The sequence below is a fragment of the Rhodopseudomonas pentothenatexigens genome, assembly GCF_900218015.1.
Lineage (GTDB): Bacteria > Pseudomonadota > Alphaproteobacteria > Rhizobiales > Xanthobacteraceae > Rhodopseudomonas > Rhodopseudomonas pentothenatexigens.
On sequence record NZ_UFQQ01000017.1, the window covers coordinates 1 to 54907 of the forward strand.

A 54907-nucleotide genomic window follows, 5' to 3' on the forward strand; every position below is an offset into this window, starting at 1 on the left:
AAGCCGATCCCAGCGCCAGCCTGAGACACCGGGCGCTGCGCCACTCGCCAAAAATAAAACCCCGCCGAAAATCGACGGGGTTTGTCAGCGGTCTGGCGCGGGCCCCCGGGGCCCGCGTTTTTCGTTGTCGATCATCTTACCGAGGCGTGCACACCGCCGCCGACGCCGGGCAACGAAATGCCCGGGTGCTAAACCCGGGCATCGACGCCGTGGAGATGATGTTTTGTCCTACCGCGGCAGCACCGAGTGGATCACCGACTTCGCGGTAAACAGCACGTCCTCGGCAACGGACGGCTTGCGCGCCGGCGTCGTGCTCTCGCCGGACGCGGCGGCGCGAGCCTCCGGGATATCGGCCGGCGGAGTCGGCCGGTGTGGATCGCTGTCGCTCAGATCGGCCGTGTCGGCCGGACGGATGTTGACCGGGACCGAAGCGGTGGTGGCCGGCGAACTCGGATAGGGCTCGATCGACACATGGCTCGGCGCCAGATTGACCGCCGGCGGCAGCGCCGGGGCGGTGGCGCGTGCCGTTTCCTGCAGCCGTGGCGGCTCCTGCGCACGCGGTGTCTCGAACACTTTCAACGGCTCCTGAGCCCGCACGGTCGTGTCGGCAGCCCGCGGCGTCTCGGCGGAGGCACGCAGCCGTTCGACCGCAGCGCGCAGCACCTGATTGGGATCACGGGCCGGCTCGGTGCGCTCTTCCGGCGGCTTGACCGGCTCCGGCGCCGCCGAGGCGGTGCTGACCGGCGCGCTGGCCGGCTTCGCCGCGGGCGCCTTGTCGTGCACCGAGATCTGATGCCGGCCGACCGGCTTGTCGGCGGATTTCTCCTTGTCGACGCTGGGCTTGAGCTTTGGCGGCTCACTCCGAACCAGTTCGCTCTTGGCGGGCTCGGGCGAGATCGCAGCCGCGACCGGCTCGACGGGCTTGGCGGCCTTGCCGGCATCGAGCTGCGCAGCGGGGGCAGCCGGGGGCGGCGCGTCGGGCCTGGCGACGATGTACTGATTGACGACGTAGGCGCCGATCACGGTGGCGACCACCGACGGCAGAATCTGCCCGAGAAGTTTTTCGGTGATGAATTTGAGCATGGCGGGCCTCTTACCAGCAAAGGTGATGCTGGAACTTTGAGGCTGATTGAGGGATCAACTGCGACCGATCGGTGGCACCGGAGCGCGTATACTCGAGCGCCACCAAGCGGTTTACGGGGCCGCGGGGGCGGCCACTTTTCGAGAGTTCAAGCTTTCAGTTCGATCTCGAGAAACACGATTTCGGCGGCGGATTCGTTGCGAACGTCGTGCTCGACACCGGCCTTGCGAGCGTAGGACCGGCCGGCCTTGAGCTGAGCGATCGACCGCGTGCCATCCGGCGCCACGATGGTCATCTCGCCATCGGCCATCGGCACCACGACGTAGTCCATGCCGTGAGTGTGATGGCCAGTCGCCGACCCCGGCGGCAGCCGCCACTCGGTGACCCGCACTTCGGCGTTATCGATCTGAATTTCGGATTTTGCCGCAACCGTCATGACGTTCTTTCTCCGGGCGAGAGCACTGCCAACCAATCGACCGATACCACTGATCGGCCGGCCCGACATCCGGCGATCCGACGCCGGGGCCATGCGCACGATCAGCGCGGCGATGTGCGGACGGTATCGCCAGATGGGCGGCTGACGGTATAGTCGGCGCGCACCCTCAGGGTGAAAACGCCAAGGAGCACACGGGAAACGCCATGTTTTCACACGTCATGATCGGCACCAACAATCTCGAAGCGGCGAAGGATTTCTACGACAAGCTGCTCGGCACGCTCGGCATCGCGCCGGCGATGGTCGACCGTCATCGCATCTTCTATCGCACCAAGACCGGCACTTTCGCAGTCAGCAAGCCGATCAACGGCGAGCCGGCGACCGCCGCCAACGGCGGCACGATCGGCTTCGTGGCGAAGTCCCAGGAAGAGGCCGACGCCTGGCACGCCACCGGCGTCGCCAATGGCGCCACGAGTTGCGAAGACCCGCCCGGCATCCGCGCGATGGGCGACATGAAGCTCTACCTCGCCTACCTGCGCGATCCCGACGGCAACAAGCTCTGCGTGATGCACCGGATGTGAGGCTTACACCAATCTCCGTGATGCCCGGCCCTGTGCCGGGCATCCACGTCTTTCGGCGTCGACGCGCAGCAAGACGTGGATGGCCGGGACGAGCCCGGCCATGACGTGGATAGCGGGTCTGGACCAAACAAAAACGCCCGGCCTTGCGGCCGGGCGTTTCGTTTCTGGCAGGGCGTCGGCGCTTAGTGCGCCATCGCCTTGACGATGTTCTCGGTCATCTTCTTGGCGTCGCCGAGCAGCATCATGGTGTTGTCACGATAGAACAGCGGGTTGTCGATGCCGGCGTAACCGGAAGCGAGCGACCGCTTGATGAACATCACGGTGCCGGCCTTCCAGACCTGCAGCACCGGCATGCCGTAGATCGGCGAGGTCGGATCCTCTTCGGCCGCCGGGTTGGTGACGTCGTTGGCGCCGATCACGAACGCGACGTCGGCCTGCGCGAACTCCGAATTGATGTCCTCGAGCTCGAACACCTCGTCGTACGGCACGTTGGCTTCGGCGAGCAGCACGTTCATATGACCAGGCATACGACCGGCGACCGGGTGAATTGCGTACTTCACCTCGACGCCTTCCTTCTTCAGCGAGTCGGCCATTTCACGCAGCGCGTGCTGGGCCTGCGCCACCGCCATGCCGTAACCCGGCACGATGATGACCTTCTGCGCGTTCTTCATGATGAAGGCCGCGTCGTCCGCCGAGCCGAGCTTGGCCGGGCGCTGTTCGCCGCCGCCGCCGCCGGCCGCGGCGGTCTCGCCGCCGAAGCCGCCGAGGATCACCGAGATGAACGACCGGTTCATGCCCTTGCACATGATGTAGGACAGGATCGCACCGGAGGAGCCGACCAGCGCGCCGGTGATGATCAGCGCCGAATTGCCGAGCGTGAAGCCGATGCCGGCCGCGGCCCACCCCGAGTAGGAGTTGAGCATCGAAATCACCACCGGCATGTCGGCGCCGCCGATCGGGATGATGATCAGGATGCCGAGCAGCAGCGCGACGCCGGTGATCACCCAGAACGCGACTTCGCTCTGCGTGATCACCATGTAGATGATCGCCGCGAACATGATCACGCCGAGCGCGATGTTCACCACGTGACGCGCCGGCAGGATGATCGGCGCGCCGCTCATCCGGCCCGACAGCTTCAGGAACGCGATCACCGAGCCGGTGAAGGTCAGCGCGCCGATGGCGACGCCGAGCGACATTTCGACCAGGCTCTGGGCGTGGATGTTGCCCGGCTCGCCGATATCGAACGCACCTGGCGCATAGAATGCACCGGCGGCGACCAGCACCGCGGCCATGCCGACCAGCGAGTGGAAGGCGGCGACCAGCTCGGGCATCGAGGTCATCGGCACCTTCTTGGCGATCACCGCGCCGATGCCGCCGCCGATCCCGATGCCGGCGATCACCAGCACCCAGCCGAGCAGGTCGGCCGGCGGATGGCCGGCAAGCGTGGTGACGATCGCGATCGCCATGCCGCTCATGCCCATCAGGTTGCCCTGACGGCTGGTGGCCGGAGACGACAGACCGCGCAGCGCCAGAATGAACAGGACGCCTGCGATCAGATACAGAAATGCGGAAAGATTGGCACTCATCGACGGCCCCTACTCACTTCTGCTTCTTCTTGTACATCGCCAGCATGCGCTGGGTGACAAGGAAGCCGCCGAAAATGTTGATACTTGCGAAGATCAGCGCGACGAAGCCGAAGCCGCGCGCCCACAGCGGGCCGTTGTCGTCGCCGACCAGCGACACGCCGACCGCGAGCAGTGCACCGACCACGATCACCGACGAGATCGCGTTGGTCACCGACATCAGCGGCGTGTGCAGCGCGGGGGTCACCGACCACACCACGAAGTAGCCGACGAACACGGCGAGGACGAAAATCGACAGCCGAAACACGAACGGATCGACCGCTTGAACCATATGCTCCATAGCAACTCTCCTTAAGCGGTCGCGCTCACGCCGACTTGGGCTGGAAGTTCGGATGAACGACGGCGCCATCGCGCGTCAGCGCGGTGGCCTTCACCAGTTCGTCGTCCCAATTCACCGCCAGCGCCTTCTCCTTGTTGACCATGGTCTCGAAGAAGCTCAGCAGATTGCGCGCATACAGGGCCGAAGCCGACGCCGCGACGCGGCCGGCGACGTTGGTGTAGCCGACGATCTTGACGCCGCCGATTTCGACGACCTGACCGGGCTGCGCGCCTTCGACGTTGCCGCCGCGCTCGACCGCGAGGTCGACCAGCACCGAGCCGGGCTTCATCGACTTCACCATTTCGGCGGTGACCAGACGCGGCGCGGGCCGGCCCGGAATCAGCGCGGTGGTGATGACGATGTCCTGCTTCTTGATGTGTTCGGCGGTGAGTGCGGCCTGCTTGGCCTGATACTCTTTCGACATTTCCTTGGCGTAGCCGCCGGCGGTCTGGGCGTTCTTGAACTCCTCGTCCTCGACCGCGAGGAACTTGGCGCCCAAGCTCTCGACCTGCTCCTTGGTGGCGGGGCGCACGTCGGTCGCGGTGACGATGGCGCCGAGACGGCGCGCGGTGGCGATCGCCTGCAGACCGGCGACGCCGACGCCCATGATGAACACCTTCGCCGCCGGCACGGTGCCGGCCGCGGTCATCATCATCGGAAATACCCGGCCGAACTGCTCGGCACCGTCGATCACAGCACGATAGCCGGCCAAGTTGGCCTGGCTCGACAGCACGTCCATGACCTGGGCGCGGGTGATGCGCGGCATCAGCTCCATCGCGAAGGCCGTGATACCGGCATCCGCCATGCTCTTCAGCGCGGCTTCGTTGCCGTACGGGTCCATGATCGCCAGCACCAGCGCGCCACGCTTGTAGCCGGCGAGTTCGGGCGCCTCCGGACGCTTCACCTTCAGGACGACGTCGGCGTCCTTCAGGGCGTCGGCGGCCACGGTGGCCCCGGCGGCGGTGAAATCGGAATCCGGCAGACCGGACTTGACGCCGGCTCCCGGCTCGACCGCGACTTCGGCACCGAGAGCTTTCAGCTTCTTGACCGTGTCGGGCGTCGCCGCGACGCGCGGCTCGGCGGGATCTTGTTCTTTGGCAACAGCAATCTTCATGGAGCCTCCGGCGGCGCGAAGCACGCGCGTGAGCGAGCGAGATGCGCGCGCACCCCGCAAAAGTGGGACCGGTTTTGCGACCGGGATGCGCGCTTACTTGTTTGTTTGGAGAACGTCCGGGGGCAAACCGGACTCCACTTTGCCGGGACGTTCTCCGAGAGAGCGCCGCGTGTAACGGCGCACTCCGGCACAGATCAAGTCAGGAAAATGCCCATGAGGGCGACGATCACGATGACGGCGGCGGTGCCGTACTTCACCAGCTTGATGAACCCTTCATAGGTCTGCTCATGCGCGGCGTAGTCGTTGCCATCGGCGGTCGTGTAGGCAAACTCGTGTTGCTCTGCCATTCGTCTCTCCGACATCTTCGAGAAGTGGGGGATGCAATTAGCGCAATCTTATTGCGAGGGCAACGGCACTGCAGCAATTGTCAGCCTAGCCAGTTTGGGTTCATTCGAAAGTCTAGGACGCCGTCACCGATCGCCCGCACAGTGTGATCGCAACAAACGATTAGAACAAGCTCTTACGAAGCGATTGCAACAAGTGCCGACTGGTTATTCCGCATCGCGGAGCAGCCGCGCATTAGATGATTGCGGACCGGAGGGACGGAGCGATCATCCGACCGCGCGCCTCAGGCCGGCCAGTTGTCCCGGATCCAACGCGTCAGGCTGGCCTCGCTGACCTCGCCGGCAGCGAGGGCAAGGATGATCTCCGTTGCTTCGCCGGGCAGCGGTGCGAACTTGATCTCGTTGATCCGAAGAAAAGCGATCATGGCCAAAAACGCGATCCGCTTGTTTCCGTCGACGAACGGATGATTGCGCGCGAGGCCGAACGCATAGGCGGCGGCAAGCGCCGCCATATCGGTTTCGCCATAGTGCCATTGGTTGACCGGCCGCATCAGCGCCGACTCGAGCATCCCTCGATCCCGGATTCCCTCTGGGCCGCCAAAAATCGAGAGTTGCTCGGCATGCATGTCGATGACTTCGTCGACATCGAGCCAGACCGGTTCAACCGGCTCGGTCATTTGGCGAGCGCCGCGAGCGTATCCCGATATTCGCGCATGACATCGCGGGCGATCTTCATCGTCCGGGCATGCTTCGGATTGTACGGCGTCAATCTCAAGCTGCCATCCGGCTGCTCGACCGGGTAGAATTTGTCGCCCTCTTTCAGATTGAGCCGCGCAAGAAGTTCTTTCGGCAGGATGACCCCGACCGAGTTGCCGATCTTCCGGATCTGAAGGGCAGTCGCTTCGATTTCAAGATCGCGGGTCTGTTCGTTCATCTGCCGATCCTCTGTTATACAAACGTTTAACAAAGGAATAAGCTGCGTTCAACAAATGTTTTACGGCGGTCGGTCGCCCTACCCCATCGCCTCCAGCTCGTCGATCATGCCGGCGATCACCGACAGGCCGCCCTCCCAGAAGCTGGGGTTCTTGGCGTCGAGGCCGAACGGGGCGAGCAGCTCCGAATAATGCTTGGTGCCACCGGCCGACAGCATCGCCAGATAACGCTCGGCGAAGCCTTCCTGGGCGTGCTCGTAGACCGCATACAGCGAGTTCACCAGGCAGTCGCCAAACGCGTAGGCGTAGACGTAGAACGGCGAATGGATGAAGTGCGGAATGTACATCCAGAAGCTCTCGTAGCCCGGCTTGATCTCGATCGCCGGCCCCAGGCTCTCGCCCTGCACCGACAGCCAGATCTCGCCGATCCGCTGCGCGGTGAGCTCGCCGCTGCGGCGCTCGGTGTGGATCGCGCGCTCGAACGAATAGAACGCGATCTGCCGCACCACGGTGTTGATCATGTCCTCGACCTTGCCGGCGAGCAGCGCCTGACGCTGCTTGCGGTCCTTGGTCTGGGCCAGCAGCCGCCGGAAGGTGAGCATCTCGCCGAACACGCTGGCGGTCTCGGCCAGCGTCAGCGGCGTCGGCGCCATCAGCGCGCCGTTCTTGGCGGCGAGCACCTGGTGCACGCCGTGGCCGAGCTCATGGGCGAGCGTCATCACGTCGCGCGGCTTGCCCTGATAATTCATCAGCACGTAGGGATGCGCCGACGGCGTGGTCGGGTGCGAGAACGCGCCGGGCGCCTTGCCGGGCCGCACCGGGGCATCGATCCAGCGATCGGTGAAGAACCGTTCGGCGATCTGCGCCATCTCCGGCGAGAACGCCTTGTAGGCGGTCAGCACCATGCTGCGTGCGTCCGGCCAAGCGATGGTGCCGGTCGCGGCGAACGGCAGCGGCGCGTTGCGGTCCCAATACGGCAGCTTCTTCTTTTTGAACCAGCCGGCCTTGAGCTTGTAGTAGCGGTGCGACAGCTTCGGATAGGCACCGCGCACCGAGGCGACCAGCGCATCGACGACCTCGCGCTCGACCCGGTTAGCAAGGTGGCGAGAGTCGGCAACATCTTCAAAGCCGCGCCAACGGTCGGAGATTTCCTTGTCCTTGGCCAGCGTGTTGGTAATCAGCGCAAACGTGCGCTCGTTGGCCTTGAAGGTTTTGGCCAGCGCTTCGGCCGCGGCCTTGCGTTTGGCCGGCGCCCGATCCTGCATCAGATTGAGCGTCGGCTCGATCGCCAGCTCCTTGCCGCCGACCTTGAAGCGCAGCGACGAAATAGTCTGGTCAAACAGCCGGTTGAAAGCGCCGTAGCCGGTCTGCGACTTCTCATGAAACAGCTGCTCGATGCGATCCTCGAGCTGATACGGCTTGTCCTTGCGCAGATCCTCGATCCACGGCCGGTAGTGGCCGAGCTCCGGGGTCTGCATCGCGCGCTCCAGCACGGCGTCGTCGACCCGGTTGAGCTCGAGGGTGAAGAACAACAGATGCACCGACGCCGCGGTCAGCCGCTCGGAGACGTCGCCGTAGAATTTCGATTTCACCGGATCGACGCTGTCGCCGGCGTGAACCAGACCCGCATAGGAGCCGAGCCGGCCGGCGAGATCCTCGATCGCCTCGTAGCGCTTGACCGCGCCGGCGAGCCAGACCGCCCCGCCCTCCTTCGCAGTCTCCTCGGCGAGCCGGCCCTTGAAGTCGGCTTCGAACGACGCGCATTCGGCATCGAGCCGGTCGAGATCGGCAGCGACCTCCGGCGCGTCGATCGCCGGATACAGGTCCGTCAGATTCCACTCCGGCAGCTTCGCCGGCTTCGCGGCCGACTTACGCGCCGTAGGCGCGGACGGCTTGGCGGCCTTGGCCTTGCCCGGCGCCGACTTGCGCAGTGCTGGCTTGGCGGAGGAGGACTTGCGGGAGGTCTTCGCGGTACGGGAGGTCGCAGTTTTCGACATGATGCTTTCAGATCGCGTCCGATTTGCCTTGCGAAACGCTACTAGCTCCGTCACCGGCTCCGCAAGTCACAGTTTCCTTCGGCGGAACCGCCCTGCCACTGGGCCGCGCGGTCCGCAGCGGCGACCGCCAGCCTGGTTGGCGTCGGCGGCAAGATTACGACACCATCACGCGGCATTCGTTCCTGCCCCGTGGTTGCTGTCATAGGTGATTGACCGCGGGGCGTTCCGGTGGTGATGTCCGCCGCAGCACAAGCCTTCTCCCGCGATCGGTCGCGATCGCGCATCGTTGTCACCACGTCCTGGACCGGGCCCCTCTGGCAGTTCGTTCGAACTGTGATGTCGGACTGGACGCTCACGGAGCGCCCGATGGCCGACATTCTCTCGATTTTCACTCCCGAAGGTCTCGCAGCTCTCGCCCAGGTCGTGATGATCGACCTGGTGCTGGCCGGCGACAACGCCGTGGTGATCGGGCTCGCAGCGGCCGGCCTGCCGAAGGCGCAGCGCGGCAAGGCGATCCTGATCGGCATTCTGGTCGCGACCGGTCTGCGCATCCTGTTCGCCAGCGTCACCGTGCAGCTCCTGCAGATCATCGGGCTGCTGCTCGCCGGCGGCGTGCTGCTGCTGTGGGTGTGCTGGAAGATGTGGCGGGAGCTGCGCAACCCGCCCGACGCCGACGAGATCGACGGCGAGAACGGCGCCGCGAGCGGCGCGCCGACCAAGACAATGGCGCAGGCGGTGTGGCAGATCACGCTGGCCGACGTGTCGATGTCGCTCGACAACGTGCTCGCCGTCGCCGGCGCGGCGCGCGAGCATCCGATCATCCTGGTATTCGGCCTCGGCCTGTCGATCGCGCTGATGGGCATGGCGGCGACCTTCATCGCGAGGCTGCTGCACAAGCACCGCTGGATCGCCTATGTCGGCCTCGCCATCATCCTCTACGTCGCGCTCGACATGATCTACCGCGGCGCGCTCGAGGTCTGGCCGCACGCGTTCGGATAAGCGCGGATAATTTCCGCGACTTTCATCAAGCGTTAACGCATTCGTCGCAATCCTGCACCAATTCGGGACAGTGCGGGTTGGGGCAGTAGCGAGTAATGGTCGAGCGTATTCTGATCGCCGACGACGATGCAGTGCAGCGTCGGCTGGTCGAGAACATGGTGCAGAAGTGCGGCTACGAGGCGATCACGGTCGATAGCGGCGATGCCGCGGTGGAGATGCTGACCGCGCCCGATGCGCCGGCGATCGACGCCGTGGTGCTCGACCTGGTGATGCCCGGCCTCGACGGACTCGGCGTGCTGTCGAAGATTCGCACCATCGGTCTCGACGTGCCGGTGATCGTGCAGACCGCACATGGCGGCATCGACAACGTGGTGTCGGCGATGCGCGCCGGTGCCCACGATTTCGTCGTCAAGCCGGTCGGGATCGAACGGCTGCAGGTGTCGTTGCGCAACGCGCTCAACGCCAGCGCGATGAAGGGCGAGTTGCAGCGCATCCGCCATGTCCGCGAGGGCCGGCTGACGTTTTCCGACATCATCACCCGCAGCGAGGCGATGGCGCCGGTGCTGCGCGCCGCCGAAAAGGCCGCCGGTTCGGCGATCCCGGTGCTGATCGAAGGCGATTCCGGTGTCGGCAAGGAACTTTTCGCGCGCGCCATCCACGGCTCCAGCGACCGCCGCGCCAAGCCGTTCGTCGCGGTGAACTGCGGTGCGATCCCCGACAATCTCGTCGAATCGATTCTGTTCGGCCACGAAAAGGGCGCGTTCACCGGCGCCACCGAACGCCACGAGGGCAAATTCGTCGAAGCCTCCGGCGGCACGCTGTTTCTCGATGAGGTCAGCGAACTGCCGCTGACGGCCCAGGTCAAGCTGCTGCGCGCGCTGCAGGAAGGCGCCGTCGAAGCGGTCGGCGGACGCCGGCCGGTCAAGGTCGACGTCAGGATCATTTCGGCGACCAACCGCCGGCTGCTCGACCGGGTGAAGGCCGGCCAGTTCCGCGAAGACCTGTTCTATCGGCTGCACGTCTTGCCGCTGACGATCCCGCCGCTGCGCACCCGCCGCGAAGACATTCCGCCGCTGCTTCGCCACTTCCTGATGCGATTCTGCGCCGAAGAGAATCGAAGCATCGGCGGAATCAGCGGCGAGGCGATGGCGCGGCTGGCGCAACTCGACTGGCCGGGCAACATCCGCCAGCTCGAAAACGCGGTGTATCGCGCCGTGGTGATGAGCGACGGCGATCAGCTCGGACTCGACGACTTTCCGCTGGCAACGGCCCCGTCCGTGGTCCCCGCCGCGGCGGCCGAGGTCGCGCCGCTGGTGATCGAACGCAGCGAGCCGCAGTTCGTCGCCGGGCACGAAGTACCGATCGCGCCGCTGCCGAGCGTCGGGACCCTGTCGATGCTGACGGCCGATGACGACGTGCGACCGCTCGACGAAATGGAACGCGAAATCATCCGGTTCGCGATATCGCACTATCGCGGCCAGATGTCCGAAGTGGCGCGGCGGCTGAAGATCGGCCGTTCGACGCTGTATCGCAAGCTCGACGAGATCGAGGCCGAACGCGCCGCCCAGGTGGATTCCGGCTAGCCGCGGTTGGTCACGACCGCGGTACGGTTTCAGGGTATTTGGAACCGGACGTGGCGGACAATGGCAGAGGCGGACGCGTGCGGCGACTGATTCGCGGATGGTTTTGAACCGTGGCGCGCGAGTGACAGACAACCGAGGCGACCCGTGGCAGAACGCCGAACCGCCTCAGCGAATTGAGCATTTGGTCAGTTTGTCGTGAGTCCGCCCGGCCGGTGCTGGCCGCTCGAACCGGGCCTGTGTATCCTCAGACTGAACGAGGGATCGGACATGCGCCTGTCATGGTCGCGATCCACGACACCGAACCGCTAGCACAACTGCCGGCCGGCGGCAGCTTCCCAAGGGGTAGATGAATGCGAGATCACTCGACTGGACGCCGCGGCTTCGAAGGCGTGCTGATGGCCGTCGCGGCGACCTTCCTCACCGTATCGGCGACCTCAGCGCCGGCGCAGTCGCCGACGCGGTCGCCCGCGGATCTCGCAATCGACGCCGCCGTGCCGGTTCCGACCCCGGTCGACCTGCCGCCGCCATCGATCGGCGATTTCAAGCTCGACTCGGCGCCGCCGTCCGTCACCGACCCCACCAAGAACGCCGCCGCCCCGGCCAAGGCCGAGGATCGGAAGGATGCCACCGCCGCCGCGCCTTCCGCGGCCGGTCCGAGCAATGACACCGCGGCAACCACACCGGCTACCGACGCGCCGAAAACCGAGGCACCGCCCGCGACCGCTGCAGCTCCGGCGGCCGAGCCTGCAAAGCCGGCCACCGAACAGGCGGCTTCTCCAAAGCCGGCGGAGCCGCAGCAGCCCGTCAGCAAGGTGGCGGCGGCCGATCAGCCGGTCGCCGACCAGCTCCGCGATCTGCTGGCCAAGAGCGCGTCGCGCTATTTCGAACGCAAGGTCGAACGCAGCGCAGTGGAGAAGTTCTACGAGGCTCGCGACTACGCGCCGGTGTGGACCAGCGCCGGCGCGCTGACCGCCCCCGCCAAGGGCGTGATCGCGCGGCTGAAGGATGCCGCCGCCGACGGCCTCGATCCCGACGACTATCCGGTGCCGAACTTCACGGCCGCGACCTCGCCGGAGACGCTCGCCGAGGCCGAACTGCGGCTGACCGAGAGCATGATGGACTATGCGCGCCAGGCCCAAAGCGGGCGTATGCACTGGTCACAGGTGTCGGGCGACATCCAGTATCCCGAGCATCCGATCGATCCGGCGCAGGTGCTGGCCAAGGTCACGACCGCGGCCGATGCTTCGGCGGCGCTCGACAGCTACAACCCGCCGCACAAGCTGTACCGCGAGCTGAAGAAGAAGCTCGCCGAACTGCGCGGCGAAGGCGACCGGCCGGTGGTCAAGATCGCGGAGGGCGCCACGCTGCGCTACGTGCCGGCGCAGAAGCGCCGCGCCGAGGCGACGATGGACGATCCGCGCGTGCCGCAACTGCGCGCCCGGCTCGGCGTCACCGAGAACGCCGACAGCACCGCCTACGACGCCACCGTCGCGGAGGCAGTGCTCAAATTCCAGCACAGCGCCGGCCTGAATGCCGACGGCGTCCTCGGCGACCGCACTGTGCAGGCGATGAACACGCCGAAGCGCGACCGCGCCATCGACACCATCATCGTCAATATGGAGCGCTGGCGCTGGCTGCCGCGCGACCTCGGCGTGCCGGCGCTCGGCGACGCTTACGTCATCCTGAACATTCCGGACTATACGCTGAAGGTGATGCAGCACGGCGCCGAAGTGTGGTCGACCCGCGTTGTCGTCGGCAAGCCGGGCAAGCACGCGACGCCGCTGCTGACGGAGACGATGAAGTACATTACCGTCAATCCGACGTGGAATGTGCCGCCGTCGATCATCTACAACGAATATCTGCCGGCGCTGCAGCAGGATCCGACGGTGCTCGACCGCATGGGACTGAAGCTGTCGCGCAACCGCGACGGCTCGATCCACATTTCGCAGCCGCCCGGCGAAGCCAACGCGCTCGGCCGTATCCGCTTCAACTTCCCGAACAAATTCCTGGTGTATCAGCACGACACCCCGGACAAGAACCTGTTCGGCCGGGACGAGCGCGCCTACAGCCACGGCTGCATGCGGGTGCAGAATCCGGATCAATACGCGGCGACGCTGCTCAATATCGCGATGCCCGACAAGTCCTATACTCCGACCAAGGTCCGGTCGATGTACGGCCGCAGCGAGGTCAACCTCAACTTCCCGACGCCGATCCCGGTCAACATCACCTACCAGACCGCGTTCGTCGATGACGCCGGCAAGCTGCAGCTCCGCAAGGACATCTACGGCCGCGACGCCCAGATGCTGGCGCTGCTGAAGAACGTCAAGAGCAAGAACCTCGAGGCCGTGGTGGCGCATTCGCAGCCGAACTACACGCGGCCGACCCGGCTGCCCGACGGCGTCAGCGTCGCCGGCGACTACACCGGCTCCTCGGGGGCCTCCTCCAACCCGTTCTCATTCTTCGAGAACCTGTTCGGCGGGCCGCAGCCGCGCCCGCAGCAGCCGGCTGCGCGCAATCAGCGCCGGGTCTACACCCGCTGAACAGCTTTCGCGTCTTCCGGCGCCCAAAGTTAGCGAACGATTTCAAGGGCTCGCCGCAAGGCGGGCCCTTTGTCGTTAACCCAGATTAACCATCCTCCATCTAGATTGCGGCACCGGGCTCGATTTCGCCATAGTCAGAGGGTTAGGGTTGACGATCGACTTGGGGTCACGGGCGCCGTTTCCGGATCGGTAACTTCGGTAAATGGCGCGTTCACCCTGTCACGCTGACTGGGGTTCGCGGGCAGGGTTCGTTGGTCGACCATTGGTGGGGCTGTTTTCGTGCTGGCTGCACTCTCGCGCCGTCTCAAATCACTGTCGATGCCCAGAGCCGGCTACGGCGCGGTGCTGACCTCGGTGCTGTTGCTGGCCGGTGCAGGCTCGGTCCACGACGCGTCCGCCGTCGGTGACAGCCGCACCCTGTCGTTCCACCACACCCATTCCGGCGAAAGCCTCACCGTCACCTTCAAGCGCAGCGGCCGTTACGACGAAGACGCGCTGAAGCAGCTCAATCATTTCCTGCGCGACTGGCGCTCCCAGGAAAAGACGGAGATGGACCGCCGATTGTTCGACATCCTGTGGGAGGTGTACCGGGACGTCGACGCCAAACAGCCGATCCAGATCATCTCCGCCTACCGCTCCCCCGCCACCAATGCGATGCTCCGCCGCCGCTCCTCAGGCGTGGCGCGCCACAGCCAGCATACGCTGGGGCACGCGATGGACTTCTTCATTCCCGGCGTGGCGCTGGAGCAGATCCGGTTTGCCGGACTGCGGCTGCAGCGTGGCGGCGTCGGCTTCTATCCGACCTCCGGCTCGCCGTTCGTACACCTCGATACCGGCGGAGTCCGGCACTGGCCGAGGATGACCGCCGATCAGCTCGCCCGCGTGTTCCCGGACGGCCGCACCGTGCACGTCCCGTCCAACGGCAAGCCGCTGCGGGGCTACGAGCTGGCGCTGGCCGACATCGAAAGCCGCCGCGACGGCAGCAGCGCCGCGCCGGCCAAGACCAATTTCCTCGCGTCGCTGTTCGGCGGCAAGTCGCGTGACGACGAGGATGAAGCCGCGACCGCGGCCAAGCCGTCCGGTGCCAAGCCGATGGCCGACATCAAGGTCGCCGCCGCCGACGCCGTGGCGGCCGCCGCCGGCCTGAAACCGACCGAGGCGCCCGCCACCGATCCGGTGCCGATGCCGCGCGCCAAGCCCGCCGCTGCGATCCAGCTCGCTTCCGCTGGCGATGTGGTGCTGCCGGCGCCGCGTCCGGCACAGGCCGCGAAGGCGGAAGCCAAACCGGCCGACGCCAAATCCGCCGAGCCGAAGCTGCAGACCCCGGCCGACATCATCAACGCCCGGGGCTTCTGGGACGATTTCCCGGTGGCCTCCGAGCAGGCAAAGCGGCCGCAGGTCGCCGCCATCAGCGCGCGCGAGGCGTTGGCCGCCGCCGACAAATCGGACGAGGCGGCAATGAATGCGCTGGCCTACGCGGCGCCGGTGCAGGACAACAGCTCGCAGCATCCGCGAAGCCGGCATGCGCGGGTGGTGACAGCCAGCGCGCCGATCCCGCACAGCTTCCGTTCGCAGAACTCGCGCCATGCGGCAGTGTCGGGCAAGATCGACAGCGTGATCGGCAAGTCGTCCGGTCAGGGCAAGACGGTGATCGCGACCTCGGCACGGCTCGCCGCCGCCGGCAGCCGTGACAACGACGTGTGGATTCGCGCGATGATCCTGATGCCGCGGGCGATGCGCACCGCCGCCACCGTGATCGGCGATCCCGACATGACGCTGCTGACCGGATATTTCGTCAAGCCGGAGGCCACCCTGGCAATGGGTTTTGCCGACGACCCGCAGCCGGGTCTGTATGCCGACGCCTTCAGCGGCACGGCGGTCGCGACGCTGACAACCACCTCGTTCCCGGGCGATTCATCGCGCTGAGCGCGTCTTCGGTCCAATTCGTCTTCGACTTGAAGGCCCGGGCTGGTCCCGGGCCTTGGTCTGTCGAAGGCGGTTCGCGCCGGCCGGCGGGGCAAATCCGGCGCGGTGCAGGCATTAGAGCGGCTCATCGTTTGATTGAAACGATCCGACGTTTCCGAAGGCACTGAGTCCTCATCCTGAGGAGCCCGGCGAAGCCGGGCGTCTCGAAGGATGGGGTAACGCGTTCCCTGCGTCACATGGTTCGAGACGGCGCTACGCGCCTCCTCACCATGAGGTTGTGCGTGTGGCAGGCGGTGCCGATCAACTCTGATTCTATCAAAAACAGAACTGCTCTAGGCCGGGTACCGGCCTCAGAGCATCCCGAGCGCCTGCATGTAGGTCTCGAGGATCGTCTCCTGCTCGGCGCGCTCGTTGGCGTCCTGCTTGCGCATCCGCACGATGGTGCGCAGCGCCTTGACGTCGAAGCCGTTGCCCTTGGCCTCCGCATAGACGTCACGGATGTCGTCGGAGATCGTCTTCTTCTCTTCCTCGAGACGCTCGATCCGCTCGATGATCGCCCGAAGCTGGTCCTTGGCGAAATTGGTCGCGGGATCGTCCTGGACGGCGGCAGCGGAGGTGGCCATCGTGCACTCCTGGCAGATAATGATTGGGAAAAGCGGCGGGGCGGTCGCCTCGCGCGCCGCATCTGCGCCGGACACTCTTCGCCGCGACGCCTCCCGTCAAGGGGCATCACGCCCATCCACAGCGACCCACAGCGGAAAACGCCGGCGCCGAAATTGCGCCTTGATGCGCGGTCTGACGGCGCCGCGGTCAGTGGCTGTGCGGGTGCGATTTCTTGAAGGCTTCGACCTGATCCGGCGTGGCGGCGCTCTGGTACTTCGCCTTCCAGGTCTCGTACGGCATGCCGTACACCGCCTCGCGGCTCTCGTCCCGGCTCATCGCCACGCCTTGCGCGTCTGCGGCGTCCTTCAGCCAGTTCGACAGACAATTGCGACAGAACCCGGCGAGGTTCATCAGATCGATGTTCTGGACGTCGGTGCGCTCGCGCAGATGCGTGACCAGACGACGAAACGCCGCCGCTTCCAGTTCTGTTCGGGTGCTGTCGTCCATGCGATCACCTTGTGCTGCGCCTGTGGTTCTTCCCAGATGGGGACGGGCTGAGATTTTGCCACATCTGGGGGTTACAGCCGACTCCGCCACGCGGCGGCCCCCGCTCCGGGCGGCCCGCCCGCGGCAGGGCGACCGTTGACAGGCCGGCCCTGTCACGCGAAATCATCAGCAAATTGGTATAGCTTGGCTGCATGATCATCATAGATTCCCTCCCCTTCCGGCACATCTGGGCCCGCCCCGCGGCAGCCGTGACGGCGACGCTCGCGTTGGCCGTGCTGCTGTGCGGCAGCGCCCCCGCCGCTGCCGACTTCCGGCTGTGCAACAACACCTCGAGCCGGGTGGGGATCGCACTGGGCTACAAGGACGTCGACGGCTGGACCACCGAAGGCTGGTGGAACGTGTCGTCGCGCAGCTGCGAGACGCTGCTGCGCGGAGCGCTGGTGGCGCGCTACTACTACATCTACGCGCTCGACTACGATCGCGGCGGCGAGTGGTCCGGCCAAGCCTTCATGTGCTCGCGCGACAAGGAATTCACCATCAAAGGGACCGAGAACTGCCTGGCGCGCGGCTTCGATCGCACCGGCTTCTTCGAGGTCGACACCGGCGACCAACGGGCCTGGACCGTGCAATTGACCGAAAGCAACGAACAGAACACGCAGAAGCTGCCGGGACTGCCCGGAGCGCCCGGAACCGGACTGCCGGGCATTCCCCCGACGCCTGGTCGCACCGCACCCGCCACGCCCGGCGCGCCGGGCGATGCCGGGACCAAGCCATGAGACGTCTGCGCCGGATCAAGATCCTCGCCACGCTCGGCCCCGCCTCCTCCGACAGCACCATGATCCGCAAGCTGTTCGAGGCCGGTGCCGACGTGTTCCGGATCAACATGAGCCACACCGCGCACGACAAGATGCGCGAGCTGGTGAAGACCATCCGCAACGTCGAGAGCAGCTACGGCCGCCCGATCGGCATCCTGGTCGATCTGCAGGGACCCAAACTGCGGCTGGGCTCGTTCGCGAACGGGCCGGTGCAACTCAACAACGGTGCCAGCTTCGTACTGGATTCCATCAAGGAGCCGGGCGACGCCACGCGGGTGCATCTGCCGCATCCGGAGATTCTAGCCGCCCTGAAGGTCGGCGATGCGCTGCTGCTCGACGACGGCAAGGTGCGGCTGATCTGCGAAGAGACCGCGGGCGACCGCGCGGTCACCCGCGTGGCGATCGGCGGCAAGATGAGCGATCGCAAGGGCGTCAGCCTGCCCGACACCGACCTGCCGATGTCGGCGATGACCAACAAGGACCGTGCCGACCTCGAAGCCGCCTGCGAGACCGGAATCGACTGGGTGGCGTTGAGCTTCGTGCAGCGCGCCGAAGACGTGGTCGAGGCCAAGCGACTGATCCGCGGCCGCGCCGCGGTAATGGCCAAGATCGAAAAGCCGCAGGCGATCGACCGGCTGCAGGACATTCTCGACGTGTCCGACGCACTGATGGTGGCGCGCGGCGATCTCGGCGTCGAGATGCCGCTCGAGCGGGTGCCGAGCCTGCAGAAACAGATGACCCGCATGGCGCGGCGCGCCGGCAAGCCGGTGGTGGTCGCGACCCAGATGCTGGAATCGATGATCTCCAGCCCGGTGCCGACCCGCGCCGAAGTCTCCGACGTCGCCACCGCGGTCTATGAGGGCGCCGACGCGATCATGCTGTCGGCCGAATCCGCCGCCGGCAAATATCCAATCGAAGCGGTGTCGACGATGAACCGGATCGGCGAGGAGGTGGAGCGCGACGCCACCTATCGCACCGTGGTGACGGCGCAGCGTCCCGATCCCGAAGCGACCGCCGGCGATGCCATCGCCGGCGCCGCACGGCAGATCGCCGAGACGCTCGACTTGTCGGCGATCATCTGCTGGACCTCGTCGGGCTCGACCGCACTGCGGGTGGCACGCGAGCGGCCGAAGGTGCCGGTGGTGGCGATCACGCCGAGCATCAACACCGGACGCAAGCTGTCGGCGGTGTGGGGCGTGCATTGCGTCGTGGCCGAAGACGCCAAGGATCAGGACGACATGGTCGAGCGCGCCGGCCGCATCGCCTTCCGCGACGGCTTCGCCAAGTCCGGCCAGCGCGTGATCATCGTCGCCGGCGTCCCGCTCGGCACCCCCGGCGCCACCAACATGGTCCGCATCGCCTATGTCGGACCGAGCGATACGGACGTGTGAGGGGCACGGAGAGGCAAGCCCTCCCTCGTTCAATCTCACGTTCGTCATTCCGGGGCGCGCGTAGCGCGAGCCCGGAATCCATAACCACCGAATGAGTTGTTGCGCCAATCACCCTCGCCCAGTGCATCACAGCTTGCACGGGACATATGGATTCCGGGCTCGCTCACTTCGTGAGCGCCCCGGAATGACAAAGGAGAGGCTTACGTCGGGGCTGGTCGCCTGGGTTGAGCGGAGACACAAATTATGGCGGGTCAGGCCGCCACTTCGACTCCGATGACTAGCCGCTTGCCGAGCGCACGTAACGCCTCGACCATTGCCGGCAATTTGGTCGGGTGCCGTGGATCGAGGATTCGGCGAACCTCCTTCTCGTCTTTGCCCATCCGGCGCGCCAATTCGCTTTTGTTGATACCAGCCTCCGCGAAGGCCTCCAGGACTGCCAGTTTCGCAGCGACCTCGGGGGCAACTGCGATCATGATAAGCCCCTTGGTCTTGGTCTTCGCTTTCGGCAGCGGAAGACCGCGCTGCGGATAGCTCAGAAGCGCCAGACCGAGAGCTTCCTCCGCCTGCACGCGGGCGTCAGCCATATCGTCACCCTGAGTGATCGCCTCGGGTACATCGGGAAAACTCACCACGACGACGCCGCGCCGATCTCCCGGCTCGAATTCTGCCGCGTAGGCGTAGGTTTTCATAGGCAAATCCTCATTCGGTGGCCACAGTCGGCCGATTGGTCTGCAAGACCCAGATGTTTTCGTATCTTCCTCGCGGTCTTGGGATCGATCTCACGACTCGGCAATGTCGTCAGGCGATCGCCGACGAACACCATCGCGTGACCGCCTTTGCCTTTGCGATAGTCGACGCGAAAGCGCAGCCCGCGAGCCTGGGCCTCTTCGCGCAACTCCGCGATGAACCGATCACGCTTGTCCATGCCGAGACCTCGACCGGACCAACATCGGACATTTTTGTCCGATTGTCAAAATTACGGGCAGCCGTGTCATTCCGGGGCGCGCGTAGCGCGAGCCCGGAATCCATAACCACCGAATGAGTTGTTGCGCTAATCCCCCGGCCCCTGTGCTTCACAGCTAGCACGGCGCATATGGATTCCGGGCTCGCTCACTTCGTGAGCGCCCCGGAATGACAAAGGAGAGGATGTTGCTGGCTCAGCTCACCAGCTTGGCGTCCATCGTGATCTTGGTGTTGAGCAGCTTCGACACCGGGCAGCCGGCCTTGGCCGTGGCGGCGCAGTCCTGGAAGGTGGCGTCGTCGGCGCCGGGGATCTTGGCGGTGAGGGTCAGATGCACCGCCGTGATGGCAAAGCCGTCGCCCTGCTTCTCCAGGGTGACGTCGGCCTTGGTTTCCATCTGCTCGGCGGTGAGCTTGGCTTCGCCGAGGATCAGCGACAGCGCCATGGTGAAGCAGGCAGCATGAGCCGCGCCGATCAGCTCTTCGGGATTGGAGCCTGGCTTGCCTTCGAACCGGCTGGCGAAGCCGTAGGGATAATCGGACAGCGCGCCGCTCTTGGTCGAGATCGCGCCCTTGCCGTCCTTGATGCCGCCCTGCCACTTCGCCGAACCGGATGTCGTGCTCATTGGGATCTCCCGTGCTGATGTCGATGATCGTCCGCTCGGCCCATCGGCCGGCGGCGATGCTTGCGGTGGACCTTGGATGTGGGGTGGCTCGGCCGGAATCAAAGCGCGACCGGCGCAGAAGCGCCTCAGATGTCGCGGCCTTCGACCTTCTCCGACAGCGTCTTGACGAGGTCCGGCACCTTGTCGAGATGCGGATTGAGCGCCAGCGCCCTGCGGAACGCGTCGAGCGCGCGTTTGTCGTCGCCGAGTTCCTGCATGATCATGCCGAGGCCGGCGAGCGCGCCGAAATGGCGCGGTTCGCGCGCCAGCACCTGCTCGATATTTTCGAGCGAATGCATGTAGTCGTTCTGCAGATAGTAGATCGTCGCGCGCCGGTTCCAGCCCTCGACGTAGTCCGGCTTCAGCTTGACGACGGCATCGAGCAGCTTCAGCGCGACGTCGAACTGCTTGGCATCCATCGCGACCTTGGAACGCGCCATCAGCAGCGCGGTGGTGTCGCTGGCGGTCTGGCTCCACAGCGCCCAGATCCGGCCCTCGACATGCTTGGCGCTGGCTTCATCGGGCGCAGCCTTCAGGGCCCCGAACAGGAAATCCAGCCCCTTGGTGCGGTCGGCCGGCACCCGCGGCAGCTTCTCCGGCGGCGCGGGCGGCTGATCCAGTGATTTTTCCAGCGGGTGCTTCGGCGCATCGGGAGCCTGCGCCCGCGCGAGATCGGGAGCAGTCAGCAGCAAAGCCGCGAGCGCCAGAGCGCCGCCGATGCCGTGCCGATATCGAATGCGGAAGGCCATCGCTACAGTCTAGACACGACAAAGCGCGCTGCAAAGCAGCGCGCGCGTCACAGCGGCGTGAGAACGAACAGCGAGGCCGATGCCGGCCCGGCCGATCAGCCCTGGCGGGCCTTGAAACGGCGCTGGGTCTTGTTGATGACGTAGAGCCGGCCCTTGCGGCGCACCAGGCGGTTTTCGCGGTGGCGGGTGAGCAGCGACTTCAGCGAGTTACGGACCTTCATGGGTCTATCCTGACTGTTTGAAAGGCCGTGACAACTGGCCGGAATGCAACAGAAAAACGGCCCGATGGCGGGAGGCCCGCCCGGGACGGTGTCTATCTATCCAGCGACTCCCGGCCTGTCAATCGATCCTGCCCCGGAACCGGTCCGTGACTTGCGGAAAACCCCGGACCAAGGGGGTCGCAAGCCGGCGCAGGGCAGAAATCCTGTGCGCCGAGCCGCTTCACAGTTCCGCAAAATAATTATAGACCATAATCAATTCGCCGCCGCCAAGAAGGCGAGCAAACGCCCGAAGGAAACGCCCGATGCTGAATCCCGACGATCTCGTCGCCATCGACATCCACACCCACGCCGAGGAGCCCTGCGGCTGCCACGCCGACGACGGCTACGACGATTTCCAGGCGCGGATGGCCGAGTATTTCGGCTCGCCCAACAAGCATCCGCCGACCGTGCCGGAGACCGCCGCGTATTATCGCGCCAAGAAGATCGCCGCGGTGATTTTCCCGGTCGACGCCGAGCGCGAGACCGGCTTCCGCCGCTACAACAACGACGAGATGATCGAAATCACGCGGCAGAACTCCGACGTGCTGATTCCGTTCGCCTCGATCGATCCGCACAAGGGCAAGCTCGGCGTGCGCGAGGCGCGGCGCCTGATCGCCGACTACGGCATCAAGGGCTTCAAATTCCACCCGACGATGCAGGGCTTCTATCCGAACGACCGGCTCGCCTATCCGCTGTACGAGGCGATCCAGGAAGGAGGCGCGATCGCTCTGTTTCACACCGGCCAGACCGGCGTCGGCTCCGGCATGCCGGGCGGCATGGGCATGCGGCTGAAATACTCCAACCCGATGTACATGGACGACGTCGCGGCCGACTTCCCGGACATGAAGATCATCCTGGCGCACCCGTCCTTCCCCTGGCAGGAAGAGGCGCTGTCGGTCGCCACCCACAAGCCCAACGTCTATATCGACCTGTCGGGCTGGTCGCCGAAGTACTTCCCGCCGATCCTGGTGCGCTACATCAACACCATCCTGCAGGACAAGATGCTGTTCGGCTCGGATTGGCCGGTGATCACCCCGGACCGCTGGCTGTCGGATTTCGCCAAGCTCGAGATCCGCGACGAGGTCCGGCCGAAAGTGCTGAAGCACAACGCCCGCAAGCTGCTGGGGATCTAAGCTGGTCACCTCTCCCCGCGCGCGGGGAGAGGTCGGCAGGCATCGTCAGATGCATGCCGGGTGAGGGGGCGCTTCCCCGCAGCCGAGCCGCAGCGCCCCGCGTCGCCCCTCACCCCAACCCTCTCCCCGCAAGGGCGGGGCGAGGGAGCCCGCCGCAATTCTTGCACCGCTTAGCGAAGCAACCGCGCCCGCGCTTCTCATCGCGCGGCCACTGAGATAGCGTCGCCGTACCAACGAAATTGGCAGCAAAGACTGAGACCCACCCCATGACCATCAAGGCCGTCGTGTTCGATGCCTACGGCACGCTGTACGACATCCAGTCGGTGGCGGCGGTGACCGAGACGGAGTTTCCGGGCTACGGCGAGGTGATCACTCAGCTCTGGCGGATCAAGCAGCTCGAATACACCTGGCTGCGCTCGCAGATGGGGACCTACGAGGACTTCGCCGTCGTCACCCGGGATTCGCTCGCCTACACGCTCGACTGTCTCGGCATCGAGGCCGGTGGCGGCGCATTCGAGCGGATCTTCGCCAAATATCTCGACCTCGCGCTGTATCCCGAAGCGCTGGCGGCGCTCGATGCGCTCGCGCCCTGCAAGCGCGCGATCCTGTCCAACGGAAGCCCGGAGATGCTCGGCGCCCTCACCCGCAACACCGGGCTCGACCGCGTGCTCGACGACGTGATCAGCGTCGATGCCGCCAAGGTCTTCAAACCGCATCCGCGCGCCTATGCGCTCGCCGAAGCCCGGCTCGGCGTGCCGCCGCGCGAAATGCTGTTCGTCTCGTCGAACCCATGGGACGTCGCCGGCGCCAAGGCGTTCGGCTTCACCGTCGCCTGGATCGAGCGCGTCAGCCGCGAGGCGATGGCGCGCGAACTGCGGCGCCCCGGGCCGCTGCCGCCGCAGACGCTGTTCAAGGCGCTGCGCACCCAGATGGACGTGCTCGGCTTCGAGCCCGACCACCGCATCGGCTCACTGGCGGCGCTGGCGGAGATCGTCGCGAGCCGCTGAGTTTGCACCGCCGCAGGCTTTGCGGCATATCGGCTGCTCGGTTGCCGGCACGAAGCGCCGGCCTCGAGGAGCCGCATGAGTCTGGAATCCGTCCGCACCTGGTTCGCCCACCACGCCCCCGACATCGCCGTCGAGGAATCGGCGATGAGTTCGGCGACCGTGCCGCTCGCCGCCGAAGCGTACGGCGTGCCGCCGGCGCAGATCGCCAAGACGCTGTCGTTGCGCGTCGGCGAGCGCGTGGTGCTGATCGTCACCAGCGGCACGATGCGGCTCGACAACAAGAAGGCGAAGGCGCTGCTCGGCGGCAAGCCGAAGATGCTCGGCGTCCACGAAGTCGCCGATCTCACCGGCCATGAAGTCGGCGGCGTCTGTCCGTTCGGCCTGAAGGAACCGCTGCCGATCTATTGCGACGTGTCGCTGCAGGCGTTCGACGTCGTGGTGCCGGCAGCCGGCTCGACCCACAGCGCGGTGCGGATCGCGCCGCAGCGGATGGCCGAGCTGGTCGGCGCCGAATGGGTCGACGTCTGCGAGGTGCGCGACTGATCGCGATGCTGCTGCGACCGGCAGCAGCGCAGATCAAGACGCGGTGCCAGGCCGTGACGCTGCCGGTCCGCGACGTGCCGTTTCGGCTCCCTCAAAAATGCACTGCGCCGACGGGCTTGACATCGAGCGCCTCGCGCTGGACCCTGTCGCCAACGAAAACAGGATCGCAGCACGCAACAGACGGGAAAACCCGCGGGCGATGCGATCCATCCGGGGGGACACATGCTGGGCAAACTGCTCGGTTACGCGTCGGCGTTGCTGGCTTGGATCGGCGGCGTCGCGCTGGTGCTGATGATGCTGCACATCGCAGCCGACGTCGTCGCCCGCTATGTCTTCAATGCGCCGCTGCACGGGACGGTTGAGATCGTCTCCGCCTACTACATGGTCGCCGTGGTGTTCCTGCCGCTGGCGATGATCGAGCGCGCCAACGGCCACATCGTCGTCGAACTCGCCACCCAGCATTTCCCGCGGCGGATCCAGGACGCGCTGATCGGCGTGGTGGCGCTGCTGTCGGCGGCGTATTTCGGCGCCTTCGCCTGGCAGACCGGCGGTGACGCCATCAAGAAATACGAGATCGGCGAACAGGCCCTCGGCACCGTCGCGGTGACGGTGTGGCCGACGCGATTCTTCCTGCCGATCGGCTGCGGCATGATCGCGCTGGTGCTGGTCTACAAGGCGGTCCGACTGTTCAGAGGCGACCGCAAGGTGCTGCAACCTCACGTCGCGCGCGAAGCGATCGAATAAAAAAAAGCCGAGCGCAGGGGGAGGCGCCGACGATGGATGATCTGACGCTGAGCGGGGTCGTGCTCGGCCTGCTGATCGTGGCGATGCTGCTGCGGGTGCCGGTCGGCGTCGCACTGGGCGGACTGTCGTTCGCCGGCATCTGGGCGATGCTCGGCCCGCGCGTGGCGTGGGGCACGCTGACGTCGATGCCGTACGATTTCATCTCGCACTGGACGCTGAGTTCGGTGCCGATGTTCCTGCTGATGGGCTACATCTGCTTCCACTCGCAGCTCACCGACGGCCTGTTCCGGGTGGCCCGCGCCTGGCTGTCGTGGATGCCGGGCGGCCTCGCGGTGGCCTCGGTCGGCGCCGCCGCCGGGTTTTCGGCGGTCACCGGGTCGTCGCTGGCCTGCGCCGCCGCGATGGGCCGGATCGCGATCCCCGAGATGCTGCGCAGCAAGTATCATCCCGGCCTCGCCGCCGGCACTGTCGCGGTCGCCGGCACCATCGGCTCGATGATCCCGCCCAGCATCCTGCTGCTGGTCTACGGCATCTACGCCGAGCTGCCGATCAGCAAGCTGTTCATCGCCGGCGTGGTGCCGGGGCTGCTCACCGCCGTGCTGTACGCCGCGATGATCGTCACCCGCGTCAAGCTGAACCCGTCGCTGGCGCCGCGGATCACCGAGCGCGTCACCTGGGCCGACCGCTTCGGCGCGTTCCGCGGCACCTGGCCGGTGCTGGTGCTGATCTTCGGCGTGTTCGGCGGGCTGTTCGGCGGCGTGTTCACCCCGACCGAAGCCGGCGGCATCGGCGCGCTGCTGGCGTTCGTGATCGGCTTCGCGCAGCGCACTTTGACCTGGGACAAGATCAAGCTCGCCATCACCGAGACGCTGGTGACCACCGGCTCGATCTTCATCATCGCCATCGGAGCGCTGCTGCTGACCCGGTTCCTGGCGCTGTCCGGCTTCACCGACTTCATCTCCAGCATCGTGATCGAGGGCCAGATCTCGCCGCTGATGCTGGTGCTCGGCACCATGGCGGTGCTGCTGTTCCTCGGCTGCTTTCTCGACCCGATCGGCATCATGCTGCTGACGCTGCCGGTGTTCCTGCCGGCGGTCGAGAAGCTGCATGTCGACCTGATCTGGTACGGCATCCTGCTGACCAAGCTGCTGGAGATAGGGCTGATCACGCCGCCGGTCGGGCTCAATGTCTTCGTCATTAAAGGCATCGTCGGCGACACGATTCCGATCGAGACGATCTTCCGCGGGATTCTCTGGTTCCTGGTCGCCGACCTGATCTGCGTCGCGCTGCTGGTCGCGTTCCCGCAGATCGCCACCTACCTGACCACGCTGGTCAACTGATCGGAGCAACTCGAGGACACACCGAGGACGGCGAAAAGCCGCATACCAAGCACAGGGAGAAACGACATGAAGGCAAAATGGATGGCCGCGACCGCACTGGCGTTCGCGCTCGCACTCGGCGCCTCGGGCAGCGCCTCGGCGACGACGCTGAAGGCGGTGCATTATCTGTCGCCGAAGCACCCGGTCGGTCTCGGCTACGAGACCTTCGCCGAAGAGGTGAAGAAGAACACCAACGGCGAAGTCACCGTCCGGATCTTCCCGGCCGAATCGCTGCTCGGCGCCAAGGCGATCTCCGACGGCATCCGCGACCAGGTCGCCGACGTCGGCTTCGCCACCATGAGCTACACCCCGTCGTATTATCCCTACGGCGTGATGCTCAACGATCTGGCGATGGTCGGCGAGAACGACATGGCGGCCGCGATGGCGATCACCGAGCTGTTCAACCTGCATTGCCAGCCGTGTCTCGCCGAATACACCAAGCAGAACCAACTGTTCGGCAGCGGCATGAGCACCGCGCCCTATGTGCTGATCGCCAAGGGCGACATCAATTCGCTGGAGAAGATCAAGGGCAAGAAGCTGCGCGCCGGCGGCGCGCTGTGGGACCGCTTCGCCAAATCGGTCGGCGCCACCGGCGTCAACGTGCCGTCGTCCGAAATGTACGAGACGCTGTCGCGCGGCATCATCGACGCCGCGGTCTATGCGGTCGGCGGGCTCAAGACCCACGGCCTCGCCGATACAGCGGGCCAAGTGGTGTTGCTCAATCTCGGCTCATTCCGCTCCGGCAATCTGTATTCGATCAACCTCGACACCTGGTCGAAGATGACGACGCCGCAGCGCGCCGGCATCCTCAAGGCGATCCCGGTGGCGGTGGTCAAGACCGTCAACGAATATCACGCTGGCGACAAGGCCGCGCTCGAACTCGCCAAGGAGAAGAAGGTGCCGGTAGTGCAGCCGGATCCGGGACTGCTCGCCGCGCGCAAGGACTTCGTCGAAAAGGATCTGCCCGGCATCGTCGAGGCCGCCAAGAAGAAGGGCATCGAGAATGCCCAGGAATTCGTCGACAAATACAAGGAGCTGCTGGCGAAATACGAAAAGCTGATCGGCCCGATCGAGAACGATCCGAAGAAGCTCAGCGACATGTTCTACAACGAGGTCTACGCCAAGCTCGACCCGGCGACCTTCGGGGTGAAGAAGTAACGCAGAACGGCTTGCTGCGCTGACCTATGCGAAAGGGCGGCCTTTGCGAAGGCCGCCCTTGCTGCATCTGGGCCAGGAACGCGCGGTTCGCTCACCAGCGGCGCCAGCCGTGATGCCGCCAGTACGGACGCGGGCCGTAGAAGCGGGGCCCATAATAGCGCGGACCATAGAACCGCGGGCCGTAGTAGCCGTAGGCTCCGTAGTAGTTCGGCCGCCACCAGCACCGACCCCATTCGTTGCAGACGTAGCGCACCTGATCGACGTTCGCGGATGGGCTGCCGGCGGCCTGGGCGGCCCCGGGAAGACCGTTCGGCATCGCCGCGGAAGCGACACCCGGCGCGAGCGCGACGGCGCTCAAGGCGGCAGCGGCGGCAACGGCAAGTTTCAGCTTCATCGAACAACCTCCTTCGGATCGGGAACCATCAAACCGGCCCGAGCCTATGAAGTTGCAGCTGAACAACCGCTGACGAGCGAATTCATCTAGATGAATTCGCGTTAAGGTGTATGGCCAAACTCGGATCGCCGCAGCCGCCTCACGCGGCCTTGCGCGACTCGGCACCATCGCGGTGCAGCGTGCGCAGGAAGTCGCGCACCGCATCGCCGAGCGAGCGGGCTTGCTGCGCCAATGTGCCGGATGCCGACAGCGTCACCTCGGCGTGCTGTTCGGTCTCGCTGATGTTGCTGCCGACACTTTGGATATTCCCCGAGATGTCGCGAATGCCGGCGAACGCCTCTTCGATGTTGCGGGCGACCTCGCCGGTCGCCGCGGTCTGCGCCTCGACCGCAAGTGCCACCTGATGGGTGATGTCGTCGACTTCGCCGATCGAGCGGCCGATCCCGGAGATCGCGTCGACCGCGGCGCGGGTGGTGTCCTGCACCTCGGCGATGCTGCGCGAGATGTCGCGGGTGGCGTTGGCGGTCTGCTCAGCGAGCGACTTCACCTCCTGCGCCACCACCGAGAAGCCGCGACCGGCCTCTCCGGCGCGTGCCGCCTCGATCGTGGCGTTGAGCGCCAGGAGATTGGTCTGGGAGGCGATCTCTTCGATCAACTGCACGATCGCGCCGATCCGTTCGGTCGCGGTCGACAGGCTGCCGACGGTGTCGCGGGCATGGTCGGACGCAGCGACCGCCGCCTGCGCGATCGTCGCCGAGCGGTTGACGCTGCTGAGGATCTCGTTGGCAGAGGCGGTCAGTTCGGCTGTTGCCGCCGCCACCGTCTCCATGTTGGTCGACGCCTGTTCGCTGGCGGCAGATACCGCCAAGGTGCGGTCGCGCGTCGCGATCACGCCGCGGTTGAGGCTGGTAGCTGTCACGCCCATGTTGCTGGAGGCGGCGCCGACCGCGTCGATCACCGTGCCGATCGCGGTCTCGAATTCGGCGGTGTTGGCGTTGAACGCCGCCACCCGCGTCTCGATCGCCTGCATTGCTTCATTGATGGTGCGGCTCGCGATCAGCAGCGACCCGCGCAGCCCCTGCGGCAAAATGTGGCGATAGTATTTGTCGTCGCGGATCGCCGCCATCGCGGCGCTGGACTCGCGCACGAAAGCGTCGCAGCGGTCGATCATGTCGTTGAAGCGGCTCTGCAGCTCGAGCAGGCGCCCGCCGTCGCGATATCCGATCAGCCGGGCCTCGAAGTCGCCGTCGGCGATCCGGCCGCAAACCTGGTCGATCTGCGAGAGCATCCGATTCAGCCGCAGCAGCATCGCGGCAGCGCCGGCGGCGCCGAGCAGCGCGAGGCCGAGGCCGGCCTGCTGCAGCAGCGGCACGCCGAGCGCCAGCCCCGCAACCGCGGCGAACGTCCCGGCGACGACGACGCCGAGGCAAATCCCGGCCTTAGAGAGAGAAGACGAGCTGGTCATAGGAAATGTTCTTCGATTTGACGAAATCGATCATGTGCCGATAGCCGGCGGCCAGCGCGTCCTTGCCGTTGCGGTGCCGCGCTTCCTGCGCCAGCAACTCGGCGTAGACCGGCTCCAGCGCAGCGACGATCCGGCGCTCCGGCACGCGGCGATTGGAGTGATAGCCGACCACCGTGCCGGCGGCGTCGAACGACGGGGTGACGTGCGCGAACACCCAATAGTGATCGCCGTACTTGGTCATGTTCTTGACGTAGGCAAAGATCTCGCGGCCTTCGGCGAGCGTGTCCCACAGCAGCTTGAACACGCAGCGCGGCATGTCAGGATGCCGCACGATCGAGTGCGGCTGGCCGAGCAGTTCGGCTTCGCTGTATCCGCAGATGTCGGTGAACACGCGGTTGGCGTAGGTGATCCGCCCTTTGAGGTCGGTCTTGGACACGATGATATCGTCGGCGTCGAAGAACACTTCAACGCCAGTGGGCTTGACGGAAGAGATCACGGCGAATTCCGATTCGGCGACTGGAAACGTGTTGCGCGGACGCTGATCGACGCCCCGGTCCGGCTACGCAAAGCTACGAGGCAGGTCTTAACAGTTAGTTCGCCCAAGTAACGACCGAACCGTCCGGCGCCGGCAACGGATAGCGAGGCGCTACGATCGACCGATCGATCAATCGTCGCACTACCAACTCGAGTTGTAGTGCTTTTCCTGACAAGGCCGCGACATCTGTCCAGGCTTTACCGCTTGTCGTTCTGGCGGCGCCCGACGCCTGCGATCAGAAGAAATGCGACGACCAGGCTGGCGAGGTTCAACGCCCACTCGCGCACCGATGCACCGGACAATCCGATGCCGCTCACCATCGTCACGCTGACAACGGCGGCGACCGCGACCGCTACCACACCGGCCCCGGCGAGGCGTCCGGCGTTCTTGCGCGACAGCTTCGGCATCGGCCATTTCGGCATCTGTGGACGTCCTCATTCGAGGGCTCGGGCTCGGTTCGCCACCGAGGCGGCCGGCACCGCCGGGCAAAGGGAACCGGCCGCACTCCCCAACGCGCGCCATCCGGCCCGGTTCCAAAACCGAAACCGATCCTGTCGCCACCGAGAGCTGCGCGAGCCCCCGCCCAACCGATTCTTAACATCCGGTTGCTAGATCATGCCGATGCCGGATACGGCGGTTTCGGGGAAGCGCTTTGGCTGTCATGGATTCTCCACCAGCAACGCCTTTGGCAGCGCTGAAGGCCCGCCTCGCCGCGCTGTTCGGCGGCTCGAACGAAGCTTCGCTCACCAACCGGCTCGCCGGCACCATCTTTCTGATCCGCGTGGTCAGCGCGGGGTTGGCTTACGGCGCCCAGATCCTGCTGGCGCGATGGATGGGGGCGTCTGACTACGGCATCTACGTCTATGTCTGGACCTGGGTGCTGCTGCTTGGCTCGATGCTGGATTTCGGCATCTCCGCCTCGGCGCAGAAGATCATCCCGGAATACCGCGCGCGCGGCGAGCTCGACCGGCTGCGGGGCTTTCTGTCCGGCAGCCGCTGGGGCACGCTGGCAGCTTCCAGCTTGGTGTCGCTCCTGCTGGCCGCGGTGGTGTGGGCACTATCGCCGCTGGTCGGCGATGCGACCGTGGTGCCGCTGTATCTCGGCTGTCTGACGCTGCCCGCCTTCGTGGTCGCCAACACCCAGGACGGCATCGCCCGTTCGCACGACTGGATGCGGCTCGGCCTGATGCCGCAATTCATCATCCGGCAGGCGCTGATCATCGGCTTCACCGCCGGATTGTTCGTGCTCGGCTTCGATCTCGGCGCGGTCGCAGCGATGGCGGCGAGCTGCGCGGCGGTGTGGATCGCGATGCTCGGGCAGATGATCGCGCTCAATCGCCGACTCGCCGGTCATGTCCCGGCCGGTCCCCGCGCCTACGACATCCGCGGCTGGCTCGCGACTTCGCTGCCGATCCTGCTGGTCGAGAGCTTCTATCTGCTGTTGTCCTACACCGACGTGCTGGTGCTGCAGCAGTTCAGCACGCCTGAAGAGGTCGGCATCTACTATGCGGTGGTCAAAACGCTGGCGCTGGTGTCGTTCATTCACTACGCGATGTCGGCGAGCACCGCCCACCGCTTCACCGAATACAGCGTCGCCGGCGACAATGTGCGGCTCGCCGCCTATGTCCGTCACGCGATCGTGTGGACGTTCTGGCCGTCGCTGGCGGCGACCCTGGCGCTGCTGGCGCTCGGCAAGCCGCTGCTGTGGCTGTTCGGCCCGCAGTTCACCGCCGGCTACGGCATCATGTTCGTCGCCGCGATCGGCCTGATGGTCCGCGCCGCGATCGGCCCGGTCGAGCGGTTGCTCAACATGCTCGGCCACCAGCACGTCTGCGCGCTGGCCTATGCGCTGGCGTTCGCGGTCAATCTGGCGCTGTGCCTGATCCTGGTGCCCCGCTTCGGCGGCTACGGCGCTGCCGCCGCCACCTCCGCGGCGCTCACTTTCGAAACCGTGCTGCTGTTCTGGATCGTCCGCAAACGCCTCGGCCTGCACGTGCTGGCGTTTGGCGCGAAGGCGCGCTGAAGACAGTCTGAGCCGTTTCCGCCGCCCCGGAGGGGCGACAGATTGACATTTGTCTATACAAATGCCTATTTTAGATAGAGGCAGCCGATGGAAGTTGCCGGCTTTGATTGGGACCTCGGCAATCGCGCCAAGTGCGCCAGACATGGCGTGACCGTTGCAGAGATCGAAGGCCTATTCCGCGGGCCGATCAGCGTGTTTCCCGATCCGGCGCATTCCTCATCCGAGGAGCGCTTCAAGGCCATCGGCCGGACCGAAACGGGACGGATGGTGTTTGTGGTGTTCACGCTCAGGAGCCGTTCCGATCGAACACTCATTCGCCCGATCAGCGCCCGCTATATGCACGCCAAGGAAATCGCCGCCTATGAAGAAGAAGTTGCCAAAGCTGGAAAGTGACGCCCAAGCGGAAGCCTTCGTCGCGAAGGCCGACCTCGGTGATTACGACCTGTCGGGCATGGTCACCATGCAGTTCGAGATGAAACCGAAAGACAAGTCGGTCAACCTCAGGCTGCCGGAACAACTGCTCTCCGCGGTGCGCCAGCAGGCGAAGGCCGCGGGTGTCCCCTATCAGCGCTACATCCGGATGGCTCTGGAGCAAGCGGTGCAAAAGCAAGCGAAGAGATAGTCGCAAGCATCGGCGGCGCTGACCTTCGAGACCCTGCTGCTGTCCCGGATCGTCCGCAACCGCCTCGGCCCGCACGTGCTGGCGTTCGGGAAGACGGGGTGAGCGAGACTTATTTCATCACACTCACGTCGTCGCCCGGCTTGACCGGGCGACCAAGTATCCCAGAGACGAAATGCTCTGCAATACTGGTTCCTCCGCTTTCGCGGAGGATGACGTCGGTGGTGGGGCGGACGCTTACGACCCGCACAGGCACTGAAGCTGCTGGTGCGGCTTACGCCGCAGTCCAGCCGCCGTCCATCGACAGGTTGGCGCCGGTGATCTGGCTGGCGTCGTCGCCGCAGAGATAGACCGCGAGGGCGGCGACCTGCTCTGGCGTGACGAACTGTTTGGTCGGCTGGGCGGCCAGCAGGACGTCGTTGATCACCTGCTCCTTGGTCAGACCGCGCGCCTTCATGGTGTCGGGGATCTGCTTCTCGACCAGCGGCGTCCAAACGTAGCCGGGCGAGATGCAGTTGCAGGTGATCTTGTGGGTGGCGAGCTCCAGCGCCACGGTCTTGGTCAGGCCGGCGATGCCGTGCTTGGCAGCCACATAGGCCGACTTGAACGGCGACGCGACCAGCGAATGCGCCGAGGCGGTGTTGATGATGCGACCCCAGCCGCGCTTCTTCATCCCCGGCACCGCGGCGCGGATGCCGTGGAACGCCGACGACAGGTTGATGCCGATGATCGCGTCCCACTTCTCGATCGGGAAGTCTTCGACCGGCGAGACGAACTGGATGCCGGCGTTGTTGACCAGAATGTCGACCGAGCCGAAGGTGGTCTCGCCGAGCTTGATCATCTCGGCGATCTCGGCCGGCTTCAGCATGTCGGCCGGCGAGTACACCGCCTTGACGGCGAAGTCGCTCTCGATCGCCTTGCGCTCCTTCTCGATCGCGTCAGCTTCGCCCATGCCGTTGATCACGACGTTGGCGCCGGCCTTGGCGAAGGCGCGCGCGTAGCTGAGCCCGATGCCCGAGGTCGAGCCGGTCACGACCGCGGTCTTGCCTGTCAGATTCGTCATTATCCGCTCCTGTTCGCGAAGTTGAGAAAGCGGCGCAGTACAGGCCGCTTATTCGAAAGCATCCCGGGTGAGGTCCCAGGTCACCATGGTTTCGCCGTCCTGCGGCGCCCGCTGCCAGCTCTGGTCGCGCATCGAGACGTAGACGTCCTGCTCGCCGGCCTTCCAGTGCTCGGCCATATTCAGCCGGGAGAAATCGTAGTCCTTCGACGACGCTTCGTAATCCCGTTTACGATAGATCAGATGCACCACCGTGACGGTGTTCTCCTTGGCCGCCTGATGCAGGATCGTGTAGGCGGGATCGTCGCGCAGTTCCGCGGGCAGCCGCTCGATCAGGTCGCGCAACGCCTTGCGGGTATTGTGGATCATCTTGTTCTTGTCGGTATTCAGCCTGGTCCGGCTGGAATAGCGGATGTCCTTCTCGCGCTCGGCGGCCTCCAGCAGCGTCTCCGGCAACCGGCCGCGGGCGCTGAACAGATCGACCTGGAAGATCAAGAGATCGTCCCGCTGCTCGCAGTCGAGCACGTAGTCGAGCGGGGTGTTGGAGGCGACGCCGCCGTCCCAATAATGCTCACCGTCGATTTCGATCGCCGGAAAGCCCGGCGGCAGCGCGGCCGACGCCATGATGTGCTCGGGGCCGATGGTCTGCTTGGTGGTGTCGAAATACACGAAGTTGCCGGTGGCGATGTTGACCGCACCGACGCTGAGACGAATGCCGTTGGTGTTGAGGCGGTCGAAGTCGACCAGCCGCTCCAGCGTCGAACGCAGCGGCGTGGTGTCGTAATAGCTGAGATTGCTCGGCTTGCCCGAAGGCAAGAGGTGCGTCGGCGGAAACCGCGGCGTGAAGAAGCCCGGCACCCCGAAGGTCGCAATCACCGCCGCCGATGTCTCGTTGAACAGCGAATGCACGTGATCGTCGTGCAGCAGCGGCTGCCACGGCACCGGCGACGACGCCATCTCCCAGAACTGCTTCAGCTTGTCGACGCGCTGCTCGCGCGGATTGCCGGCGATGATCGCGGCGTTGATGGCACCGATCGAAATGCCGGCGAGCCATTGCGGCTCGAAATCGTGATGGCACAGCGCCTGATAGGCACCGGCCTGATACGCGCCGAGCGCGCCGCCGCCTTGCAGCACCAGCACGCGGCGTGCGTCGCAGGGCCTGGCAGCCTTCCTGTGCGGGGTCGGGTCCATCAGGTCGATCACACCTCGAGCAATGACGTCGGATACTTGGCGGTGCGGGGCACCAGCGTCAATTGCGCCAACGGCTGAGCGCGATCACGCCCGGTTTATCGCGGCGTATCGGTGGAGGCGAGAATCATGGTCCAGAACACCTTGTATTTGGTGCCCGGCGCATAGCTGGCGGCGATGCCGATCCGGTCGACGCCGGCCTTCAGCATGTTGGCACGGTGCGGCGGCGAATCCCGCCAGCCCGAAAACGCTTCGGCCAGCGTGTGATAGCCGGCCGAGACGTTCTCGACCGCGACCACCGCCGGATAGCCGGAGGCGTTCAGCCGCTGCGCCAGAGGCGCCTTGACGTCGTGGTCGAGCTTGTTGCGCCTCGCCATGGTCGAGGACTGGTCCTCGGCGAGCTTGGTCAGCGCCGGATCGACCGTCACCGGGCCGAGGCCGTTGTTCTGGCGATATTGCGAGATCATGATGGCCGCCGCCGCGACGTCGACCCGGGCGCCTTCGCGCGCCATGCTCTGATACATCGACGGCGTCTCGACCGACGGTGCGACATCGCCGGCACAGCCCGCCAGCACCAACAGGCCGAGAACGGCCATCACCCCGCGAAACATTGTCCAGCTTCCCCATTCGCGCGCGAACCGCCGGCCCCGTCACCGGCTCACGGCGCGCCGGGCAGTTGTTGCACGTCAACAGTGGCTGAAAGGTGAAGATGACGCGCCCGCGCTTGCGGCCGAGGGGACCTGCAATTCGCGCGAAGGAAACAGGTCATGACGACCGGAGGGGCGCAGGGCACCAAAACGGCAACGGCCCGGACTTGCGTCCGGGCCGCGAGCAGTCGCCGTGGAGGTTCAGGCGGCGGCCGCCGACTTCGAGGTGGGGACCGACGAAATCGTCTTCAGAACCTGGGACGCGATCTGGTAGGGGTCGCCCTGCGAATTCGGGCGGCGGTCTTCCAGATAGCCCTTGTAGCCGTTGTTGACGAAGGAGTGCGGCACGCGGATCGACGCGCCGCGGTCAGCGATGCCGTAGGAGAACTTGTTCCACGGCGCGGTCTCGTGCTTGCCGGTCAGCCGCATGTGGTTGTCGGGGCCGTACACCGCGATGTGGTCGTCGAGATTGGCCTCGAACGCCTTCATCATCGCTTCGAAATACTCCTTGCCGCCGACTTCACGCATGTAGGCGGTGGAGAAGTTGCAGTGCATGCCCGAGCCGTTCCAGTCGGTGTCGCCGAGCGGCTTGCAATGGAACTCGATGTCGATGCCGTATTTCTCGGTGAGACGCAGCATCAGGTAGCGCGCCATCCACATCTGGTCGGCGGCGGTCCGCGATCCCTTGCCGAACACCTGGAATTCCCACTGGCCCTTCGCCACCTCGGCGTTGATGCCTTCGTGGTTGATGCCGGCGGCGAGGCAGAGGTCGAGATGCTCTTCGACGATCTGGCGGGCGATGTCACCGACATGCTTGTAGCCGACGCCGGTGTAATACGGGCCCTGCGGCGCCGGATAGCCGGAATCGGGGAAACCGAGCGGACGGCCGTTTTTGTAGAAGAAGTATTCCTGCTCGAAGCCGAACCAGGCGCCTTCGTCGTCCAGGATGGTGGCGCGGGTGTTGGTCGGATGCGGAGTGACGCCGTCCGGCATCATCACTTCGCACAGAACCAGAATGCCGTTCTTGCGCGCGGCGTCCGGGTACATCGCGACCGGCTTCAGCACGCAGTCCGAGCTGTGGCCTTCGGCCTGCAACGTCGACGAGCCGTCGAATCCCCACAGCGGAAGCTGCTCCAGCGTCGGGTAGATTTCGAATTCCTTGATGGTCGTCTTGCCGCGCAGGTTCGGCGTCGGCTTGTAGCCGTCGAGCCAGATGTACTCGAGCTTGTACTTGGTCATGCGGTCCTCTCGTTGGAGATGCCATCGGCGTTCGGCCGCTGGCGGACGCGGAACCGCTCCCGGCGGCCGTCGGTCCGGCGATCATGAAGCATTTAATATGCCAGATTGGGCCAAATCGCCGCAGGCAAGACCGCGTCGACGGCACCACACCCGATGTCGAGAGCACAGGGCGGTCACGCCGCCCCGCGGCACGCAAAACCGTCGACGGCTCCGTATTTTTCCGCATCCGCCGTCGCGAACAAAATTAACCGGTCAGGCGCACGATTCTCGTGACTCGCAACCAAGCCATGACGGCCGCGTTGCACCAAAGACTGCCGAGTTCGCCAGCAGATGGGCGAATGCGCAAAGAATCGCCACTGGCTGGTTCGTTGTTGATCATTCTGCCCGAACGCGAAGCAATCGCGTATCATCCGTTGCGACGCGCGATCGAACGCACGTCGAGCCAGCCTATCGACCTGAAGGAGAGAAAGGAGAGATCGCGTGAGCAGCCTGAATCAGACCTCCGCCAAGATCTACCAGTTCCCGGTCGGTGGCCGGGATGGAGCCAACCGCGCGGCGCTGCCGAGCGGCGAGGCCGCGTCGAATCCGGCCAACATCCTGACCTGCTCGAGCTGGTATCACGAAGTCGCGATGCTCGAAGAGCAAGCTACCAAGCGGCCATGACGCCGCGACCCGCGCGGCGACGCCGCCGCGATCTTCGCAGCCAGTGACGAAGGGCCGGCGTACGCGTGCGGCCCTTTTTGCTGCGCGCTGCCTGTGAGGCGCGTCAGACGCCGAAGATCGACCAGCCCATCCGCTTGGTGAGGGCTTCCAGTGCGACCCGGCCGAGATGGGAATTGCCGGCGGCATCGAGCCCGGGCGCCCACACCGCGATCGAAGCGTTGCCCGGCGCCACCGCCAGCACCCCGCCGCCAACGCCGCTCTTGCCCGGCAGGCCGACCCGGTAGGCGAACTCGCCAGAGCCGTCGTAATGGCCGCAGGTCAGCATCAGCGCGTTGATGCGTCGGGCGCGCTCGCTCGACACCACATTGTGGCCGGTCGACGGGTTCTGCCCGTTGTGCGCCAGGAATCGCCCGGCCATCGCCAGCTGCCGGCAGCTCATCGCGATCGCGCAGTGATGGAAATAGACGCCGAGCGTGTATTCGACCGGATTGTCCAGCACACCGAACGACTTCATGTAGTTGGCGAGCGCGGCATTGCGAAAGCCGGTGCGCTGCTCGGACTTCGCGACCGCGTCGTCGATCACAATCGAGGAATCGCCGGCGAGGAACTGCAGGAAGCGCAGGATTTCGCCCAGCGCCTCGCGCGGTTGGTGGCCTGACAGGATCAGATCGGTGACCGCGATGGCGCCGGCGTTGATGAACGGATTGCGCGGAATGCCGCGCTCGTGCTCGAGCTGCACGATCGAATTGAACGCCGAGCCCGACGGCTCACGGCCGACGCGCCGCCACAGCCGGTCGCCGGCCTTGCCGAGCGCCAGCGTCAGCGTGAACACTTTCGAAATGCTCTGAATCGAGAACGGCACGTCGGCATCGCCGGCGGCGGCGACGTGGCCGGCGGCGTCGATCACCACCAGCCCGAAGCGCCGCGGATCGACCCGCGCCAGCTCGGGGATGTAGCTCGCGACCGCGCCGCGGTCCGCCCGCTGCGCCATCTCGTCGGCGATTTCGGCAACGACACGGTCGAGAAGCTGATTGCTCATGGCGGCGGAGAGAAGGACAAGCCCGGCAGGAACGCAAGGCCAAAGAGGAAGCAGGATTGCGTATAGGCAGGGACATCGCCGCGAGCAAAGCCGGCTCCTTCTCCCCGCGCGCGGGGAGAAGGGTGGGATGAGGGGGCGTCGCACCGAAGCCGAGTGCCCGCCGTCGATGTTACCCAATCCAGCCAGCTAAGCTGACGCTCTGACTCGTGGAGATGCCCCCTCACCCGACCCGGCTTCGCTCCACTCCGCCGGGCCGACCTCTCCCCGCACGCGGGGAGAGGTTAGGCCACGCTATTTCCCAGGGCTACTAACTCGCCGACGTCAAATGCCGCTGCCGCCGCCGCTGCAAGGCGCTGCGGTGGCCGTCGCCGGTCGGCTGATAGAATTCAGTGTAGCGATGCGTCGCTTCGCCGAAGGCGTGCGCGTCGGCTTCTTTCTTGACGTCGAACGCGTCGAAACCGTTGCGGACCAGGAAGGTGAACTGATCGCGCAGCACCTGGCCGGTCGCACGCAATTCGCCGCGATAGCCGAAGATTTCGCGCAGCCGTCGCGCCTGGCTGTGAGCGCGGCCGTCCTTGTAGGTCGGGAACACCAGCGCGATCAGCGCCAGCCGGTCGAGCCACGGCTTCAGCTCGGCGACATCGCGGTTGTTCGGCCAGATCACGCCGAGCGGGCTGTTGCGCGCCGCCAAGCTGTCTGGATCGGCCAGGAATCGCGTCGCCGAAATCAGCACCGCCCCCTCGGCCGGCAGCTCCGCGTCGTCGGCCACGGCCACGAACTCATCGGCCGTGATCTGTCCGTTCTTAACGAGTGGCATAGACCCGCTCCTTGAAGGGCTCGACGCCGAGCCGCTTGACGGTGTCGACGAACAATTCGTCCGGCCGTTGCCGTAGGCTGAGATACGCCTCGACGATGTCCTCGATCACGTCGGCGACTTCGCCGTAGGGCACTGCGGGGCCGATCAGCGCGCCGAGCTCGGCCCCCTCGTCGGCGCGGCCGCCGATGGTGATCTGATAGAACTCCTCGCCGTTCTTCTCGACGCCGAGAATGCCGATGTGGCCGACATGGTGGTGGCCGCAGGCATTGATGCAGCCGGAGATGTTGATGTGCAGCCGCCCGATCAGCGCCGCGATATCGGGATTGGCGAAGCGGCGCGACAGCTCCTGGGCGATCGGGATCGAGCGCGCATTCGCCAGCGAGCAGTAATCGAGCCCCGGGCAGGCGATGATGTCGCTGACGAGACCAACGTTCGGGGTGGCGAGGCCGAGCTTGTCGAGCGCCGCCCACAGCGCCGGCAGATCGCGCTTCGCGACATGTGGCAGCACCAGATTCTGTTCGTGGCCGACCCGGATCTCGCCGAACGAGTATCTGTCGGCAAGGTCGGCGACCGCATCCATCTGCTCGGCGGTCGCATCGCCGGGCGGTCCGCCCGCCGGTTTCAGCGACAGCGTGACGATGGCGTAGCCGTCCTGGCGATGCGGCGCGACCGCGTTGGTGCGCCACGCTTCGAACCGCGCATCACCGGCCGCGGCGCGAAGCTCGTCGGGCTCGGCGGGCAGCTCTTCATAGGCGGGATAGATGAAGCGCGAGCGGATGTCCTCGATCATCTCGTCGTCGAGCGTCAGCGGACCGTCGGCGATCTCGCGCCACGCCAGCTCGACCTCGGCGGCGAACTTCTCGATGCCGAGCTCGTGCACCAGGATCTTGATCCGGGCCTTGTAGATGTTGTCGCGGCGGCCGTACTGATTGTAGACGCGCAGGATCGCCTCGATATAGCTGAGGATGTCGCGGCCGGCGACGAACGGCTTGATGGTCCGGCCGATGAACGGGCTGCGGCCGAGCCCGCCGCCGACCAGCACTTCGAAGCCGGTGTCGCCGGCGTCGTTTCTGACCAGCTTCAGGCCGATGTCGTGGATCTTGATCGCCGCACGGTCGTGATCGGACGCGGTGATGGCGAACTTAAACTTGCGCGGGAGGAACGAGAACTCCGGATGCAGCGCGGTGTGCTGGCGCAGGATCTCGGCCCAGACCCGCGGATCCTCGATCTCGCCCGGCGCGACGCCGGCCCACTGATCGGCGGTGACGTTGCGGGTGCAATTGCCCGAGGTCTGCATCGCATGGATGCCGACTTCGGCGAGATCGGCGAGCGCGTCGGGCAGATCCTTCAGCGCGATCCAATTGAACTGGATGTTCTGCCGGGTGGTGAAATGGCCGTAGCCGCGGTCGTAGGTTCGCGCCACGTGTGCCAGTTTGCGGAGCTGGTCCGACGACAGCGTGCCGTACGGAATCGCGACGCGGAACATGTAGGCGTGGAGCTGCAGATACACGCCGTTCATCAGGCGCAGCGGCTTGAACTCGTCTTCGGTCAGTTCGCCCGACAGGCGTCGGCGCACCTGATCGCGGAATTCGTCGACGCGTTCGTGGACGATGGCGCGGTCGATCTCGTCGTAAGCATACATGGAGCAGTCCTCAAGCCTGGACCGGCAGCGCGATGGTGACGCCGTTGCGCCGGATTTTTTCGCGCAGATTGCCGGGGCGGACCGTGCCGTCCCCGCGGATCTCCACCGGCGCGATGTAGGCGCCGACGGCACCGACGTCGTCGGCTGCCGCGGCGGCGAGCAGCGCGCGCGCCGGCTCGGCCTCGCGCACGATCGCGGCGTCGGCCAGATCGGTCGACCAGCCGCCCTGCGCGGTCCGGTAGATCACCACGCCGTCGATGGTGCGGTTTGCGGTCACCACCGACGGACCGGTGATCTTGATCTTCTGCTGCAGTGGCGAGGTCATTCGGCGGCCATCTGATAGGTCGAGACGAGTTGCAGGAGGTGTTGCTGGCGCCACGGCGCCGAATGCGCGACGACGTCGCCGATCACCAGGAGAGCCGGACCGCCGTCGACCTGCGCGACCAGCGCCGGCAGATCACCGAGCGAGCCGACTGCGGAGGCGGCGTCCGGCCGCGTCACCCGCGCGAACACGCCGACCGGCGTATCGGCGGCGCGGCCGGCGGCGAGCAGACCTTCGCGGATCGTCGGCGCCGCGCTCATGCCCATATAGACCACGACCGTCATCTTCTGGTCGGTCAGCGCCGACCAGTCGACAGCCTCGGCATCCTTCGCCTTGTGCGCGGTCAGGAAGGTGATGCGCAGCGCCTCGTGGCGATAGGTCAGCGGCACCTCGAACTGCGACGCCGCACCGAGCGCGGCGCTGATGCCGGGCACCACCGAATAGGACACGCCGGCTTCGCGCAGCGCTTCGACCTCTTCGCCGCCGCGGCCGAACACGAACGGATCGCCGCCCTTCAGCCGCACCGCGCGCTGACCGGACTGCGCAGCCTCGATCAACAGCTTGTTGATCGCGTCCTGGCCGATACCCGGCTGGCCGACGCGGCGGCCGACCGGCACGCGTTTGGCGTCGCGGCGGATGCGGTCGAGAATGTCGGGCGAAACCAGCTCGTCGTAGAACACCACGTCGGCGTCCGACAGCGCCCGCAGCGCCTTCAAGGTGAGCAGATCGGGATCACCGGGACCGGCGCCGACGATGCTGACGTGACCATCGGCGCGGCGGCCGAGCGAATGCCGCGCGTAGTCGGTGGCGTCGTCGATCTTTTTCAGCTCGGTCTCGGCATCGCTCAGCCGCCCGTCGAGCACGGCGCGGCCGATCGGGCCGTCGACGACGCGCTCCCAGAACCGGCGACGCAGCGGGAATTCAGGAATCCTTGCCTTGATCGGCGTGCGCCAACGGCCGATCAGCGCGGCCAGCTCGCCGATCCGCGCCGGCACCACGGTCTCGATCAGTTCGCGAAGGCGGCGCGCCACTACCGGCGAAGACCCACCGGTACCGATCGCCACCACGACGTCACCGCGATCGACGATCGCCGGGAAGATGAAGGTCGAATGCGACAGCTCGTCCATGACGTTGACCGGCACGCCGAGCGCCCGCGCCTTTGCGGCCAGCGGCGCGGCGATCTCGCCGGCGCCGGCGCACAGCAGCGCGATCGCGCCGGTGAGATCGGCGTGCAGCGGATCGCCGTCCGGGAAACTCACCCGCGCCAGCTCCGCCTCGGTGAGGCCGGCCAGATCGCGATCGCCATCGGTGACGTACCAGCGGACCGACGCACCGGCGCCGAGCAGCAGCCGCAGCTTGGCCCGCGCCATCTCGCCGGCACCGACCAGCACCACGGGTCCCGTCGCCAGATCCAGAAACACTGGAAGAAATCGCATGTCCGCTCCGTCGCCAATCAGGCTGTTTAGAATTATTTTCTCCGACGCCGCGACACAAGCGACCAAGGAAGAAAATCATTCCATTCCATCACCGCCGATCCGCAGAGAAATTTCGCCCCTTGCCGCTTCGTTGCGGAGGCGGTCTTTCTCGGCCGCGTTCTGGAATCCATGGAGCAAACGCCGTGCCGCCCTTTGATGAAGGCGGATCGGAGACCCGGGACCGCGAGCAATGCGGGCGAGGCACCGGAATCCTGGGGGCCGCTGCGGCCCGGCCGATTCGGCCGGGCCTTCTCTTTTGGCGACCTTTGACGCTAAAAGGAGCACCCGGCGCCGCCACGCGGCGATCGGTCATTTTGACCCCTGAAAAGGCGCCAGCGCGCCGTTTTCTCGCGAGACATCCAAAAATGAATCGTATTGACGCCCACGGACTGAAAATCGCGCCTGTGCTGTTCGACTTCATCGCCAAGGAGGCCGCGCCGAAAACCGGCATCGCTCCCGACGTATTCTGGGCCGGGCTCGCTGCGATCGTTCGTGATCTGGCGCCGAAGACCCGCGCGCTGCTGAAGACCCGCGACGAGCTGCAGGCCAAGATCGACGCGTGGCATCTCGCCAACAAGGGCAAGAAGCAGGACATGGCGGCCTACACCGCGTTCCTGAAGGAGATCGGCTACCTGCTGCCGGAGCCCGCCACCGCTCCGGTCGAGACCGCCAATGTCGATGAAGAAATCGGCAAGCTGTGCGGCCCGCAGCTCGTGGTGCCGCTGTCGAACGCGCGCTACGCGCTGAACGCCGCCAACGCGCGCTGGGGCTCGCTGTATGATGCGTTCTACGGCACCGACGCGATCCCGCAAGAAGCCACCCAGGCCAAGGGCTACGACAAGGCGCGCGGCGACAAGGTGATCGCCAAGGCCAAGGCGTTCCTCGACCAGGCCGCGCCGCTCGCCGCCGGCAGCCACAGCGACGTCACCGGCTACAGCGTGATCGCCGGGCAGTTCTCCGCCAAGTTGAAGGACGGCAACGCCACCGGCCTGAAGAAGCCGGCGCAGTTCGCGGGCTACCGCGGCGAGACCGCCAATCCGAGCGCCGTGCTGCTGGTCAACAACGGCCTGCACATCGAGATCAAGATCGACCGCGCCAACACCATCGGCAAGGACGATCCGGCAGGCGTCGCCGACCTGATCATCGAGTCGGCGGTGTCGACCATTCTCGATATGGAAGACTCGGTCGCGGCTGTCGATGCCGACGACAAGGTGCTGATCTATCGCAACACCCTCGGCCTGATGGACGGCACCCTGTCGGAGAGCTTCGAGAAGGGCGGCAAGACCGTCACCCGCGCGCTCAACGGCGACCGCAGCTATACCGCGCCGGACGGCAAGGAAATTTCGCTGCACGGCCGCAGCCTGCTGCTGATGCGCAACGTCGGCCATCATATGTGGACCGATGCGGTGCTCGACAGCGAAGGGCAGGAGATCCCGGAAGGCTTCCTCGACGCCGCGGTGTCGGGCCTGATCGCGATCCACGATCTCAAGCATCTCGGCAACACCCGCAACAGCCGCACCGGCTCGGTCTACATCGTCAAGCCGAAGATGCACGGTCCGGATGAAGTCGCCCTCACGGTCGAGCTGTTCGGCCGTGTCGAGAAGATGCTGGGCCTGACCGAGAACACGCTGAAGGTCGGCATCATGGACGAGGAGCGCCGCACCACGGTGAACCTCAAGGCCTGCATCCAGAACGCGTCCAAGCGGATCTGCTTCATCAACACGGGATTCCTGGACCGCACCGGCGACGAGATCCACACCTCGATGGAAGCGGGTCCGATGATCCGCAAGAACGAGATGAAGGCGCAGCCCTGGATCAAGGCCTACGAGGATTGGAACGTCGACACCGGTCTGGTCGACGGTCTGCCCGGTCATGCCCAGATCGGCAAGGGCATGTGGGCCGCGCCCGACAAGATGGCCGACATGATCGCGCAGAAGATCGGCCATCCGCAGGCCGGCGCCACTACCGCCTGGGTGCCGTCGCCGACCGCCGCGACGCTGCACGCGCTGCACTATCACCAGGTCGACGTCATCGCCCGCCAGCAGGAGCTGACCAAGGGCGGCCCGCGCGCCAAGCTCGAGGACATCCTCACCATTCCGGTGTCGAACTCGAACTGGGCGCCGGACGACGTCCGCCAGGAGATCGACAACAACTGTCAGGGCATCCTCGGCTACGTGGTGCGCTGGATCGACCAGGGCGTCGGCTGCTCCAAGGTGCCGGACATCCACGATGTCGGCCTGATGGAAGACCGCGCCACGCTGCGCATCTCCAGCCAGCATCTCGCCAACTGGCTGCATCACGGCGTCGTCACCAAGGAGCAGGTGATGGAGTCGCTGAAGCGGATGGCGGTGGTGGTCGACAAGCAGAACGCAGGCGATGCGCTGTATCGCCCGATGGCGCCGGATTTCGACGGCGTCGCGTTCGAGGCCGCCTGCGACCTGATCTTCAAGGGCCGGGCGCAGCCGAACGGCTACACCGAGTTCATCCTGCACGAACGCCGCCGCGAGGCGAAGGCGGCGCATCTCGAAACGCTGCGCTGATCGGCGATACTGTTACTTCGCAGTCACGAGACCTCCCCCGCAAGGGGGAGGTCTTTTGATTCCGCAGCTCGTTACTTGTCACTCGTTTCAAGCCCGCAGGCGGAAAGTTCGGGTGACCGCTTGCCGCAGCGCACGCCGGAACCATCCTCCGATCTACCCGTTGACCGGCATCCAAACACTGGAGGACGAGATGGATTGGAATCGCGTTGAAGGTAACTGGAAGCAGTTCAAGGGCAACGTGAAGGAGAAGTGGGGCAAACTCACCGACGACGACCTGAACGTGATCGACGGCCGCCGCGACCAGCTCGAAGGCAAGCTGCAGGAGCGCTACGGTTACGCCAAGGATCAGGTCCGCAAGGATGTCGACGACTGGTTCTCGGGCTTGAAGTAATCGGCCACGCTGATCGACGATCAGAGCCCCGGCGAAAGCCGGGGCTTTTGTTTTGAGCAGCCTGCCCAGACGCCAAAATTATCGCCGAAGTACACGGCAAAAAGAACGGCCGGGCAATCTGCCCGGCCGGATTGCTCGCTTAGAACACCGCCAGATATTTCAGCAACGATACCACGCCGATGATGATGACGACGATCCGTGCGATCTGCTTGGCGCGGCCGTCGAGCGGCAGCATGTTGATCAGGTACAGCACCAATATAACGACGAGAAACGTAATCAGAATTCCGATCAGGACGCTCATTCTGTCTGGCTCCAACCCAAGATTGATTCCGTTGGGTCAATCCCCGAGATGCCGATCGGTTCCCGCATCGGAACTGGCGGCATCACTGGAGCGCGGCAATCCGCCCGACCAAGCGGCGGCTGACTTAACCGGGAGCCCCTCTTCAGCCGTCCTGCCCACCGGGCCCATCGCAAAGGTAAGAGACTCCGGTATCGCACTGAGCTGGTAACCGCCGAGCGAACCACGAGCGCTCTGGGATACTAGGTCGCCCGCATGCGCGGGCGATGACGGGAAGGTGTGGGTGTGCGTTGTGCCCTTCGTCCAGCATGAGCAGGACTCAGCGGATGAGCGGAGGATTCGATCGGGTGTTCTTGCTGAGTACGCCATTTGCTCGCACGGGCAGCTTTTCCGCCCGTCGTCCCCCCGCGAATGCGGGGAACCCAGTATGGCTGGGAGCCGGTCATAAGCGTCGAGCGAGCAGCGCTTTCCTGGACGAGGCAATTTCAGGTCATCGTCGTGATCGAACGTGTCGCGGCGTTGCGCGCGGCTCTCTCCGGCGCGATCAGTCCTTATACGATCAGTCCTGGGCCAGGACCGGCACCTTGGAATAGCCGGCGCGGACGTGGTCGGAGCCCGGTGCCGGCGCCAGGGCCAGCTTGCCGTCGCTGCCCGACGCATTGCGCGCCGCTACCATCAGGCCGTCCTTGCCGGCGATAATATCGCCCTTGCGGACGGTCGGATCGTCCTCGACCCGGATCTTGGCGAGGCCGAACTGGTCCTTGCCGTTGCAGGTGCAGCCGGCCACGATCTCGGTCCGGTACTTGAAGGCGTTCGGAAGCTCGGAATACGGCTTGCCCCCCGGGGTCCGCGCATTGTCGATCGAAGAGCCGTACACAACCTTGGTGTCGCTCGCCGGACAGAAACTGTTGCAGGTCTCCGCCTTGCTCTCGCCGCCGGTCGCCGAAATCGGGAAGTAGCGCCCGTCGCAGGTGCGCACGCAATAAGCCTGGCCGCCGCTCGAATAGCTGCGCTGGCTCGGACGGGATACCCGTTCGCGCTCGCGCATGTAGCCCTCGTCGGCGAACGGCAATGCCGGCATGCGGGGCTGATGATATGACGGCCGCGGCGCGTGGAAGCCGCCGAACAGCGCCTGGAAGAAGTCCTGTGCCGCCGCCGGAGTGGCCATCGCGGCGGCCGTGGCGATCGCCGTGGCGCCGAGGAGCATCCGGCCTGACAAGCGTTTGCGCATCGGGTTTCTCCAGGCTGTCTTGACTTAGTCGATCGACGAGATCGAAATGTTCATGGCGTGCCGGCTGGGCTGCTGCGGTTTGCTACGCGCCTCGACCGGCCGCGATGCAGACTTCGGCAGCACCACGACGCGGGTGCCGACTCCGACCCGGCCGAACAGGTCCTCGACGTCCTCGTTGGTCAGCCGGATGCAGCCCGACGACACGAACTTGCCGATCGTGGACGGATCATTGGTGCCGTGGATTCGGTAAGCGGTGGAACCGAGGTACATCGCCCGGGCGCCCAGCGGGTTGCCGGGACCGCCGGCCATGAAGCGAGGCAGATAAGGCTGACGCGCGATCATCTCCGCCGGCGGCCGCCAGTCCGGCCATTCGGCCTTGCGGGTGATGGTCTGCACGCCCGACCAGGTGAAGCCTTCGCGTCCCACCCCGACGCCGTAGCGGATCGCCCGGTTGCCGCCCAGCACGTAATACAGGTAAGTATTTGCGGTATCGATCACGATCGTCCCGGCGGGCTGATCGGTCGGGTACGACACCACGGTCCGGCGCAGCCGGTCGGGAAGTTGCGCATCCTCGTCGGCCTCGGTCGCGGCCGGTTCACGCTCCGCCGGCATCAGGATCTCGTCGTCGACCGAGAACGGTCCGGCCTGCGGCGCCGGCGCATAGCCCAGCGTCTGCGCCGACGCCACGTTGGGCACGGCGGCAGCGAGCAGCACACCGGCGACACCGACGAGCCACGGACGAAGCCGGCGCGACACCGGTTTGCGATCCGCAAATGTCCTCGAAGCAGCAGTCATGATCCCGTCCCCGCTGTTAGTTGCACCGTCTCGATGCGAGCAGCTAACAAACGTCGTCCGATCCAAAACCGTTCCGCGGAGCACGTCGCCGGCCCCGCATCAAGGCCGGGGAACTTTCCTGCAAGGGATCGGTTGAAGGCGCACGCCCGCGTCGCATCGCCGGCTTCATTCGTCCAGTCGCTGGGGGGTCTCTTGCGCGTTCTTCCAGCCGAACCGCCAGGTACACCTCTCCCCGAAAGTCCCGATGATCGGCCACCGCTGATCAGACGTACCGAGGTCGTTGCGTTCGCGCTGGTGTCGCTGCTGCTGATCTTTCTGATCGGCCTGCTCTATGTCGGAAAACCATTCTTCCTTCCGATCGTCACCGCCTTCGTCGTCGGCACCATGCTGTCGCCGGTGGCGAGCCTATTCGAGCGCTGGCGCGTCCCGCGCGGAGTCAGCGCGGTGCTGATCGTGCTGGCCGGACTGGCCGGCGTCACCTTTATGATCGGGCTGATTTCTGTACCGTTGATCGAGTGGACCAACCGACTGCCGGAGCTGGGCTCTGTGCTACGCGATAAGCTGCACGTGCTGGACAAGCCGGTCGCGATGTGGCGGCAGGTGCAGTCCGCCCTGGGCGGCGCCGAAACTCTGGCGCCGGCCACGATCCAAATGCCGAAAATCGACTGGATGCAGCCGACGTTCGAATTCCTTTCCCCCACGCTCACCGAGATCATGCTTTTTCTGGTGACGCTGGTGCTGTTCGTGGCGAGTTGGCGCGGGCTGCGGCGCGCGCTGGTGATGCTGTTTGCCGGCCGCGACGCGAGGCTGCGCACGCTGCGGATCCTCAACGAAATCGAAGACAGCCTCGGTGCCTATCTGCTGACGGTGACGGTGATCAATCTGGTGTATGGCGCCGCAACCGGCCTGATCTGTGCCTTGGCAGGCATGCCGAATCCTGCCGGCCTCGGCGCGCTCGCTGCGGCGCTGAACTTCATCCCGATCATCGGCCCGTTCGTGATGTTCTTGATCCTGTGTGTGGTCGGGATCGTCACCATGCCCACGCTGGGCACCGGACTGCTCGCCGCGCTCGGGTTCGCCTGCCTGACCTTCATCGAAGGCCATTTCATCACCCCGGCCATTATCGGACGCCGGCTGGCGCTGAACGCGCTGGCAGTCTTCATCGCGATCGCGTTCTGGACCTGGTTGTGGGGGCCGATGGGCGCCTTCCTCGCCTCACCGCTGCTGATCGTCGGGCTGGTGTTGAAAGAGCACCTGTTGCCCGACAATGCTCCGCAGCTTCCTGACAGCCACTGAATCGGGTCTGATACCACGCACTCGGGAATGCTCCCGGGCGCCACAGGCTCACGGTGATCAGGCGCGCAGCGTCAGCCTCCCCGGGAAACTCCGTGCCCCCCAAACGCAAACATCCGCCCTTTGGGCGGATGTCGGTCGACAAGACATCGAAACGCCGCGTGCTCAGGAATGGCGTGTGCTGATTGTCAGCCGGGGGTATCAGGCGACGCAGCGGCCGGGTTGAAGCTGCTTGGCGACTTCAGTCAGCACGCTGACCACCGGCTCGCAGGCCACGATCGAACGGGGAGCGACCGCCGGTTTGTGAGCTCCCGGCGCGCGGAGAGCGCCGCCGATCTGAGCTTGCGGGATACGCACCAGCACCGACTGGCCGATCAGGGTGACGGCGACCGTTTGACCCGGCTCCGCGTCCCGGGCGATCGACGCGCGGTCGGCCTTCCCGGACCGGTTGACGTCTTGGACCAGCGGCGCGACCGAAGCTTGCCGGAGCAGATTTGCGCGGCCGAGGTCCTCGCCGACCGCCAGTTGCGCCGCGCCGAGCGTCCCGGTGATAGCAAGGGCGCCCAAAATTCCCCGCACGATCTGTGACATGGTATCTTGCCGCTGTGTTGTAAGCCGGCGTTGTGCCGCTTCCCTGGTGCGGTCGCCGACTTCGTCTCTGCAGCGCCCGCAATAGTTAATCGCGCGGGCGCCGAAGCGGTTCGACGACCAGTGATCAACTGAGCGTGTTAACGATTTTATCAGTTGACGGGAACGGTTCGAGCTTACCGGTGTTGCTCCGACGCCGGTCAAGTCCCCCCTGCCCCGAACCGGCGATACAGGGCGCGGCTGTGTGATGCCAGCCGCGCCCTGTTCTATTGCGGAGATCCTGTCGACTCCGATCTGCAGTGAGTGATCAGCTTGTCGTCACGACGAAAAACGCCGCCCGGACCGGACGGCGTTCGTCGTTGTTCGCAAGGCGATTGTCGGGAGGCGAATGTCAGGATGCGACGGCGTTCGGCTTCCGATTGCGCGAGTTGCGTTGGAAGAAAAGTGCCTGGCTCGCCACCGCCGACACCATCGCCGGCTGGAACGGCTTCGAAATCAGGAAGGCGGGCTCCGGCCGCTCGCCGGTGAGAAAACGCTCGGGATAGGCGGTGATGAACACCACCGGCACTTCAAACGTCCGCAGCAGTTCGTTGACCGCATCGAGGCCGGAACTGCCGTCGGCGAGCTGAATGTCGGCGAGGATCAGGCCGGGCTTCTTGGTCCGCGCCAGAGCGATCGCGTCCGCGTGGGTGCGAGCCACGCCGATCACGTTGTGACCGAGGCCTTTCACCAGGCTTTCGAGGTCCATCGCGATGAAGGTCTCGTCCTCGATGATCAGCACGTCGGTGGCGATCTCTTCGGCCATTTCGCGGCCGGCGGCATCGACCAGTTGCCGGACCTCCCCGACGTCGATCTGCAGCACGAACGCCACTTCCTCTTCGGAAAAGCCCTCCAGCGACAGCAGCAGGAACGCCTGGCGCGGCAGCGGCGTGATCGCGGACAGGCGGCGCTCCGACGGCATCGGAAGGGTCCGCACCTCGGCGTCGTCGTTCAGCGCCACCGAATTCCATATCTGGGTGAACAGCCGAAAAAGGCCGACGCGAGGGCCGTGCCGTTCATCGAGCAGGGCGGGATCCTGGAGCAATGCCTCCAGCATGGCGCCGACATAGGCGTCACCAGAGGTCTGGCTTCCGGTCAGGGCGCGCGCATAGCGGCGCAGCAATGGCAAATGCTCAGCAACAACCTGTGATCTCGACATCCCCACTCCATCAGTCATCTCGGCAACGCCTAAGGCGGGCCGGCACCTCTGCGAGGCAACTACGCCCGAGCGGGGCAAAAGTTCCATTCCACCGTGGAACTTTCATGGCGGGATCGCATTAGGCTCCGGTGAATGGCGACAGATCAAGGAAAACCCTCGAAGTTCAGGGGACTTGACCATGGGGAAAACATTGGATCAGTCATGCAAGAATTCAAGGCTCAAACCATGAAGAAGTCGGCTCCAGGCACCAAGGGAGGTCTCAACGCTGAAATCCAGGCCCGGATCGGACATCAATTGCGCGCGATGTACGACGACGTGGTTCGCCAGGGCGTTCCTGATCGGTTCACAGATCTGATCAAGAAACTGGATGATCCGCAGCGCGCCGCGGAAGCCACCCAGGCTGCGGATTCCACCCCGAGCGAGGGGAGGGATTGATGCCTCTGACCGATTCCCTTCGAGACGACATTCTCGCCGCGGTGCCGAGCCTGCGCGCTTTTGCGATCTCGCTGAGCGGCAATGCCGATCGGGCCGATGACCTCGTTCAGGAGACCTTGTTGCGCGCGCTCGCCAACATCGACTCCTTCCAGCCTGGCTCAAACCTTCCCGCCTGGTTGTTCACCATCCTGCGCAATCTGTTTCGGTCGGATTACCGGAAGCGACGCCGCGAAGTCGAAGACGCCGATGGCAGCTATGCCAAGACGCTGAAATCGCAGCCCGGGCAGACCGCCCATCTGGAGTTCGAGGAGTTTCGCGCCGCGCTGGACAAGCTGCCGCAAGACCAACGCGAAGCTCTGATCCTGGTCGGCGCCTCCGGCTTCTCCTACGAAGACGCCGCGGCGATCTGCGGCTGCGCGGTCGGCACCATCAAGAGCCGCGTCAACCGAGCCAGGTCCAAGCTAAGCGCCTTGCTGTATGTCGACGGCGCAGAGGATTTCGGTCCGGACGACACCGTCCGTGCCGTGATCGGCGGCAACGGCTGATTACGCCCCCACCGGTGCGGTTGCTCCATCCGATGACGGGATCGAGCAACCGGCCGACCCCATTCCCTTCCCCAAGTGCGAGAGGGGGCCGATGCCTCGGCCCCGACGCAGGCCTTTTCGACCGGCGTGGACGAAAGTATCTGAGACTTGCGGTGTTTTACGGTTTGCGCGGCTTACCAACCGGCCGCACCGGCGCGCTGAACTGTCCGGTGCGGTCGCGCTCGTTGACGTCCACCACCGTCTCCAGCGGCGCGGACAGCTCATAGACGTAGCTGACGTCGGTGAAGTAACGCTTCGACGTGCCGCCGAGCGCTTCCGGTGCGACCCGGTCGAGCAGGATGATGCCGAACTCACTGTCGGGACGCCGGGTCGCGGCGCTGGTGTTGAACTCTTCCCAGCGGAAGTAGAACGTCGCATCCTTGCCCTCACCGGTCACCGACCAGTGCGCCGTTACCCTCGGATGCTTGCCGACCACCGCCAGGCCTTCGTCGGAATGCGATGCCAGTTCGAAAAACAGCAGCGACAGGCTCTGCGCGGCGCGGGCGCTGACCGCGATGTCCGGACCTTCGACCTCGATCCGGTCGGCATGCGGGATCGCGCGGCTTTCAAGCAGCCCCTTCAGCATCACGCCCTGCCACTGGCTGTCGCTGAGCAGCGAGACCACGTTCGACATCGCATGAATCCGGCCGATCAGCAGCTCGCGGGCGACGTCGAGATCCGAACCGTGGCGCAGCGTGCGGGTGACGATCGATTGGATCACCGCCAGGATGTTCTTGACCCGGTGATTCAGCTCGTCGATCACCGCGGTCAACCGCCGCTCGAAGCCGATCCGCATCTGGATCTCGCGGCGCAGGCGAATATTGCTGTAGCTGACGTAGCCGAACAGTCCGCAGACGATCAGCGTCAGCGCCAGACCGGCCAGACCGATGATCAAAGCGACCTTCTGAGCGCGCTCGTAAGGATCGATCCGGGGATAATAAGCGAGCGACCAGTCCCGGTTCCCGAAAGTCACGGTGCGCACGATCATCGGCGTGGCACCTTCCGGGTGCCCCGCTCGCGAGGTGATCTCGCCGCTTTCGTCAGCGACCAACTCGTAGCCGTCCCGGCTCGGATCCTTCAGCACCACTGAAAACAACGACAAATCGTCGTTGGTCAGCATCAGCGTGGCGAGCTTGTAGGAGAAGGTGACGAAACCGACGGTGTCGGAGCTGTCGGTATTCTTCACCGGCGCCGCCAGCACCACGCCAACCGGGCCGTTTCGCGTCAGCGGTATCGGGTCCGAGACGTGGGGTTGTCCCTCCGCCAGCGCCTGAGCGAAGGTGCGGCCGAGTATCGGATCGCTGTCGAGCATCCGCCCGGTCAGCACCATGGTTTCGGAATTGCGCGGCTCGACGTCCATCACGACGTCCAAGGGAATCGCATCGCCGCTCAGATCCAGCGGCTTGCCGTCGTAGTCGCGCACGATGGGGTCGGGGAAGCCGGCCGTCGCCAGCTCCGCTTCCGCCGCCGGGATTTCCTCCGGCTTCAGCCGCGCCACCCAGGTCGCCAGCACGAAATCGGTCTTGAAGGTGTAGATCGACGATCGCAGCGGCTGCAGCATGTCGGCCTTGATCACCGACGGCTTGCGAAACAGCCCGGATGCAACGCGCCCGAGCAACTCCCGCTCGGTCAGACGATCCTGGACCTGGCTGGCGTGGACGTCGATCGCCCTGCTGAGCGCGATCCGCTGGATCGCCGCTTCCTGTTCGTAAACGCGGGATGCGGAAAAGCCCGACAGCACCACCCCGATAACGGCGATCAAGCCGATGATGAAGCCAAGCCTAACCACGCTCTTACTCGTTGTGGGAAGCGGAGCGAGCGTCCGCCTCTCGTATTGATCGCACCGAGGCCCGCTCCACCATGCGGAAGCATCGACTGCAGCGCAATTCAACGATCCATGAAGACCGCGCGGCGGGCTCTAATCCAAGAGCGGTATAACTCAAGATAAAGGCGTTGGTTCCCAAGCCACCGGCCGACCTTATCGTACAGTGGCGCACGCGGCTATGTCGGGATGCCCCGAGGCCCCGCGTAGGATCAGGCGGAGGGGCTGCTGGGTATCAACCCGCCCTTCTGCTCGATAAACGCCACGATCCGATCCAGGCCGTCGCTTTTCTTCAAATTGGTCATCACGAACGGCCGCGTCCCCCGCATCCGCCTCGCGTCGGTGTCCATCTTGTCCAGCGAGGCGCCGACAAAAGGCGCCAGGTCGATCTTGTTGATCACCAGCAGATCGGACCGGGTGATACCCGGCCCGCCCTTGGAGGGAATCTTGTCGCCGGCAGCGACATCGATGACGTAGATCGTGATATCGGCGAGTTCCGGCGAGAACGTCGCCGCGAGATTGTCGCCGCCGGATTCGATCAGCACCAGGTCGAGGCCGGGAAACTTGCTGCGCATCTCCGCGACGGCGGCGAGGTTCATCGACGCATCCTCGCGAATGGCGGTGTGCGGACAGCCGCCGGTCTCGACCCCGGCGATTCGATCGGGCGTCAGCGATCCCGAGCGCACCAGGAATTCAGCATCCCATTTGGTATAAATGTCGTTGGTGATCGCGGCGATATCGTAGCGCTCGCGCATCGATTTGCAGAGCAGGTCCATCAGCGCGGTCTTGCCCGAGCCAACCGGGCCGCCGATACCGACACGAAGTGGGCCATGACGATCAGACATGATGGATTTTCCGCTAGTCCTCGACGCGAGGCGGCAACCGGCAGGTCGACTATGCGCTTATATCGCGCTGCGACTAAGAACGATGTGGCCAGATATTGCAAGCCGTCAGGCGGGGTCGGGTGGATTCTCGGCTAGTTTGGACGGAAAGCCGCAGGGATGGACCGCGATCCTCGGACTACGCGATCGTCACAGCCCGATCTTGCCGTCCTGCCAGCTCCTCTCGCCCGCATCTCTCTTCGTCTTGATGTCCCGGTGCCGGGCGCCTTCGTCCCGCTTCCCCTAACGCGGTAGCATCAAAGCTGGGATGCGAGGTGGGTTCGGCCGGCGCAGCCCTCGCGGCCTCTCCGTCGGCT

General features: G+C 65.4%; 58 protein-coding genes. 22 read left to right on the forward strand and 36 right to left on the reverse strand.

The features are described from left to right. Positions 1–228 precede the first annotated feature (228 nt). Both DWA33_RS16395 and DWA33_RS16400 read right to left on the reverse strand, forming a co-directional pair. Positions 229–1083 carry a hypothetical protein gene (locus DWA33_RS16395; protein WP_114359272.1) on the reverse strand — a complete coding sequence of 285 codons (855 nt, stop codon included), beginning with the start codon at positions 1081–1083 and terminating at the stop codon, positions 229–231. Between the two features lie 146 nt (positions 1084–1229). Further along, complete coding sequence (locus DWA33_RS16400) at positions 1230–1517, reverse strand: cupin domain-containing protein (protein ID WP_013504044.1); 288 nt, start codon at positions 1515–1517, stop codon at positions 1230–1232. Positions 1518–1720: 203 nt separating this feature from the next. Between DWA33_RS16400 and DWA33_RS16405 the strand changes: the two genes are divergently transcribed. Next, a complete protein-coding gene (locus DWA33_RS16405) occupies positions 1721–2095 on the forward strand; it encodes a VOC family protein (protein ID WP_013504045.1) in 375 nt (124 codons plus the stop codon). Positions 2096–2277: 182 nt separating this feature from the next. Here DWA33_RS16405 and DWA33_RS16410 read toward each other — a convergent pair whose 3' ends face one another. From DWA33_RS16410 to DWA33_RS16440, 7 genes are all read right to left on the reverse strand, one after another. Continuing rightward, positions 2278–3681, reverse strand: coding sequence for an NAD(P)(+) transhydrogenase (Re/Si-specific) subunit beta (locus DWA33_RS16410; RefSeq protein ID WP_114359274.1), 1404 nt, complete (start codon positions 3679–3681; stop codon positions 2278–2280). Between the two features lie 13 nt (positions 3682–3694). Further along, entirely contained in the window at positions 3695–4018 is a 324-nt protein-coding gene (locus tag DWA33_RS16415) for a proton-translocating transhydrogenase family protein (RefSeq protein ID WP_013504047.1), read from the reverse strand. A gap of 25 nt (positions 4019–4043) precedes the next feature. After that, positions 4044–5171 carry a Re/Si-specific NAD(P)(+) transhydrogenase subunit alpha gene (locus DWA33_RS16420; RefSeq protein WP_114359276.1) on the reverse strand — a complete coding sequence of 376 codons (1128 nt, stop codon included), beginning with the start codon at positions 5169–5171 and terminating at the stop codon, positions 4044–4046. A gap of 194 nt (positions 5172–5365) precedes the next feature. After that, positions 5366–5518: an aa3-type cytochrome c oxidase subunit IV gene (locus DWA33_RS16425; protein ID WP_114359277.1), complete on the reverse strand. Its 153-nt coding sequence runs from the start codon at positions 5516–5518 to the stop codon at positions 5366–5368. A gap of 281 nt (positions 5519–5799) precedes the next feature. Continuing rightward, complete coding sequence (locus tag DWA33_RS16430) at positions 5800–6192, reverse strand: type II toxin-antitoxin system death-on-curing family toxin (protein ID WP_114359280.1); 393 nt, start codon at positions 6190–6192, stop codon at positions 5800–5802. Then, on the reverse strand, positions 6189–6449 hold the full coding sequence (locus tag DWA33_RS16435; RefSeq protein WP_110784923.1) for an AbrB/MazE/SpoVT family DNA-binding domain-containing protein: 261 nt from the start codon (positions 6447–6449) through the stop codon (positions 6189–6191). The genes DWA33_RS16430 and DWA33_RS16435 overlap by 4 nt, the downstream gene beginning before the upstream one ends. Positions 6450–6527: 78 nt before the next feature. Beyond that, positions 6528–8444: a M3 family oligoendopeptidase gene (locus tag DWA33_RS16440; RefSeq protein WP_114359282.1), complete on the reverse strand. Its 1917-nt coding sequence runs from the start codon at positions 8442–8444 to the stop codon at positions 6528–6530. A gap of 366 nt (positions 8445–8810) precedes the next feature. Here DWA33_RS16440 and DWA33_RS16445 point away from each other — a divergent pair, with 366 nt between their 5' ends. The 4 genes from DWA33_RS16445 to mepK all read left to right on the forward strand — a co-directional run bounded on the left by DWA33_RS16445 (position 8811) and on the right by mepK (position 15492). Then, positions 8811–9443: a TerC family protein gene (locus DWA33_RS16445; protein ID WP_181902425.1), complete on the forward strand. Its 633-nt coding sequence runs from the start codon at positions 8811–8813 to the stop codon at positions 9441–9443. A gap of 95 nt (positions 9444–9538) precedes the next feature. Beyond that, positions 9539–11026 carry a sigma-54-dependent transcriptional regulator gene (locus tag DWA33_RS16450; protein WP_114359284.1) on the forward strand — a complete coding sequence of 496 codons (1488 nt, stop codon included), beginning with the start codon at positions 9539–9541 and terminating at the stop codon, positions 11024–11026. Between the two features lie 350 nt (positions 11027–11376). Further along, a complete protein-coding gene (locus DWA33_RS16455; protein WP_114359286.1) occupies positions 11377–13566 on the forward strand; it encodes a L,D-transpeptidase scaffold domain-containing protein in 2190 nt (729 codons plus the stop codon). Between the two features lie 318 nt (positions 13567–13884). Continuing rightward, entirely contained in the window at positions 13885–15492 is a 1608-nt protein-coding gene (gene mepK / locus DWA33_RS16460) for a peptidoglycan L,D-endopeptidase MepK (RefSeq protein WP_114359288.1), read from the forward strand. A 350-nt stretch (positions 15493–15842) separates the two neighbouring features. Here the strand turns inward: mepK and DWA33_RS16465 are convergent, their stop codons facing one another. Continuing rightward, positions 15843–16115 carry a DUF2312 domain-containing protein gene (locus DWA33_RS16465; protein ID WP_013504056.1) on the reverse strand — a complete coding sequence of 91 codons (273 nt, stop codon included), beginning with the start codon at positions 16113–16115 and terminating at the stop codon, positions 15843–15845. A gap of 187 nt (positions 16116–16302) precedes the next feature. Further along, complete coding sequence (locus DWA33_RS16470; RefSeq protein WP_114359290.1) at positions 16303–16602, reverse strand: DUF1244 domain-containing protein; 300 nt, start codon at positions 16600–16602, stop codon at positions 16303–16305. A 191-nt stretch (positions 16603–16793) separates the two neighbouring features. Between DWA33_RS16470 and DWA33_RS16475 the strand changes: the two genes are divergently transcribed. After that, complete coding sequence (locus DWA33_RS16475) at positions 16794–17378, forward strand: DUF1036 domain-containing protein (protein WP_114359292.1); 585 nt, start codon at positions 16794–16796, stop codon at positions 17376–17378. Then, positions 17375–18808 carry a pyruvate kinase gene (gene pyk / locus DWA33_RS16480; protein ID WP_114359294.1) on the forward strand — a complete coding sequence of 478 codons (1434 nt, stop codon included), beginning with the start codon at positions 17375–17377 and terminating at the stop codon, positions 18806–18808. The genes DWA33_RS16475 and pyk overlap by 4 nt, the downstream gene beginning before the upstream one ends. A 251-nt stretch (positions 18809–19059) precedes the next feature. On the opposite strand, the gene DWA33_RS16485 is transcribed toward pyk, so the two are convergent. From DWA33_RS16485 to ykgO, 5 genes are all read right to left on the reverse strand, one after another. Beyond that, positions 19060–19497: a type II toxin-antitoxin system HicB family antitoxin gene (locus DWA33_RS16485; RefSeq protein WP_114359296.1), complete on the reverse strand. Its 438-nt coding sequence runs from the start codon at positions 19495–19497 to the stop codon at positions 19060–19062. Then, on the reverse strand, positions 19494–19733 hold the full coding sequence (locus tag DWA33_RS16490) for a hypothetical protein (protein ID WP_114359298.1): 240 nt from the start codon (positions 19731–19733) through the stop codon (positions 19494–19496). Before DWA33_RS16490 ends, DWA33_RS16485 begins: the two co-directional genes overlap by 4 nt. Positions 19734–19965: 232 nt before the next feature. Beyond that, the gene (locus DWA33_RS16495; RefSeq protein WP_114359300.1) at positions 19966–20394 is read right to left on the reverse strand and encodes an OsmC family protein; all 429 of its coding nucleotides are present in this window, start codon (positions 20392–20394) and stop codon (positions 19966–19968) included. Between the two features lie 125 nt (positions 20395–20519). Then, positions 20520–21182 (reverse strand): tetratricopeptide repeat protein, encoded by a 663-nt coding sequence (locus DWA33_RS16500; RefSeq protein ID WP_114359303.1) that lies wholly within the window; start codon positions 21180–21182, stop codon positions 20520–20522. A gap of 95 nt (positions 21183–21277) precedes the next feature. After that, positions 21278–21403 carry a type B 50S ribosomal protein L36 gene (gene ykgO / locus DWA33_RS16505; protein WP_011159732.1) on the reverse strand — a complete coding sequence of 42 codons (126 nt, stop codon included), beginning with the start codon at positions 21401–21403 and terminating at the stop codon, positions 21278–21280. A gap of 302 nt (positions 21404–21705) precedes the next feature. On the opposite strand from ykgO, the gene DWA33_RS16510 reads away from it, so the two are divergent. The 6 genes from DWA33_RS16510 (at position 21706) to DWA33_RS16535 (ending at position 27406) form a co-directional block, all read left to right on the forward strand. Further along, a complete protein-coding gene (locus DWA33_RS16510; RefSeq protein WP_114359305.1) occupies positions 21706–22575 on the forward strand; it encodes an amidohydrolase family protein in 870 nt (289 codons plus the stop codon). 266 nt (positions 22576–22841) lie between these two features. After that, complete coding sequence (locus DWA33_RS16515) at positions 22842–23582, forward strand: haloacid dehalogenase type II (protein WP_114359307.1); 741 nt, start codon at positions 22842–22844, stop codon at positions 23580–23582. A 75-nt stretch (positions 23583–23657) separates the two neighbouring features. Then, positions 23658–24125, forward strand: coding sequence for a YbaK/EbsC family protein (locus tag DWA33_RS16520; protein ID WP_114359309.1), 468 nt, complete (start codon positions 23658–23660; stop codon positions 24123–24125). Positions 24126–24347: 222 nt separating this feature from the next. After that, positions 24348–24869, forward strand: coding sequence for a TRAP transporter small permease (locus tag DWA33_RS16525; protein WP_114359311.1), 522 nt, complete (start codon positions 24348–24350; stop codon positions 24867–24869). 32 nt (positions 24870–24901) lie between these two features. Beyond that, positions 24902–26209 carry a TRAP transporter large permease gene (locus DWA33_RS16530; protein WP_114359313.1) on the forward strand — a complete coding sequence of 436 codons (1308 nt, stop codon included), beginning with the start codon at positions 24902–24904 and terminating at the stop codon, positions 26207–26209. A 66-nt stretch (positions 26210–26275) separates the two neighbouring features. After that, positions 26276–27406, forward strand: a complete 1131-nt coding sequence (locus DWA33_RS16535) for a C4-dicarboxylate TRAP transporter substrate-binding protein (RefSeq protein WP_114359315.1) — start codon at positions 26276–26278, stop codon at positions 27404–27406. 91 nt (positions 27407–27497) lie between these two features. Here DWA33_RS16535 and DWA33_RS16540 read toward each other — a convergent pair whose 3' ends face one another. The 4 genes from DWA33_RS16540 to DWA33_RS16555 form a co-directional block, all read right to left on the reverse strand. Continuing rightward, positions 27498–27800, reverse strand: coding sequence for a hypothetical protein (locus DWA33_RS16540; protein ID WP_114359317.1), 303 nt, complete (start codon positions 27798–27800; stop codon positions 27498–27500). 139 nt (positions 27801–27939) lie between these two features. Continuing rightward, the gene (locus DWA33_RS16545) at positions 27940–29265 is read right to left on the reverse strand and encodes a methyl-accepting chemotaxis protein (RefSeq protein WP_114359319.1); all 1326 of its coding nucleotides are present in this window, start codon (positions 29263–29265) and stop codon (positions 27940–27942) included. Next, positions 29240–29761: a PAS domain-containing protein gene (locus tag DWA33_RS16550; RefSeq protein WP_114359321.1), complete on the reverse strand. Its 522-nt coding sequence runs from the start codon at positions 29759–29761 to the stop codon at positions 29240–29242. The genes DWA33_RS16545 and DWA33_RS16550 overlap by 26 nt, the downstream gene beginning before the upstream one ends. A gap of 236 nt (positions 29762–29997) precedes the next feature. Continuing rightward, positions 29998–30222 carry a hypothetical protein gene (locus tag DWA33_RS16555; protein WP_114359323.1) on the reverse strand — a complete coding sequence of 75 codons (225 nt, stop codon included), beginning with the start codon at positions 30220–30222 and terminating at the stop codon, positions 29998–30000. A 239-nt stretch (positions 30223–30461) separates the two neighbouring features. Between DWA33_RS16555 and DWA33_RS16560 the strand changes: the two genes are divergently transcribed. From DWA33_RS16560 to DWA33_RS16570, 3 genes are all read left to right on the forward strand, one after another. Continuing rightward, the gene (locus tag DWA33_RS16560) at positions 30462–31823 is read left to right on the forward strand and encodes a lipopolysaccharide biosynthesis protein (protein WP_114359325.1); all 1362 of its coding nucleotides are present in this window, start codon (positions 30462–30464) and stop codon (positions 31821–31823) included. An 87-nt stretch (positions 31824–31910) separates the two neighbouring features. Then, on the forward strand, positions 31911–32216 hold the full coding sequence (locus DWA33_RS16565) for a BrnT family toxin (protein ID WP_114359327.1): 306 nt from the start codon (positions 31911–31913) through the stop codon (positions 32214–32216). Further along, entirely contained in the window at positions 32185–32445 is a 261-nt protein-coding gene (locus DWA33_RS16570; protein WP_114359329.1) for a BrnA antitoxin family protein, read from the forward strand. The genes DWA33_RS16565 and DWA33_RS16570 overlap by 32 nt, the downstream gene beginning before the upstream one ends. A gap of 271 nt (positions 32446–32716) precedes the next feature. Here the strand turns inward: DWA33_RS16570 and DWA33_RS16575 are convergent, their stop codons facing one another. The 4 genes from DWA33_RS16575 to DWA33_RS16590 all read right to left on the reverse strand — a co-directional run bounded on the left by DWA33_RS16575 (position 32717) and on the right by DWA33_RS16590 (position 36576). Beyond that, the gene (locus DWA33_RS16575) at positions 32717–33505 is read right to left on the reverse strand and encodes a 3-hydroxybutyrate dehydrogenase (protein ID WP_114359331.1); all 789 of its coding nucleotides are present in this window, start codon (positions 33503–33505) and stop codon (positions 32717–32719) included. A 48-nt stretch (positions 33506–33553) separates the two neighbouring features. Continuing rightward, a complete protein-coding gene (locus DWA33_RS16580; RefSeq protein ID WP_114359445.1) occupies positions 33554–34693 on the reverse strand; it encodes a DUF3734 domain-containing protein in 1140 nt (379 codons plus the stop codon). A gap of 95 nt (positions 34694–34788) precedes the next feature. Then, positions 34789–35301: a CAP domain-containing protein gene (locus DWA33_RS16585; RefSeq protein WP_114359333.1), complete on the reverse strand. Its 513-nt coding sequence runs from the start codon at positions 35299–35301 to the stop codon at positions 34789–34791. A gap of 237 nt (positions 35302–35538) precedes the next feature. After that, positions 35539–36576 (reverse strand): glutamine synthetase beta-grasp domain-containing protein, encoded by a 1038-nt coding sequence (locus tag DWA33_RS16590; protein WP_013504080.1) that lies wholly within the window; start codon positions 36574–36576, stop codon positions 35539–35541. A gap of 480 nt (positions 36577–37056) precedes the next feature. Here DWA33_RS16590 and DWA33_RS16595 point away from each other — a divergent pair, with 480 nt between their 5' ends. Then, positions 37057–37239, forward strand: a complete 183-nt coding sequence (locus tag DWA33_RS16595; protein WP_114359335.1) for a DUF2735 domain-containing protein — start codon at positions 37057–37059, stop codon at positions 37237–37239. A 103-nt stretch (positions 37240–37342) separates the two neighbouring features. Here the strand turns inward: DWA33_RS16595 and DWA33_RS16600 are convergent, their stop codons facing one another. The 5 genes from DWA33_RS16600 to cysG form a co-directional block, all read right to left on the reverse strand. After that, entirely contained in the window at positions 37343–38278 is a 936-nt protein-coding gene (locus tag DWA33_RS16600) for a glutaminase (RefSeq protein WP_114359338.1), read from the reverse strand. A gap of 307 nt (positions 38279–38585) precedes the next feature. Continuing rightward, entirely contained in the window at positions 38586–39095 is a 510-nt protein-coding gene (locus DWA33_RS16605; protein ID WP_114359339.1) for a DUF934 domain-containing protein, read from the reverse strand. After that, a complete protein-coding gene (locus DWA33_RS16610; protein WP_114359342.1) occupies positions 39082–40737 on the reverse strand; it encodes a nitrite/sulfite reductase in 1656 nt (551 codons plus the stop codon). The genes DWA33_RS16605 and DWA33_RS16610 overlap by 14 nt, the downstream gene beginning before the upstream one ends. 10 nt (positions 40738–40747) lie before the next feature. Beyond that, positions 40748–41062, reverse strand: a complete 315-nt coding sequence (locus DWA33_RS16615; RefSeq protein ID WP_114359344.1) for a DUF2849 domain-containing protein — start codon at positions 41060–41062, stop codon at positions 40748–40750. After that, positions 41059–42495 (reverse strand): siroheme synthase CysG, encoded by a 1437-nt coding sequence (gene cysG, locus DWA33_RS16620; RefSeq protein ID WP_114359346.1) that lies wholly within the window; start codon positions 42493–42495, stop codon positions 41059–41061. The genes DWA33_RS16615 and cysG overlap by 4 nt, the downstream gene beginning before the upstream one ends. Positions 42496–42899: 404 nt before the next feature. Between cysG and DWA33_RS16625 the strand changes: the two genes are divergently transcribed. Beyond that, positions 42900–45074: a malate synthase G gene (locus DWA33_RS16625; protein ID WP_114359348.1), complete on the forward strand. Its 2175-nt coding sequence runs from the start codon at positions 42900–42902 to the stop codon at positions 45072–45074. A 190-nt stretch (positions 45075–45264) separates the two neighbouring features. Continuing rightward, the gene (locus DWA33_RS16630; RefSeq protein WP_114359447.1) at positions 45265–45465 is read left to right on the forward strand and encodes a CsbD family protein; all 201 of its coding nucleotides are present in this window, start codon (positions 45265–45267) and stop codon (positions 45463–45465) included. Positions 45466–45604: 139 nt separating this feature from the next. Here DWA33_RS16630 and DWA33_RS16635 read toward each other — a convergent pair whose 3' ends face one another. From DWA33_RS16635 to DWA33_RS16645, 3 genes are all read right to left on the reverse strand, one after another. Beyond that, the gene (locus DWA33_RS16635; protein ID WP_114359350.1) at positions 45605–45766 is read right to left on the reverse strand and encodes a Thivi_2564 family membrane protein; all 162 of its coding nucleotides are present in this window, start codon (positions 45764–45766) and stop codon (positions 45605–45607) included. 556 nt (positions 45767–46322) lie between these two features. Beyond that, the gene (locus tag DWA33_RS16640; protein WP_114359352.1) at positions 46323–46994 is read right to left on the reverse strand and encodes a DUF2865 domain-containing protein; all 672 of its coding nucleotides are present in this window, start codon (positions 46992–46994) and stop codon (positions 46323–46325) included. Positions 46995–47018: 24 nt separating this feature from the next. Next, positions 47019–47789, reverse strand: coding sequence for a L,D-transpeptidase (locus DWA33_RS16645; RefSeq protein ID WP_114359354.1), 771 nt, complete (start codon positions 47787–47789; stop codon positions 47019–47021). A gap of 192 nt (positions 47790–47981) precedes the next feature. Here DWA33_RS16645 and DWA33_RS16650 point away from each other — a divergent pair, with 192 nt between their 5' ends. Beyond that, entirely contained in the window at positions 47982–49085 is a 1104-nt protein-coding gene (locus tag DWA33_RS16650) for an AI-2E family transporter (protein WP_114359356.1), read from the forward strand. A gap of 198 nt (positions 49086–49283) precedes the next feature. On the opposite strand, the gene DWA33_RS16655 is transcribed toward DWA33_RS16650, so the two are convergent. Both DWA33_RS16655 and DWA33_RS16660 read right to left on the reverse strand, forming a co-directional pair. Then, positions 49284–49874, reverse strand: coding sequence for a hypothetical protein (locus tag DWA33_RS16655; protein ID WP_347337901.1), 591 nt, complete (start codon positions 49872–49874; stop codon positions 49284–49286). Positions 49875–50061: 187 nt separating this feature from the next. Continuing rightward, on the reverse strand, positions 50062–50868 hold the full coding sequence (locus tag DWA33_RS16660) for a response regulator (RefSeq protein ID WP_114359359.1): 807 nt from the start codon (positions 50866–50868) through the stop codon (positions 50062–50064). 201 nt (positions 50869–51069) lie between these two features. Here DWA33_RS16660 and DWA33_RS16665 point away from each other — a divergent pair, with 201 nt between their 5' ends. Both DWA33_RS16665 and DWA33_RS16670 read left to right on the forward strand, forming a co-directional pair. Beyond that, a complete protein-coding gene (locus tag DWA33_RS16665) occupies positions 51070–51303 on the forward strand; it encodes a NepR family anti-sigma factor (RefSeq protein WP_114359361.1) in 234 nt (77 codons plus the stop codon). Next, on the forward strand, positions 51303–51848 hold the full coding sequence (locus tag DWA33_RS16670; protein ID WP_011159760.1) for a sigma-70 family RNA polymerase sigma factor: 546 nt from the start codon (positions 51303–51305) through the stop codon (positions 51846–51848). Before DWA33_RS16665 ends, DWA33_RS16670 begins: the two co-directional genes overlap by 1 nt. A gap of 157 nt (positions 51849–52005) precedes the next feature. Here the strand turns inward: DWA33_RS16670 and DWA33_RS16675 are convergent, their stop codons facing one another. Together DWA33_RS16675 and ureG are read right to left on the reverse strand one after the other, a co-directional pair. After that, a complete protein-coding gene (locus DWA33_RS16675; RefSeq protein WP_114359364.1) occupies positions 52006–53676 on the reverse strand; it encodes a CHASE domain-containing protein in 1671 nt (556 codons plus the stop codon). 245 nt (positions 53677–53921) lie between these two features. Beyond that, positions 53922–54554: an urease accessory protein UreG gene (gene ureG, locus DWA33_RS16680; protein ID WP_114359366.1), complete on the reverse strand. Its 633-nt coding sequence runs from the start codon at positions 54552–54554 to the stop codon at positions 53922–53924. Positions 54555–54907: the final 353 nt, after the last annotated feature.

What these genes read in the sequence shown, in the direction of transcription:
- DWA33_RS16395 (WP_114359272.1), bottom strand. Translation starts at nt 1,083, where the DNA reads ATGCTCAAATTCATCACCGAAAAACTTCTCGGGCAGATTCTGCCGTCG.
- DWA33_RS16400 (WP_013504044.1), bottom strand. Translation starts at nt 1,517, where the DNA reads ATGACGGTTGCGGCAAAATCCGAAATTCAGATCGATAACGCCGAAGTG.
- DWA33_RS16405 (WP_013504045.1), top strand. Translation starts at nt 1,721, where the DNA reads ATGTTTTCACACGTCATGATCGGCACCAACAATCTCGAAGCGGCGAAG.
- DWA33_RS16410 (WP_114359274.1), bottom strand. Translation starts at nt 3,681, where the DNA reads ATGAGTGCCAATCTTTCCGCATTTCTGTATCTGATCGCAGGCGTCCTG.
- DWA33_RS16415 (WP_013504047.1), bottom strand. Translation starts at nt 4,018, where the DNA reads ATGGAGCATATGGTTCAAGCGGTCGATCCGTTCGTGTTTCGGCTGTCG.
- DWA33_RS16420 (WP_114359276.1), bottom strand. Translation starts at nt 5,171, where the DNA reads ATGAAGATTGCTGTTGCCAAAGAACAAGATCCCGCCGAGCCGCGCGTC.
- DWA33_RS16425 (WP_114359277.1), bottom strand. Translation starts at nt 5,518, where the DNA reads ATGGCAGAGCAACACGAGTTTGCCTACACGACCGCCGATGGCAACGAC.
- DWA33_RS16430 (WP_114359280.1), bottom strand. Translation starts at nt 6,192, where the DNA reads ATGACCGAGCCGGTTGAACCGGTCTGGCTCGATGTCGACGAAGTCATC.
- DWA33_RS16435 (WP_110784923.1), bottom strand. Translation starts at nt 6,449, where the DNA reads ATGAACGAACAGACCCGCGATCTTGAAATCGAAGCGACTGCCCTTCAG.
- DWA33_RS16440 (WP_114359282.1), bottom strand. Translation starts at nt 8,444, where the DNA reads ATGTCGAAAACTGCGACCTCCCGTACCGCGAAGACCTCCCGCAAGTCC.
- DWA33_RS16445 (WP_181902425.1), top strand. Translation starts at nt 8,811, where the DNA reads ATGGCCGACATTCTCTCGATTTTCACTCCCGAAGGTCTCGCAGCTCTC.
- DWA33_RS16450 (WP_114359284.1), top strand. Translation starts at nt 9,539, where the DNA reads ATGGTCGAGCGTATTCTGATCGCCGACGACGATGCAGTGCAGCGTCGG.
- DWA33_RS16455 (WP_114359286.1), top strand. Translation starts at nt 11,377, where the DNA reads ATGCGAGATCACTCGACTGGACGCCGCGGCTTCGAAGGCGTGCTGATG.
- mepK (WP_114359288.1), top strand. Translation starts at nt 13,885, where the DNA reads ATGCCCAGAGCCGGCTACGGCGCGGTGCTGACCTCGGTGCTGTTGCTG.
- DWA33_RS16465 (WP_013504056.1), bottom strand. Translation starts at nt 16,115, where the DNA reads ATGGCCACCTCCGCTGCCGCCGTCCAGGACGATCCCGCGACCAATTTC.
- DWA33_RS16470 (WP_114359290.1), bottom strand. Translation starts at nt 16,602, where the DNA reads ATGGACGACAGCACCCGAACAGAACTGGAAGCGGCGGCGTTTCGTCGT.
- DWA33_RS16475 (WP_114359292.1), top strand. Translation starts at nt 16,794, where the DNA reads ATGATCATCATAGATTCCCTCCCCTTCCGGCACATCTGGGCCCGCCCC.
- pyk (WP_114359294.1), top strand. Translation starts at nt 17,375, where the DNA reads ATGAGACGTCTGCGCCGGATCAAGATCCTCGCCACGCTCGGCCCCGCC.
- DWA33_RS16485 (WP_114359296.1), bottom strand. Translation starts at nt 19,497, where the DNA reads ATGAAAACCTACGCCTACGCGGCAGAATTCGAGCCGGGAGATCGGCGC.
- DWA33_RS16490 (WP_114359298.1), bottom strand. Translation starts at nt 19,733, where the DNA reads ATGGACAAGCGTGATCGGTTCATCGCGGAGTTGCGCGAAGAGGCCCAG.
- DWA33_RS16495 (WP_114359300.1), bottom strand. Translation starts at nt 20,394, where the DNA reads ATGAGCACGACATCCGGTTCGGCGAAGTGGCAGGGCGGCATCAAGGAC.
- DWA33_RS16500 (WP_114359303.1), bottom strand. Translation starts at nt 21,182, where the DNA reads ATGGCCTTCCGCATTCGATATCGGCACGGCATCGGCGGCGCTCTGGCG.
- ykgO (WP_011159732.1), bottom strand. Translation starts at nt 21,403, where the DNA reads ATGAAGGTCCGTAACTCGCTGAAGTCGCTGCTCACCCGCCACCGCGAA.
- DWA33_RS16510 (WP_114359305.1), top strand. Translation starts at nt 21,706, where the DNA reads ATGCTGAATCCCGACGATCTCGTCGCCATCGACATCCACACCCACGCC.
- DWA33_RS16515 (WP_114359307.1), top strand. Translation starts at nt 22,842, where the DNA reads ATGACCATCAAGGCCGTCGTGTTCGATGCCTACGGCACGCTGTACGAC.
- DWA33_RS16520 (WP_114359309.1), top strand. Translation starts at nt 23,658, where the DNA reads ATGAGTCTGGAATCCGTCCGCACCTGGTTCGCCCACCACGCCCCCGAC.
- DWA33_RS16525 (WP_114359311.1), top strand. Translation starts at nt 24,348, where the DNA reads ATGCTGGGCAAACTGCTCGGTTACGCGTCGGCGTTGCTGGCTTGGATC.
- DWA33_RS16530 (WP_114359313.1), top strand. Translation starts at nt 24,902, where the DNA reads ATGGATGATCTGACGCTGAGCGGGGTCGTGCTCGGCCTGCTGATCGTG.
- DWA33_RS16535 (WP_114359315.1), top strand. Translation starts at nt 26,276, where the DNA reads ATGAAGGCAAAATGGATGGCCGCGACCGCACTGGCGTTCGCGCTCGCA.
- DWA33_RS16540 (WP_114359317.1), bottom strand. Translation starts at nt 27,800, where the DNA reads ATGAAGCTGAAACTTGCCGTTGCCGCCGCTGCCGCCTTGAGCGCCGTC.
- DWA33_RS16545 (WP_114359319.1), bottom strand. Translation starts at nt 29,265, where the DNA reads ATGACCAGCTCGTCTTCTCTCTCTAAGGCCGGGATTTGCCTCGGCGTC.
- DWA33_RS16555 (WP_114359323.1), bottom strand. Translation starts at nt 30,222, where the DNA reads ATGCCGAAATGGCCGATGCCGAAGCTGTCGCGCAAGAACGCCGGACGC.
- DWA33_RS16560 (WP_114359325.1), top strand. Translation starts at nt 30,462, where the DNA reads ATGGATTCTCCACCAGCAACGCCTTTGGCAGCGCTGAAGGCCCGCCTC.
- DWA33_RS16565 (WP_114359327.1), top strand. Translation starts at nt 31,911, where the DNA reads ATGGAAGTTGCCGGCTTTGATTGGGACCTCGGCAATCGCGCCAAGTGC.
- DWA33_RS16570 (WP_114359329.1), top strand. Translation starts at nt 32,185, where the DNA reads ATGAAGAAGAAGTTGCCAAAGCTGGAAAGTGACGCCCAAGCGGAAGCC.
- DWA33_RS16575 (WP_114359331.1), bottom strand. Translation starts at nt 33,505, where the DNA reads ATGACGAATCTGACAGGCAAGACCGCGGTCGTGACCGGCTCGACCTCG.
- DWA33_RS16580 (WP_114359445.1), bottom strand. Translation starts at nt 34,693, where the DNA reads ATGGACCCGACCCCGCACAGGAAGGCTGCCAGGCCCTGCGACGCACGC.
- DWA33_RS16585 (WP_114359333.1), bottom strand. Translation starts at nt 35,301, where the DNA reads ATGTTTCGCGGGGTGATGGCCGTTCTCGGCCTGTTGGTGCTGGCGGGC.
- DWA33_RS16590 (WP_013504080.1), bottom strand. Translation starts at nt 36,576, where the DNA reads ATGACCAAGTACAAGCTCGAGTACATCTGGCTCGACGGCTACAAGCCG.
- DWA33_RS16600 (WP_114359338.1), bottom strand. Translation starts at nt 38,278, where the DNA reads ATGAGCAATCAGCTTCTCGACCGTGTCGTTGCCGAAATCGCCGACGAG.
- DWA33_RS16605 (WP_114359339.1), bottom strand. Translation starts at nt 39,095, where the DNA reads ATGCCACTCGTTAAGAACGGACAGATCACGGCCGATGAGTTCGTGGCC.
- DWA33_RS16610 (WP_114359342.1), bottom strand. Translation starts at nt 40,737, where the DNA reads ATGTATGCTTACGACGAGATCGACCGCGCCATCGTCCACGAACGCGTC.
- DWA33_RS16615 (WP_114359344.1), bottom strand. Translation starts at nt 41,062, where the DNA reads ATGACCTCGCCACTGCAGCAGAAGATCAAGATCACCGGTCCGTCGGTG.
- cysG (WP_114359346.1), bottom strand. Translation starts at nt 42,495, where the DNA reads ATGCGATTTCTTCCAGTGTTTCTGGATCTGGCGACGGGACCCGTGGTG.
- DWA33_RS16625 (WP_114359348.1), top strand. Translation starts at nt 42,900, where the DNA reads ATGAATCGTATTGACGCCCACGGACTGAAAATCGCGCCTGTGCTGTTC.
- DWA33_RS16630 (WP_114359447.1), top strand. Translation starts at nt 45,265, where the DNA reads ATGGATTGGAATCGCGTTGAAGGTAACTGGAAGCAGTTCAAGGGCAAC.
- DWA33_RS16635 (WP_114359350.1), bottom strand. Translation starts at nt 45,766, where the DNA reads ATGAGCGTCCTGATCGGAATTCTGATTACGTTTCTCGTCGTTATATTG.
- DWA33_RS16640 (WP_114359352.1), bottom strand. Translation starts at nt 46,994, where the DNA reads ATGCGCAAACGCTTGTCAGGCCGGATGCTCCTCGGCGCCACGGCGATC.
- DWA33_RS16645 (WP_114359354.1), bottom strand. Translation starts at nt 47,789, where the DNA reads ATGACTGCTGCTTCGAGGACATTTGCGGATCGCAAACCGGTGTCGCGC.
- DWA33_RS16660 (WP_114359359.1), bottom strand. Translation starts at nt 50,868, where the DNA reads ATGTCGAGATCACAGGTTGTTGCTGAGCATTTGCCATTGCTGCGCCGC.
- DWA33_RS16665 (WP_114359361.1), top strand. Translation starts at nt 51,070, where the DNA reads ATGCAAGAATTCAAGGCTCAAACCATGAAGAAGTCGGCTCCAGGCACC.
- DWA33_RS16670 (WP_011159760.1), top strand. Translation starts at nt 51,303, where the DNA reads ATGCCTCTGACCGATTCCCTTCGAGACGACATTCTCGCCGCGGTGCCG.
- ureG (WP_114359366.1), bottom strand. Translation starts at nt 54,554, where the DNA reads ATGTCTGATCGTCATGGCCCACTTCGTGTCGGTATCGGCGGCCCGGTT.